Raw genomic sequence first — 56,235 nt, forward strand, 5'->3', positions numbered from 1 at the left:
GCAGGGAGCAGACACCGGCAGACGGTGCACCCCAGGGAGCAGAACCCGCGCACTCAACCGCGGAGATCCCCTACACCACACAGCGGGACGCCATCGGTACTTCCGCGCGAGCGGGACACCGGAACAGCTCGCCGAGCGGTGTGCCGCCTGGTTCGAGACCATCCTGAGCCGACCGGTCCTCCGCATGGAGTGGCTCGACATCGGGGGCACCGTGTACGCGAGGGGCTGGGCCTTCGCGGACACGGCGGAACGCCTGGTGGGTGATGTCAGGCCGTCCGACCTCGCGCTCATACCACGGAAGAGATGGCGCATCCGGCGGGATCGTCACGACCACCATCTCCGCTGCACCCTGATCCGCGGTGGCTCAGCACAGCAGGAGGGTCCCCATGCGCCGCTGTGCCCGTATGGGTTGGGGGCTGCCGACTCCGCCGGAATATCACGCCGTGATAATCGCCGTCCTGGGTGACGGCGAACGGGACGGGAAACTCGTTGGGCGATCTCTGCCGGACAGCAAGGATGGATGCCCCTGGTCCGGAGGCGGAGGCACTGTGGTCGTCTTTCTGTGTGCGGGGTGCGGTGCCCGGCTGACCGCTCAGGGCGTCGTCCCGCTGAACCAGACGAGTTGATCCCCCATCTCCTCAGACGGGCTCCGGAAGCGGACCAAGATGTTTGATCACACGCTCACGCAGAAGGAGGTACTCCTTCCAGCGGCGAGGCAGCGGGCCCGGGGGGCGCTCGACTACCCGGGCAGCCGTGACCGTCTGTCCGCGCTGGAACTGTTCGAGTGTCAGATCGAGTTCCACACCGCTGGGCAGCCGGTTCCACCAGTGGAAACCGTGCTGGGTTCCGTCAAGGTGCACCTCCCCGACCATGAGGTCACCGCCGAAGACGTCGTTGACGATCAAAGCGGTGATGTCGCAGTGTCCCCAGGCCGGGTTGCCCGGCTGCCAGTCGGCCTGGTCGTCGGGCGAGCAGGTGTCGGCGGCCCAGCCGGCACGCAAGGCCTTGTCGAGATCATGCAGGTTCCAAGGCGTCATGCCGCCAGCATCGCAGCCACTACTGACACCACAGACGAAGTCATGCCGGGCGGGGAGATCAGCTGTCTGTCGGCAAGGACTTCGACTTCAAATGGTCCGCTCACCCGGATGTCCCACTGTCCGTGGACACCTGTCGGCCACGCGTCAGGCAGCAGGCCCGACGGCGTCCTCCGTGAGGACCTGCCAACCGCGTCTCGTCCCTGTCACCTGTCCCAGCCGACTCGAGGGTGGTCCAGCAAGCCCTGGACCGACTGCCGACCGCCCCGTGGCGCGTGGCTGCGCAAGGCCCCCTTGAGAACCTCACGCAGTACGTGTGCACAGGTCCCTTCCAGGGGCTGAAGAATTATCACGCCGTGATAAGTGCCGACCCAGGTCCGGATTATCACGCCGTGATAATCGTGAACGCCTGGGCGCGTGGTCGCTGTGTCGTCGTGGTCATCGAACCGTCCGACGGGGAATCGTCCGGTCGATCGTCAGGTTGACGAGTCGGTACCCACGTCCTCCGAGGAGCGGAGCCGACATGCCCGATGAACCGACCGTCCACGAACTCCGTTTGGTGGTCACGGCAGCCGACTACGATGCGGCGCTGCACTTCTACCGCGACGTCCTCGGCCTGACCGAGCGCGGCGCGTTCGCCTCCCCTGACGGGCGGGTCACGATCCTCGACGCCGGCCGAGCCACTCTGGAGCTGACTGACCCGAACCACGCTGCCTTCATCGACGAAGTCGAGGTCGGGCGACCCGTGGCCGGGCACATTCGGGTCGCCTTCCAGGTCGACGACTCCGTCGCCACCACGGAGAAGCTGGCTGCCGCCGGAGCCCGGGTGGTCGCCGAGCCGACGCGCACCCCGTGGAACTCGCTGAACTCCCGGCTTGAGGCGCCGGGCGCTCTTCAGCTGACTCTCTTCACCGAGCTCGACGATTAGGCGTCGTGCGGCCGTGCATGGCGCCGGATGGTGAGCCTTCGAAACCCGGATGCGTACGCCGCCGACGCCTGCCATTTTGGTGCATGCGCACGTTCGAGGAGCTGGTGGAGGAAGGCGAGGCCGTCCCGACCGCGGGGTGGGACTTCTCCTGGTTCACAGGGCGTGCCAGCGAACAGCGGCCGTCATGGGGCTATGCGGGGCTGCTCGCAGAGCGGATGGCGAGGGCGGCGGCCGGGCTGGACATCCAGACGGGTGGCGGCGAGGTGCTCGCCTCGGTCCCTGTCGCCCCGCCGGTGCTGGCGGCGACGGAGTCCTGGCCTCCGAACCTCGCGATCGCCCGCCGTACCCTGGCGAAGTTCGACGCGGCCGTCGTCGCGACTGAGGATGCGGCCGACCTGCCCTTCGCGGAGGAGTCGTTCGACCTGGTGGTCAGTCGGCACCCCGTGGTGACCCGCTGGGACGAGGTGCGACGGGTGCTCCGCCCGGACGGCGTGTACCTGGCTCAACACGTCGGCTCCGGTTCGGTGCGGGAGCTGACCGAGTTCATGATGGAGCCTCAGCCGCCACCGTCGCCGCCGCACCCGCTGCCGGCGGCAGCCACCCGCTCCGGTACCAGCCCGATCGCTGCGGTGGCCGCCGCGGAGGCGGCGGGCTTGGACGTCGTCGACGTACGCCAAGAAGCTCTGCGGATGGAGTTCCACGACATCGCGGCGGTGGTCCACTTCCTGCGTAAGGTGATCTGGATCGTTCCCGGATTCACGGTGGACGCCTACCGCGACCGCCTCGCGGAACTTCACTCCTTCATCGAGCGCCATGGTCCGTTCGTGGCTCACTCGCAACGCTTCCTCATCGAGGCGCGCCGGCGAGGGTAGGGAAGCGTTCGTACCGTCGCTTGAGGGTGTCGGCTTCGGCTCGCCTACCCAGCTCCGGATTATCACGCCGTGATAATCCGTGAGGCCCTGGCAGAGATCCCGAGGTTCCTGCGGATGCGCCGGCCTGCGTGGGTCACGCGTCTGGCGCCTGGCTACCGGGGTCAGTGCTCGGTGCGGCTGTGGTGTGCGTCGACCGGTGCGGGCTGTGAGCCAGGCGTGGGGGGCGTCGGTTTGCGGGGGGTGTTGACGGCGGGGGCGAGGAAGATCGCAACGGCTACGAAGGCCAGGACGACGGTCATCGCCGCGCGCAGTCCATAGTGGTCGCCGAGGAAGCCCAGGCCAGGAGGTCCTACGAGGAAGGCGACGTACCCGATCATCGCGACGAGGCTGACACGTGCGGCCGAGTGGGGCCCGGAGTCGCCCGCCGCGGAGAGGGCGAGGGGGAATCCGAGTGAGGCGCCCAGCCCCCAGAAGAGGACGGCTGCTCCGGCGAGGAGGGGGCTGTCGCCGAAGATGACGACGGCGAGGCCGAGGGCAGCGGAGACAGCGCTGGCGCGGACGACGGCGCTGCGGCCGTAGCGGTTGATGAAGAAGCCTCCGCCGAAGCGGCCGATTGCCATGGCTGCGGCGAAACCGGCGTAGACGGCCGATCCGAGGGCGGGGTCCATGCCGTGTCCGTCGACCATGAGCAGGGGCAGCCAGTCGTTGGCGGCACCCTCGGCCAGGGCCATGGTCAGGACGATGCCGCCGATCAGCAGCAGGCGCCGGTCCTTCCAGACCGCCGGACGCGGCAGCTCTTCCGCGATGTCGGTCTGCTGGGTGCCACGGGTTCGGCCGACGCCGTGGGGGATGGCTCGCAGGGCGTAGGCGAACACTGCCGCGGTGGCCATGGCGATGACTGTCAGGTGCCAGTGCACGGGGAATCCGACGGCGGTGCAGAGAATGCCGAGTGCTGCGCCGACGAGGGTTCCGAGACTGAAGAAGCCGTGCAGGGTGGGCAGGACCGTGCGCCCGGTGATCTGTTCGACTTCGGCGCCGTCGATGTTGATCGCGACCTCGCCGCCGCCCGTGCCGGCGCCGAAGAGGAAGAGCCCCGCCGTGACAACGGGCGCGGAGGACCACAGCGTTCCGCAGCCGATCACCACCATGCTGAGGATGACGAGCACGGTTCCCGCACCCATGACCGGCCGGGTTCCGAACCTGGCCACCAGCGCTCCGGAGCTGAGGATGCCGAGCATGGAGCCGACGGACAGGCCGAACAGGACGATCCCCATCTCCGCGGTGGAAGCGCCCAGGTGGTCCCTGATATCGGGTGTGCGTGTCACCCAGGAGGAGATCGACAGGCCTGGCATGAGGAAGAAGAGGAACAATGCCGTGCGGCGGCGGCGCGTGGCCAGGTCTATCACTGGGGCTCGATCCAGACGTGAGGCAGCCGAGGACGTAGCCACCCCCGGGAAAGTATGTACAAACGTACATGCCGGTGGGGAGTGTAGTAAGGGGAGATTCGATGTCGGGCAGTTCGCGGGGCCCCAACGATCCGGGACGCCGGGACCGGATCGTCGATGCGGCCCTCGACGTGATCGCCGAGTACGGGGTCACTGGTGCCACCCACAGGCGTATCGCCGAGGCCGCGGGGGTGTCCTTGGGGTCCATGACGTACTACTTCGAGGGCAGGCAGCAGTTGCTCGTCGAGGCGTTCACCCGGCTCGCGGAGTCCATGTCCGCCCGTTACCGGGAGCCGCTGGAGGCGGCGGGGAACGTGGAGGAGGCGCGGGCCGCCGTGGTGGAGATCATCTGCGGCACGCTCTGGGGCAGCCCCCGGGAGCTCGTACTCAGCTACGAGCTGTACGCCTTCGCCTCCCGGAACCCCGCGCTGCTCGAGGTCATACGGTCCTGGATGCGGGCCAGCCGTGCGTCGCTGAGCCAGCACTTCGACGCGAGGACGGCCAGAGCGCTGGATGCGCTGGTGGAGGGGCTGAGTATCCACAATTCCATGGACACCGAACCCATGAGCCGTCAGGACGTCGCCGCCATCGTGCGGGCGGTCAGCAGCTAGCGGCGAGTGCCGGCTCCGCCGTGGTCAGCGTAGGAGCGCGCAGCCGGGGTCCGCGAAGCGACGCCGGCGCGACTCATGGAGAAGCCGGCCGCTGCCGGGGCCCGGGTCGTCGCCGAGTCGACGCGCACCCCGTGGAAGTCCGTCAACTCCCGGCTCGGGGCACCGGGCGCTCGACCCCAGGTCCGGATTATCACGGCGTGATAATCCGTGAGTGCCCGTCTCTCATCCGGTCGGCTCCCCCGGCCACCTTGACCCGTCGCCGACGTTCCACGACACGGGTGCGGTCCTCCTGTCGCAAGAGGCGGCTTGAGGTCAGGGCAGGCGGATGTTGTCGTACCTGGTGTTCGGCTCCCCGTTGGCGTACACGCGCGGGGAGGTGAAGACCCCGGCCAGCTCCTTGTCGGCGATCGTCCTGCGGGGGAGGCTCAGTTCGTAGTGCTCACCTGTCAGCCGGTACACGTCCCGGATGTCCGGGACATGCAGCCCCCACTCGTCAGGCTCGTCGGGGAAGTCGGGGTCCGGGTCGACGCTGCCGAGCCCGATCTCGGCAATCATCCGCTGAGTGAGGGGATGATCCGCCCTGACCGCCTCGTGAACCTCGCCGTCGAAGTAGCTCCAGTCCAGCTTTCCGTCCACGATCACGTCGACGGTGGGCGGGTCCATCATGGTGTCCTGGATGGTCAGCCATGTGCGGCCCTCCCACAGATGCTTCACGTGGTCAGGGTGGCGCGGGTAGAAGCCGTCGCCACCCCCGCACAAGGCGAAGGCCCACCCTGCGTGCTCGCCCAGCCTGGCCCAGTCCGGGATGTTGCTGGACTGGTGCAACGCCGTGTTGCACGTGTCAGGAGACATGATGCCGAGGCCGGGATCCGCCCCCCGCATCGCCGCCAGCTCCTCGACGCTCACGCCTTTGACCATCTCCAGGTAGAAGCCCCAGGGGGCGAGGTCTTGCTGTATCCACTCGAATCCGTCATCGCTCATGACCGGAAGTGTGGCAGCGGCGTCTGACAACCCGGCCCGAAGCCGTGACCTGTGCCGCACGGCATCGCACCGGCCGACGACGGTACTGGTAGCGGTGTCATCAGCCTTGAGGACTTCCTCGCGGCAGCGGGCCTGGCGTTGGCACCGGGCACCTCGGTGCGCTGACGTCGAGGCACTCGGTCAGATGCCGAGCCGGGTGACCAGGGCGGCCGTGGTGACGGTGCCCCCGAGGAAGACGTACCCGCGCTGGATACCGACGGCAGGGACCGTTGCCGTAGGCCTTATCGGCCGACGCTGTCGGGTCGGGGCCAAGGTCTCCAGTAGTGGTCCGGTGGGGGAGGGGGTAAGCTGGGGGGCGAAACCTAGACACATTGAGGCCCCCGCTTCGGCGGGGGCCTCAATGGTGTGGTGGGTGGGTTGGGTTACGGGCGTGCTGGCCTTCGGCGTGACCTGCCGCGGGCTGTCGAGAGGCTCAGTACCTCGGCGGACCCCTCGGGGGCGTCGGCCTTGGTCGGCTTCGGCTGGGCGGACGCGGTCTTGCGGCCCAGGCGCTTTTCCTTCTTCTCCCTCTCGGCCTGGGCGACGGAGGCCTCGTAACGCTCCTGGTAGTCGTCGACGTCGAGACGGTCCGAGGGGTCGAGTGTCCCGATGGCTTCCAGGTGCTCGGTGACACTGCGCGCGCCGCTGATCATCGGGTTGAGGAAGTAGATGCCTTTGGCCTGGCGGAACACCAGCTTGGCCAGGATCAGGGCCTGGAGGCCCCGGCCCACCATGGAGCGGTGCACGTCCAGGGCCTCGGCGAGCTCCTCCTCGGTCACCAGGCAGCGGCCTCCGGGCTCCTGGGTTCCCAGGAGCCGGAAGAGCACGCGGTAGGCGATCCCCGGCATCGCGGGCATGTACGCGAAGCCGTTGAAGGTGCCGTATGTCAGCTCCGGCGGCTCCGGGTTCGCAGACGCTGCAGTCCTCATCCTCACGCCTCCGGCTTCTTCTTCTCCGTACGCTTGCGCTTGCGCGTCCTCGACGACGGTTTGGGTAGTTGTGCGCCCGGGAGAGCCATACCTCTGAACTCTGCTGGGACATCGGGATCGAGCACAAGTTCATTGAGAAGGCTCAGTTGTTCCACCTGGACCTTGACACTCTTGGCCGCCGACCCGCGAGCGGGACGGTTCACCAGTCGGTAGCCTCCCCGGAGGGTGACGGCCGGCTGGAGCTGGATCGACCCCTTCTTGGGAGAGTAGGCCAATCCCAGTCTCTTCAGTTTGGACTGAGCCCGTGACACCTGGGCGGGGTCCATGTCCAGCTCGGCAGCGATCTCGCTCTGCCTGAGCTCGACGGCGCCTCCCACTTCCTGGCTTCCCATCATGTACAGCAGTACGCACAGGGTGACGTTGTCGTCCCTGAAGTACCTGGCCGCCCAGCGCAGGAACTCCAGGCTGTCCTGGGCGAAGTACTTGCCGACGAAGTCCCCTGCGGTGACAGGGGGTTTGACCTCCGCCGTGTGCCCGACCGGCAGCTCGACGAGGTTCTTTCTCGGGCCGAGCGTGCTGGCGTACGGGCTGCTGGGGCTCGGGGCACGGGGTGGGGACGTGCCGGGGACCCTGCGGGGGTCCCCTTGAGGCTGTGCGGACATCGCGCTACATGCTCCTCAAGATCGAAACCTAGACGCACAGAACAGTAGTGATCGCGCAGATAGATAGCAACGACGCGACCTATGTGCGCGTTACGCGCCTCCAACATGACGTGGGAGTCATGTTGGAGGGGGTTCCGACGACCGTCGCGAGATTGCGCGTCTAGGTCGCAATCCACCCGGGGTAACTTGACCCCAGACGCAATTTCCGGAGCCTGAAAATGACTTGGGAGTCAAGTTCTGAGGCCTCGTCACCCCCTCTGACCTGCGACGATGCAAACCGCTCTATTCTCTATAAGCGCGGGTGCGTCTCTTCCGCCCGTCCTGTGGGCGCATGCTCGATGGCATCTTTCCGACGTCTGTGGTGCACCACCTCGCTGGTAAGGGCCGGTGGTACCAGGGGCCTTCGCCGGCCCCTGGACCCCGCTGCCCCCGGCACTCCTCGACGCGAATCCGTATCGTCGTGGCGCACACCGTTCGCGTCGAGGAGTGCCGGGGTTGTGGCTTCTGTGGGACGGCAGCTTTCGGTGGTGGCACGTCAGCTCCGCTGAGTGGGAAGGGTGCTGGTTTCCGTGTGGCTCAGGTGATGAGCAGCCAGGGCACGAGTGCCTTGCGTGCGGGTGTGCGCGGGCCGGTGGGGGAGGGAGTGGTGTGCGGCTTTGGTGTCGAGCGCGGGGAGAATGGGGTACGTGAACCCTCGTGACCTCGAACTGACCCTTGCCGCCGCGCGTGCGGTCGGTCCTTGTCCGCCCGGAGAAGAAGCCGCCTGGAGCGAGCGGGTCAGGGCCCAGGCCATCAACCTCTATACCCTCGCGGACGGTGTCGGGCTGGAGCTGCAACGGCTGGACGCAGCGAAGCAGTTCACGGCGACCCTGCTCACCGTGCGCATCGAGGTCACCAGCACCCGAGGTCTGTTGGTGGTCCGGAACACCTCAGGCGAGTTGGAGCACCTGCGCACTGATCGTGGGGATACGGACGCCGGACGGGCGATGATCGAGCGTGCCAGGACGCTCGTAGGGCACCGGTTGCGGGTGTACCGCCTCAACGAGCAGATGGCGTCCAATGCCAAGCTTCAGGTGCGTACCGTCGTCCATCTCACCGACTTCGGTCCGGACACCGATCCCGTGCACGAGCACAGCGCGAAGGAGAACGTGCTGGCGGCGGCCGAGGGTGACAAGGAGGCGGCCCGGCAGGCCTGGCAGGAGGCCGGCCTGCCCGAGACCGGCTCCGTGACCGTACGCCAGCTTGCCGAGGCCCTGAACCTGTTGCCTGCCGCCGAAGCGGAGTAGTGGCGGGCAGGGAGGAAGGGGCGAGGCCGGGTCGTGTTCCTCAGCTCAGTGACGTCGGGCGGCGCGGGGGCGGTACCGCGCGCAGGAGTTCCCACAGGGGGCGGGAGCCCGATGCCCAGACGGCCAGGGTCTGCCGGTCCACGACGTGCAGGCGCTGCTCCTTGGCGAAGGTCACGGCCGGGGCGGTCACCCGGCCGTTCGTCACGATCACCGCGACGTCCGCGCCGTGAACCTGACGGGCCGTGCCGTTGAGCACCTGGAGGTCCGGGGTGCCCACCGGAGCACCGCCCGCCCCGTTGCGGCGGTGCTTGCACTGGATCACCCAGCGGCGTCCGAACGGATCCGTGGCCTTCACGTCCGCCCCCAGGTCGCCCCGTCCGCCGACCCGCAGGGCGTCCTGACAGCCGTCCCGGCGCATCAGGTCCCGTACCGCGTCCTCGAACCGGGTGTGGTGCAGGGCGTCCAGCTGGGGCAGCCCGTAGCGCAGGCCCTGAGCCCGTACGGCCTCCCAGCGGGCCCTCTGCTGCCGCTGGTGGAGCCGGCCGGCCCCGAGCAGCACGGCGAGCGCCAGGAGCACGATGAGCACCCACCAGTGGGCCAGCAGCCAGTTGACCACCATGACCGTCAGGCCGATGGCAGCGGTCGCCGCGACGGCGAAGACGATCAACTGGGTGTCCCGCTGCCGCTGCTTCCTGCTGGGCCGACGCGTGCGCCGCCGTACCGGCGGCCGCCGCCGGGTCACCGCTCCCACCGGATCGGGTACGACACCGTGGGCTGCGGCTCTTGTACCCGCACCGGGGGGACGTCGTCGAACCGGACCGGATACTGCGTCGTCGGCTGCGGCCGGGGGGCCTCCTCGCCCGGCCCGGTGGAACCACCGTTGCCGAGCGCGACGACAGCCAGCGCCACAGCCCCGAAGATCGTCATCTCCCGTCTCGCTCCCGGAGCCCACCGCGAGTGCCCGCGCACCGGTGTCCCGTCGGAGCGTACGTACGGCCGTACCCAAGGCATGCAAGCCTCCCCCTCGTCCCAACTCCCCGTACGACCGCTCATGATGGCAGCCGGCACTGACAACGCGTCACCGAACAGACGCCGAACGTGATCGGCTCGGGGGCGGTACAGGTATCTGTCGCCGGGGGCCGGCGCGGGCTCTGCCGAGCTGGAGGAGCCGGCGGCGCGCTGGACCGCGAGGCTGAGGTCTGAGGACGGTGACGACATGACCGACGATGATCTTCTGGCCGTACTGCGAGGAGTTGCCCGGCTGGCGGACCGTGCGGTCAGCAGAGGCTGATGTCGGGGTGGTCCGCGAGGTGGCGTTCCGCGTCGAGGGCTGCCGCGCAGCCGGTGGCGGCGGCTGTGACGGCCTGGCGGTAGGTGTGGTCGACGGCGTCGCCCGCGGCGAAGACGCCGGGGACGCCGGTGCGGGTGGAGGGGGACTCGACCTGGATGTAACCGGCGTCGTCGAGGTGCAGTTGGCCCTTGAAGAGGTCGGTGCGGGGGTCGTGGCCGATGGCGACGAAGAGGCCCGTGACCGGGAGGGGGCGGAGTTCGCCGGTGAGGGTGTCGCGCAGGGTCAGGGAGGTGAGGCGGTCCTCGCCGTGGAGCTCGGTGACCTCGCTGTTCCAGGCGAAGGAGATGTCCGGGTGGGTGAGGGCGCGTTCCTGCATGACCTTGGAGGCGCGCAGGGTGTCGCGCCGGTGGACGATGGTCACGGACCTGGCGAAGCGGGTGAGGAAGGTGGCCTCCTCCATCGCCGTGTCGCCGCCGCCCACGACCGCGATGTCCCGGTCCTTGAAGAAGAAGCCGTCGCAGGTGGCGCAGGAGGAGACACCCCGGCCGGAGAAGGTGTCCTCGCGGGGGAGGCCCAGGGTGCGGTGCTGTGCGCCGGTGGCGACGATCACGGTGCGGGCGTGGTGCTCGGTGCCGGTGGAGTCGGTGACGGTCTTGATCCTGCCGGTGAGGTCCACCGCGGTGATGTCCTCGTCGACGATCTCGGCGCCGAACCGTTCGGACTGCGCGCGCATGCGGTCCATCAGGTCGGGGCCCATCACTCCGTCCGGGAAGCCGGGGAAGTTCTCCACCTCCGTGGTGGTGGTGAGGGCGCCGCCGACGAGGAGGGAGCCGGCGAAGACGAGCGGGGACAGCTGGGCGCGGGCGGTGTAGAGGGCTGCGGTGTACCCGGCGGGGCCGGAGCCGATGATGATGACGTCGCGTATGTGGTCGCCGGTGCGGGGCACGGTGGGTCCTTCCTTCGGTCGGTCGGGAGTGGGCGAAGGCGGGTGGGGAGAGGGCGAAGGTGGGCGGGTAGGGGGGAGGGGCGTCGGCGGGTCAGTCGATGGCCTGGGCGAAGTCGAAGAAGCGGTGGGGGTCGTAGGTCCGCTTGACGGCCCGCAGGCGGGCGTAGTTCTCGCCGTAGTAGGCCTCGCGCCAGGTGGTGAGGGACGGGTCGATGTAGTTCTGGTACGAGCGGTGGCTGGAGTGGGCGTCCAGGGTGGTGTACGCCTTGTTCACCCAGGCCTGGGCCCGTGCGCGGTCGTCCGGGGCGGGGTCGGGGGTGGGCAGGGTGACGGCGTAACCGGCGTTGAGCACCGCGTCGCGGTGGACGAACGCGGTGGCGGTGGGGGAGACCTCGTTGATGCGGCCGCCGTAGGGGAACACGCCGAGGAAGCGGAACTGGCCGGGGGCCGGGTCGGCGGTGAAGGCGTCCAGGGCGGCCTGCGCGGTGGCGGGCGTCCACGGCCGGTCGAAGAACTGGTTGCGCTGGGTGGTGTGGGAGTCGCGGGGGAGCTGGCCCTCGGGGGTGAAGCCGACGCGGTGGCATGCGTCGACGGTTTTGTCGCCGCAGCCGTACACCTGCATCATCGCCTGCGTGTAGGGGAGTTCGCTGCTCGTGCGGCTGATGCCGGGGTGGCCGACCGCGGTGGTGAGACGGTCCAGGAGGCGGTCGCAGTCGCCCTTGGTGCCGTGGAAGCCGCCGGTGAGGACGACGTTGGGCTCGGTGCCGGCGGGGGCGTCGGTGGAGTGCAGGAACATCAGCTCGCAGGCGAGTTCGCGGGGCGCTGACGTCATCCAGTCCTGCCAGGCGAGGATCACCTGGACGGCGTCGGTGAAGCGGAAGTTGAGGTTGAAGAGGGTCAGGACCGGGATCCGTACGGGCCGCACCTCGTAGGCGGTGACGATGCCGAAGTTCCCGCCGCCGCCTCCGCGCAGCGCCCAGAACAGGTCGGCGTCGCGGGTCGCGGAGGCGCGTACGGTGCGGCCGTCGGCGAGGACGACGCGGGCGGAGACGAGCCGGTCGGAGCCCATGCCGTACTTGCGGGAGGCGTAGCCCAGGCCGCCGCCCTGGATCCAGCCGCCCATGGCGACGGTGGGACAGGTGCCGCCGGCGACCTGGATGCCGTACGGGGCGAGGGCGTTGACGGCGTCGACGCCCTGGCTGCCGGCGCCGAGGTGGACGGTGGAGCCGCCGACGCGGACGCTGTTGAGGCGGGAGACGTCGATGACGAGGCCGGGGCTCGTGGAGTAGCCGGCGGCGCTGTGGCCGCCGCTGCGGACGGCGGTGGCCAGGCCGTTGTCCTGGGCGAAACGGATGCAGGCGGCGACGTCGGCGTCGGTGGCGCAGTAGGCGACGGCCTGGGGGTGGACGGCGTCGAACTGCGCGAGCTGGAGCTGCCGGGCGGTGTCGTAGCCGGCGTCGTCGGGCAGGACGAGCGGGCCGGTGAGGCGGTGCCGCAGGGTGCTCCAGGGCACCGCGGTACCGGCGGCGGCGAGGACGAGGCCGCCGCCGGTGGTGGCGGTGAGGGCGGCTGCGGCGGTGGTGCCGGCCGAGGCCCGTATGAGGGTGCGTCGGCTGAGCATGGGGATCACTCTCCGTGAGGTCCGGGGCTGGGGTGGGGTGGGCGCGCGCGGTGGTGGGGTTCAGGTGCAGCATCCGGGAGGCCGGGGGAGATACGGCGGGACCGGGGCGGAATGCGTCATCTCGACCCCGCTCGTGAGGAGGGCGGAGGGGAGTCCGCACACCGCTTCCGTCCCGGCGTACGAGGAACCGGCGAAGACCAACCGGTCGGCGCAGAAGCGAATCGATTCGTCGGGTGAACGGCGCCACCGAGCATCGAAACGGCTGCTCTCAGCTGCCACTCTCGGGCGTCGACAGCGGATCCGCAGGCGTCCTGCGGTTCGGAACTCCCGTACCCCTACCTGTTTGGAGCTCCCCTTGCGTCTTCGTCGTATGGCGACCGGTGCCCTTGGTTCCGTCGCCCTCTTCCTCGCCTCGGCCGGTGCGGTCACCGTGAGCGCCGGTACGGCCGCGGCGAACCCCTGCGGCTTCTACGAGACCCACTCCGACGCGTACTACAACCACTGCACCTCGGACGGCTCACGCATCGTCATCGAGATCGACGACTGGGGTCCGAACAGCGAGCAGTGTGTGGGGCCGGGGGTGACCTGGATCGGCGCCAGTTCCGATGTCGACGGTGCCTGGTACACCGGGCGTACGTGCTGATGCGGATGGGGTGAAGCGCTGGCGTTCGGCGGATGCGTGCGGGGGACGGTCACCACGGCCGTTCCCCGTACGCATGCGTGCGCGGTCACGGGGCCAGGTGGTGGTGGGTGCGGTACGTGCTGCGTTGGAAGAGCTCGTCCGCGGTGAGGGTGGCGAAGCGGTGGGGGGACGGGGCGGTGTCCGGGACGGGGAGGGGAGTGAGGGCGGTCCAGGGGGCGGGGTGGCAGAACTGGGCGAGGGACAGGCGGCCTCCGCTCTGGCCCGGCTGGGCCATGACCCGGTGGACGGCGGCGCGGGCGAAGCCGTTGGTGAGGCGGTCGAGGGCCGTGCCGACGTTGACCACGGCGTAGCCGGGCGGCGCGTCGACGGCCAGCCACTCGCCGTCGACCAGGACCTCCAGACCGGGCGCGGTCGCCCTGGGCCGGGCGGTGATCAGGTCGACGTCCTGATGCTCCGTCGCCCACACCCGGCGTGCGGAGGGTGCCTGGTCCATCGGGGGATGCCAGGCGGCCCGGTTGACGGCGGGGCCGTCCTCCAGCATGTCGGTGAAGTAGTCGGGGTGGGCGCCGAGGGCGCCGGCGAGGGTGCGGACGACGTCGTGCTGGAAGCGCAGCAGGCGGGTGTGGAGCTCGCGCAGCGCGGAGCCGATGCCGGGCACCAGGTGGTCGGGGAAGTACGGGTCGGGGTAGCGGGCCGGGTAGCGCAGGCGCAGCGGGTGCCGGGCGGGCAACGGCGTTCCCCAGTGGAAGAGTTCCTGCCAGTCGGGCGCGGGGCCGGGGCTCCGGTTCCCGGTGCGCTCCGGTAGGGGTGGGGTGTAGCCGGCCTGGCCGTTGCCGCCCGCCGGCCGGCAGGTGGCCTTGGCGTCGGGGGTCAGGGCGAAGAAGGCCAGCAGGAAGGCGTACGCCTCGTCCAGCAGGCTTTCGGGAACGGTGTTGCGGACGAGGAAGAACCCGTCGCGCAGTGCGCCGCGCAGGTGCTGCCGGCCGCCGGGCCGTTCCAGGTCGATTTCCTTGAGCATGTTCCGTCCCTTCACGGGCGGCGGGTCTTCCGTCGGTCCTACGGGAGGAGAGCAGCGGGTGCGGTGCGTGCGGGAGCCGGTGGCGGCGGGGCGTCCCGGCTCCCCGCACGTCCGGTGGACGGGTCCTGCGCGTCTGGTGCGCGGGGGCCCGCCGAACTTCGAAAGTAGGCGGGGCATGTGCCGGACGGCCAACGGAGGGCGGGGAATCCGGCAACTTCCGGCATTCGTCTCCACCGTGTTGACGGCGGACCCGGACCGTGTCGGCGACAGCCCGGGCGGCCGTGCAGACAGGCCGCGAGAACAGGTCACCTGACCCATTCCTCCCGGCTTCCTTGAGCTGCCCGGCGCGCCCGGCGGACGCTGGCGCGACAGCAGGACCGGGCCAGGGAGCCGGGCGACGGGCCCGTGGTTCCGGTGGAGACGACGCCCCGCCGATCAGGGCGGTCCGGTATCCGAGCCGGCAGGCCGCCGGCCGGGCCGAGCGCGCTCCTGTCCCTCCCCGCCATCGGACGAAAGGCCTCACCATCATGGGTGCCCCTCACGTTCTGCTCCTCGCCGGGATCGGCGGCCACGCCACCGGTGAGGCCCTCGACTCCCTGTCCACGCTGACCGACGCCGTCAGCGTCGTGCACGTCACCGCCTGGCGCTCCGCCGAGCCGGTCCGCGCGGACTGGGAACGGCGCGGACTGCGCGGCGAGTTCGTGGAAGTTGCCGACCTGGACGCGGCGGTCCTGGCCGCCGTCGCCCTGCACGGCCGGCTGCCGCTGGGCGGTGTGGTGACCTACTCCGAACTGCTGCTGCGCCCGCAGGCGGAGATCGCCTTCCGCCTGGGCCTGCCCGGCAACCCGCCCGAGGCGGTGGCCATCGCTCAGTCCAAGGCGCTCCAGCGCCTCCTCTTCGCCGAACGCGACATCCCCTCACCCGAGTTCGAGATCATCACCAGCGAGCGGGACCTCGCGGCGGCCGCCGCCCGCGTCGGGCTGCCCGGTGTGTTCAAGCCCTCCCTGGGCACGGGCAGCCAGAGCGTCCGGCTGGTGTCCACGTACGCCGAGCTGATCCACGCCTTCACCGCCGCGCGCGCCGAGAAGACCGCCTTCCTCCAGTCCGAAGAGGCGTACCTGCTGGAGCAGCGCATGGCGCTGGAGAACGACGGTGACAGCGGCTACGCGGCCTACTGCAGCGTGGAGTCGCTGCTGGCCGACGGCACCGCCCACCACCTGGCGGTCGCCGACCGGCTGCCCCTGGAGCACGGCTACGCCGAGGAGGGCGTCCTGCTGCCGGGCCGGCTGGACGAGGCGACCCGGGCGGCCGTCGTCGACGTCGCCGACCGGGCGATCAGGGCGATCGGGCTGGTCTCGGGCGCGGTGCACACCGAGATCGCGCTGACCGCCGACGGGCCGGTCGTCATCGAGGTCAACGCGCGGGCGGGCGGCCCGCTGCCCACCATGTTCCAGGTGGCGGCCGGCTACGACTACGCCGCCGAGATCGGCCGCGCCGCGCTGGGCCTGCAGCCGTCCGGGATGCCGGACTTCACCCGGGTCGCCCTGCTGCGGTATCTGCCCATCCCGGCGGGCAACTGGCGGGTGGCCACGCAGACGCCGGTCGGCGCGGTACTGCGCGCGTATCCCGAACTCGTCTACGTCTCCCCGCACTTCACACCCGGCCAGCGGGTCAGCCGGCAGCGCAGCCTGCACCTGGCCAGCTTCATGGTCGCCGCCCCCGACCGGGCCGCGGCCCGCTCCGTCACCCGGCAGGTGGAGCGGGCACTGGGCATCCGGTTGATCCCGGGGTTCGACGCGACGGCCGGGGGGCGACCGTGACGGATCGGGCCGCGGAGCGGACCGGTGGCGTGCCGGTGCGCCGGGCGGCTGCGGAACGCCTCGGCATCCGCGCCGTACCGAGCGCGCTGTTCGCGGTGCGCCGCGCGGCCTTCCACGCGCTGGCGGCGGTCGCGGCGGTCTCCCCCTCCGCCGGACGGGAACGGCGGCGGGGGCCGGCTGAACGGCCGGGTCGGCGGGGCCCGGCGCGTGGGCAGCCCGCCCCGGCTGCGGCCTCCGTGCGGCGCGGGCCGGACACGGCCCGGGGCATTCCCGTACGTCGCTGAGGGCCGGACGACCATCCGCCGCGGCGCGCCACGACGACGGCCCCGGTGGTGAAGGCTCGCATTCCGGCTGTGGGAGGCCGGGGCGCGTGAGGGCCCGCGTCGTCGCTACGGGGTCGGGCGACGCGGGCCGGGGGCGCCGGTGGGCGGGCGCAGATGTGAGCCGAGGGCCATGCCTGTGGAACAAGGGCGTCAGTCGAAGACCGGGCCGTGGGGGCGGGAGCGTTTGAGTTCGCAGAAGCCGGGGGTGGAGGCCAGGAGCAGCAGCGCGTCCCACAGGTCCAGCGCCGCCCGGCCGCGCGGGGCGGGGGTGACGACCGGACCGAAGAAGGCCGTCCCGGTGCCGTCGGGGCCGGGCAGGGAGATCACCGGTGTACCGACCTCCTGGCCGACCCGGTCGATGCCCTCCTGGTGAGAGGCCCGCAGCTCACGGTCGTACGTGTCCTGGTCGGCGTAGTCGATCAGACCCGGCGCGAGGCCGGCCTCCTGGAGCGCCCCCGCGATCGCCTCCCGGCTCGGGCCCAGCCCCTGCTGGTGGATGCGGTTGCCCAGCGCGGTGTAGAGACGGCCGGTGACGTCGTCCCCGTGCTTCTGCGCCGCCGCGGTCACCACCCGCACCGGCCCCCACCCCTCGGTCAGCAGCCGGCGGTAGCGCTCGGGCAGGTCCTCGCGGCCCTCGTTCAGGACGGCGAGGCTCATGACATGCCACCGGATGTCGAGGGGCCGGTGCGCGGCGACCTCCACCAGCCACCGGGACGTCATCCACGCCCAGGGACAGACGGGGTCGAACCAGAAGTCGACGGGAGTGGGGGCGGGAGCGGCTGCGGGCACGGTCGTGTTCTCCTTCCGCGTGACCCACGCCCCGTTCCAGCGGGGCGCGGACCTCGGTCGTGACCACCGCGCCACGTGCGGGTGCCCGGGGCGCGGGTGCCGTGGGACGGCGGGTACACACGCTCAACGGGTCCGGCCAAGGTCCGGTCGAGGGCCGGCAAGGAGGCGCGCAACCCCCGCCGCAGCTCTGTCCGGTTGTCGATGACGTTGGTGGCCAAGCCGACCTCTTCGGCTGCCTGACCGGTTCCATCGCCCGCTCTCAGAAGTTCCCGCGTCAGCTCCCCGCGCCTAGTTCGGCCGCTCGTACTCGTCGATCGTCCCGTCTCCGTTGTCGTCGTACGAGTAGTCGTATGCATCGCCGTAGTCGTGCCTGTAGCGCATACACGTGCCTTCGGCGCGCAGTTCGGGCTCACCGTCGTAGGAGTTGAGGTGCAGGGTGACCCGGATGCCGTCGTCGAGGGTGGCGGCGATGCCGTTGCCGGCCCTCTCGACGGTGCGGCCGTCCTCAAGCCAGGTGGCCCGGAGGGATGCCAGCGCCGCGCGGTAGTCATCGTCGCCGGCGAAGTCCAGGTCCCAGGTGAAGACGGGCTCGCGCCGGCTGACGCCGGTGCCGTCGAAGCCGAAGTCGTCCACGCACGAGGAGCTGCCCTCCCGGGAGGCGTACGGCTCCTGGGTCGGTGCCGGGGACAGCGCGCGGTAGGCACCCTCGCCGGCCCGGGTGGTGGCCCGCACATGGTCACGGAACTCCTCGGTGCTGTGAACGGGCCCGCCTTGCATCGTCTCGCATGCCTTGGCCGTCAGTCCGAGGAGAGCCACCAGGGCGACACCGAGCACGGGGACCACGATCTTCGACTTCATGCTGTCGATCAAAGCCGCTGGGCGGGACACGGGGCAGCGCTCTGCTACTCAGCCGGTCTGAGCAGCCGCACCCAGACCGGGTCGTCCGGCTGTGGTGGCGGTATGTGATGTCCGAGGCCGGGTGCAGCAGACTCCGGTCACGACCACCGCGCGACGTCGACGCGGTACCGGCCGCACAGGGCCGGGAAAAATCATGGGCGCGGGGCGGGCAGGGTGGGCCGTGGATGCGGACGCCGGCCAGGTCCTTGGCTCGATCCACCGCAGGCACCGGGCCCGGGAAGTTCGAGAAGCTTTCGATGCGCACCCTGGTCGTAGGCGGGATGGGCACCGTCAGGTCTCGGTGGCGACGGGCAGGGTGAAGTGGAGGGCCGCGATGGTCAAGCCGCGGGCGTGGTAGAAGCGGTGGGCGGTGACGTTGGTGGTGCCGGAGTCGAGTTCGACGTGGTGGCAGCCGGAGGCGCGGGCCCGTTCCGTGAGGTGGGTCATCAGGGCTGTGGCGATGCCCGCCGAGCGGTGGTCGGGGTGGGTGACGAGGTCGTCGACGAAGAGGATCCGGCCGCGGCTGGTCGCCAGGACGCGGTGCGTGGCGACCGCGAGGCAGTGGCCGTCGGCGTCGTACGCGGCGGTGAACACCAGGCCCTGCGCGTGTGCCTCGGCGGCGAAGCGGTCGAAGTCCTCCTCGGTGAGCGTGGGCCGCAGGGTGCGGATCAGCGGCCGTATGTGCGCGGTCATCCGTCGGTCGTCGGGTTCCACATCGGTCAGTACGGGGGGCACGTCCCGAAGCGTAGAGGCCGGGCGGGCATGGTGCGGCGGCGAGTTGACACACCCTCGGGGCGACCTGACGGACCGTGGGCCGCGATCGGCGGTGGCTCTGCCGTGGGAGCCGGGGGCGGTGCCAGACTCGGCGACCATGCGTGCCGCTTACATAACCCAGCTCGGCGCTCCCGACGTCATCCGTCATGGTGAGCTGCCCCCGCCCGTGCCCGGTCCGCACGATGTGCTGGTCGACATCGAGGTGAGCGCCGTCAACCATGTGGACACCTTCGTCCGCTCGGGAGCCTGGCGCACCCCGGTCGAATTTCCCTTCGTCATCGGACGTGACCTCGTCGGCACGGTGGCGGCGGCCGGTCCTGCCGCGACCGGCTTCCGGCCCGGCGACCGCGTGTGGTGCAACAGCCTGGGCCACGACGGCCGTCAGGGCGCCGCGGCCGAACAGGCGGTCGTCCCCGTGGACCGGCTCTACCACCTGCCCGACGGCGTGGACCCGGTGGACGCCGTGGCGCTGGCGCACCCCGCCGCGACCGCGCACCTGGCGCTGTTCACGCACGGACGGCTGCGCGCCGGCGAGACCGTCGCCGTGCTCGGCGCCGGCGGCAACGTGGGCAGCGCGGCCGTCGTGATGGCGGTCCGGGCGGGCGCCCGGGTGATCGCCGTCGCCTCCGGCCGCGACGAGCCGTACGTACGGTCCCTGGGGGCGCACCACGTCGTGGACTACCGCTCGGCCGATGTCGCCGGGCGGATCCGGGACGCCGCCCCGGACGGCGTGGACGTCCATGTCGACACCTCCGGCGGCAACGACCTCGACACCGCCGTGGATCTGCTGGCCGGGCGGGGACGGATCGTGCTGCTGGCCGGGCTGCGCACCCGCCCGGTGCTGCCCGTGGGGCCGCTGTACCTGAGGGACCGTTCCGTGCACGGCTTCGCCATCTCGCACGCCGACACCGCCCAGCTCGCCGACGCGGCCCGCGGCATCAACGGGCTGCTGGCCTCGGGGCTGCTGCGCCCGCGCGCCACCGAGGTGCTGCCGTTGAGCGAGGCGGCCGAGGCCCATCGCCTCCTGGACGGTGGGAAGGTGCGCGGCAAGCTCGTACTGCGTGTACGCGGCTGAGGGAGGGGAGGGGAGGGGAGAGGAAGGGGGCGGGGTCCACTTCGCTGGTTGTTTCGGCGGTCATTCCGCCCAGCCATTCTGCCCAGTCGTTCCGCCCAGTCGTTCCGTCGGACGTTGTCGCGGTGTTTTCGTGATTTCTCGGAGGGAAATCCGCTGACGGATTTCCGGCTGGGGGTCGGAATGGGAACTTGACGGACCCCGAACGGGTTGATTGCCCCGGTTCCGTGAGGGCCGCAGGATTGCCGCCATGACAGCGAACACGGAAACCGTCATCAACAATTCCCCGCTCTTCGAACTCGACGCCCGTATCCGCGTTTCCGCGACGCCGGCGGAGATCTATTCCGTGGTCAGCGATCTGGCCCGCAGCAAGGAGTGGAGCCCCGAGTGCATGGGCGGCGAGTGGATCGAGGGGGAGCCCTCGGCGGTCGGCTCGGTCTTCCGCGGTGAGAACCTCCGCAGCGAGGACGTGGTCGGCTGGGCGCCCCTGGTGCGCGGCACCTGGTACACCGAGGCCCGCGTGGTGGCCGCCGAGCCCGGCCGGACCTTCCGCTGGATGATGCTCACCCACGCCCGCGAGGACCAGGAGTCGATCTGGGGCTTCGACGTCGAGGACGCCGGCGACGGCACCTCCTGGCTCGTCCACCACTTCCGGATGGGCAAGGCCACCGCCGGAATCCACAAGATCGTCGAAGATCTCGACGAGGACGGCCGCAAGCGGTTCGTCACCGAATGGACCACGAAGCTCGGGCATGACCTCGACGACACCCTGGCCCGTATCAAGGACGTCATCGAGAAGAGCTGACGCACACCGCGCGCTCTCCATCCGCCACCCGCGCCGTCAGGCCGTCAGATCGCAGTGTCGTCGGGGCCGTAATCCGACATCCGCAATTCGGTAATCCCCTTCAGGAATCCGCAGCCATGGACGAGAGATCGGATACATGTTTCTCCAGCGAATAGGAAGCAAGGGAATCAGGCTTGGCACGCTGTTCGACCGAGCGGCGGCCAGGCATCCGGCGAATTTCGTGGTCCTCGATCACGACCTGGACATCGCCCCCGGCCTCGGCCGGCGCGTGACGCTGACCGAACTGGCCGACCTGGTGGACGACTTCGCCTCGCGGCTCTGGTCCGTCAAGGTGCGCCCGGGGGACCACGTCGTGGTGCACAAGAGCGACGGCTTCGACATCTCCCTCCTCGCCTGCGCCGTCGCCCGCACCGGAGCCATCCCGGTGCTGCTGTCGTCGAAACTGGACGGCGCGACGGTCGCCGAACTGCTGCGCCGGGTCGGGCAGCCGTTCCTCGTCACCGACCGGGACAAGCTCGACCACCACCTGCCCGGCGAGGTCTTCGACCTGTCCCGCAAGGTGCTGCTGACCTCCGGTGAGCACGAGGGGGCGACGCCGTTCGCCTCGCTGGCCGGCGTCGACCGGGTGCCCGCGGTGAGCATGCCCATCGACCACCCGACGCTCATCACCCACACCTCCGGCACCACCGGCACCCCGAAGCTGGCCGTGCACACCGGCATGAGCTTCCAGTCCCGCTACCGGCCGCAGGCCGCCGTCGTGGGCGCCACAGTGCGGCGCCGCGAGCCCGTCGCGGTCCACGTATCGTTCGTGCACTCCCGGATGTTCACGGCGATGCCCATCTCGATCCTCCAGGGGCACCCGCTGATCGTCCTCAGGGACGACGACCCGCGGACCGTGGGGGAGCTGTTCACGCAGATCCCGCCCGGTTTCATCGAGGCCCACCCCAACACCTTCCTGCGCTGGGAGGAGTTGGCGGACGACCCGCGCGGGCCGCTGGCGAACGTGAAGTACTTCTCCTCCACCTTCGACGCCATCCACCCGCGCACCGTCAACACCATGCTGAAGGCCTCCCGCCGCCGGGGCCGGCGCTTCGCCCAGGCCTACGGGCAGAGCGAGGTCGGCCCGATCGCCGCGCGCACCTACTCGCTCAAGGACGGCGCCGACTTCAACGGCCGTTGCGTGGGTGTGCCGTTCGTGGGCATGACCGGGGTCCGGGTGGTCAGCCGCAACGGCGCGCCGGTCTCCAAGGAGAACCCCGGTTTCATCGAGGTCAGGACCGACGGGCGGATCGTCACCTACCTCGGTGAGCACGAGCGCTGGCAGAAGCAGGTCAACGACGGCTGGTGGCGCATGGGCGACCTCGGCTACCGCACCAGGTTCGGCTGTCTGCACCTGCTGGACCGCGAGGTCGACGAGATCCCCGGTGTGCAGTCCACGCTGGAGATCGAGGACAAGCTGTTCACCCGGCTGCCGGAACTGGTCGAGGTCATCATCGTCTCCGGGCAGGACGGGCGCGCGGTGCCGGTGGTGTGCACGCGCGACGACGCGCCGCTGGACGAGATGGCGTGGAAGACCGCGGTGGTCGATCTGCCGGCGCTGGGCGATCCGGTCCAGTGGCGGCTGGAGGACCTCCCGCAGACCGCCACCACCAAGATCAAGCGCCTCGAGCTGGCCCGCCTGCTCGGCTCCGGCGCGTAGGGCTGCCGCCCGGCGGACGGTCGGGGGTCGGGCACCGCGGCCCGTCTCGACCGTGCCGGGTCCGTACGACGTCGGCCTCCCCCTCCGAGCGGTGGGCGGCCGACGGCGTACGACTCACCCCGCAGCCCCCGCAGACCTGTAGCCCCCGTAGCCCCCGTAGCCCCCGCAGACCTGTAGCCCCGTAGATCCGACCCGCCCGCCACCGCGTACGACCGGAGAAAGCCGAGGAGAAGATGGCCAGCGCCAGCGCACGAGCCGCCCGAGGGCGGTGGATCGAGAACTGGGACCCCGAGGACGAGGAAGCATGGGAGCGGGGCGGGAAGCACGTCGCCCGGCGCAACCTGGTGCTGTCGGTGCTCGCCGAGCACGTCGGTTTCTCCGTGTGGAGCATGTGGTCGGTCCTGGTGCTGTTCATGTCGCCGAAGATCGGCCTGGACTTCGCGCCCGACGAGAAGTTCCTGATGGTGGTGGTGCCCACCCTGGTCGGCGCCCTGCTCAGGCTCCCGTACAGCAGTGCCGTGACCCGCTTCGGCGGGCGCAACTGGACCCTGTTCTCCTCGTTGGTGCTGCTGGTGCCGACGGCGGCGACGGTGTACTTCGTGCAGCGGCCGGGCACCCCGCTGTGGGTGTTCCTGCTGATCGGCGCGGCGGCCGGGGCGGGCGGCGGCAACTTCGCCTCCTCGATGACCAACATCACCGCCTTCTACCCGCAGCGCAAGCAGGGCTGGGCGCTCGGTCTGAACGCGGGCGGCGGCAACCTGGGCGTCGCCGCGGTGCAGTTGCTCGGCCTGCTGGTGATCTCCGTCGCCGGGGACACCCATCCGGCGTACGTGGCCGCGTTCTATCTGCCGCTGATCGCGCTGACCGCGGTGCTGGCCGGGCTGCGCATGGACAACGTGGCCATGGTGCGCGCCGAGCCGGGCGCCCAGCGCGAGGCCGCGGCGAACCCGCACACCTGGTGGATCTCGCTGCTGTACGTCGGCACGTTCGGTTCCTTCATCGGTTTCGGGTTCGCCTTCGGGCTGGTGCTGCAGAGCCAGTTCGGGTCGACACCGCTCCAAGCCGCCTCCTTCACCTTCCTCGGGCCGCTGCTCGGCTCGGTGGCCCGGCCCCTCGGGGGCAGGATCGCCGACCGGTTCGGCGGGGCCCGCGTGACGATGTGGGCGTTCGCCGGGATGGCGGCCGGCACCGGTGTTCTCCTGTGGGCCGGCCAAAGCGGTTCGTTCGCGCTGTTCGTGGGCGGGTTCACCTGGCTGTTCGTGGTGAGCGGCATCGGCAACGGTTCGACGTACAAGATGATCCCGGCGGTCTTCGCCCGGCAGGCGGAGGACGCCATCACCGCCGGTCATGACGCGACCGCCGCCTTCGCCCGCTCCCGCCGTCTGTCCGGGGCCGTCATCGGCATCGCCGGTGCGGCGGGCGCCCTCGGCGGGGTCGCCATCAACCTCGCCTTCCGTTCGGCGTACGGCGACACGGGCAGCGGTGCGGCCGCGTTCTGCGCCTTCCTCGCCTTCTACGGGCTGTGCGCCGTGGTCCTGCGGGCCGTGTACCTGCGCGGCGAGCAGCGCCCGAGCGATCCCGCGCCCGCGCCCGCCACCGAGCAGAGCCGGGCCTCCCATGTCCGGTGAGGCGAGAGAGGGACGGGAGAGGGACACCCAGCGGCGGGAGAAGGACGTCCGGCGCCCGGAAAGCACCACCCACTGCCCGTACTGCGCCCTCCAGTGCTCCACCGTGCTCTCGGGCGAGCGGGACGGTGTGGCGGTGCGCCCCTCGGCGGACTTCCCGGTCAACCGGGGCGGGCTGTGCCAGAAGGGGTGGACGGCGCCCTCCGTGCTCGCCGCCCCCGACCGGCTGCTCACGCCCCTGGTGCGGGGAGCCGACGGCGAGCTCGCGCCGGCCGGGTGGGACGAGGCGCTCGACCTGGTGGCCGGGCGGCTGCGGGAGATCCGCGCACGGCACGGCGCCGACGCGGTCGCGGTGTTCGGCGGCGGCGGGCTGACCAACGAGAAGGCGTACACCCTCGGCAAGTTCGCCCGCGTCGCCCTGGGCACCAGCCAGATCGACTACAACGGCCGGTTCTGCATGTCCTCGGCCGCCGCGGCGACCACGGCGGCCTTCGGGCTCGACCGCGGGCTGCCCTTCCCGGTCACCGACCTGGGCGGGGCCGACGTGATCCTGCTGGCCGGGGCCAACCCGGCGGAGACCATGCCGCCCCTCATGCGCCACCTCGAGGGCGCCGACCTCGTCGTCGTCGACCCGCGCCGCACCCGTACCGCCGAGCGGGCCGCGCTGCACCTGCGCCCCGCCCCCGGCACCGACCTCGCCCTGGCGCTCGGCCTGCTGCACCTGGCGGTCACCGAGGGGCTGGTCGACAAGGAGTACGTGGACACGCGCACCGCCGGCTTCGACGCCGCCTGGGAGCACTGCGCCGCCTGGTGGCCGGAGCGGGTGGAGGAGGTCACCGGCGTACCGGCGGACGAGCTGCGCACGGCGGTGCGGATGCTCGGCGGCGCCCGCCGGGCCTACGTGCTGACGGGCCGGGGCGCCGAACAGCACAGCAAGGGGTCCGACACGGTCGCCGCGTTCGTCAACCTGGCCCTCGCCCTGGGGCTGCCCGGCCGGGACGGCAGCGGCTTCGGCACCCTGACCGGTCAGGGCAACGGGCAGGGCGGCCGCGAGATGGGCCAGAAGGCGGACCAGCTGCCCGGCTACCGCTCGCTCGCCGACCCCGCCGACCGCGCCCACGTGGCCGCCGTCTGGGGGGTGGACGCGGAGACGCTGCCCGGGCCGGGCCGCAGCGCGTACGAACTGCTCGACGCGCTCGGTGCGGGCGGAGGCCCGCGCGCGCTGATGGTCTTCGGGTCGAACCCGGTGGTCTCCGCGCCCCGGGCCGCCCATGTCACCGAGCGGCTGCGCTCCCTCGACCTGCTGGTGGTGGCCGACTTCGTGCCGTCCGAGACGGCCGCGCTCGCCGACGTGGTGCTGCCCGTGACGCAGTGGGCCGAGGAGGAGGGCACGCTGACCAGCCTGGAGGGCAGGGTGCTGCGCCGGCGCGCCCATCTGACGCCGCCGCCGGGCGTGCGTACCGACCTGGAGGTGCTGCACGCGCTCGCCGTCCGGCTCGGCCAGAGCGCCGGCCGCTTCCCCGTCCGGCCCCGGGAGGTCTTCGACGAGCTGCGCCGGGCCTCGGCCGGCGGCCGCGCCGACTACTCGGGCATCAGCTACGCACGGCTGGACGCGGGCGAGGCGCTGTACTGGCCCTGCCCGGCCGGGGTCGACAGCCGTGGCGACGGCCATCCGGGAACGCCACGGCTGTTCCTGGACCGGTTCGCGCACCCCGACGGGCGCGCCCGCTTCACCCCGGTGGACCACCGCCCGTCCGCCCGCGAACCCGATACCGACTTCCCGCTGTACGGGACGACCGGCAGGGTGCTGGCCCAGTACCAGTCCGGCGCGCAGACCCGCCGGGTGCCCGAACTGGTCGCCGCCGCGCCGGAGGTGATCGTCGAGATGCACCCGGACACCGCCCGCCGCTTCGGCCTGGCCGACGGGAGCATGGCCGACGTCGGTTCGGCGCACGGCACCACCCGGGCGCGCGTACGGGTGACCCGGGCGGTGCGGCCCGACACCGTGTTCGTGCCGTTCCACTTCCCGGGCGCCGGACGCGCCAACCTGTTCACCGGCGACGCGCTCGATCCGCGCAGCCGCATGCCCGAGTTCAAGGTCAGCGCGGTGCGCGTCACGCCGGCGGGTGAGCGGCCGTGACCGGCGTCGTCATCGTGGGCGGCGGCCCCGCCGCGCACCGGCTGGCCACCCTGCTGACGCGGTACGGACACCCCGGCCGGGTGACCGTCGTCGGCGCCGAGCCGCGGCCCTCCTACCACCGGGCCCTGCTCGGCTCGGTCCTGGACGGCACGCTCCACGCGGACCGGCTGACGCTGCCCGCGCTGCCCGCCGCCGTACGGCAGCTGACCGGCGTGCGGGTCACCGCCGTCGACCGGGACCGCCGTACGGTACGCCTGGACGACGGCCGCCACCTGCCCTACGACACCCTGGTCCTGGCGACCGGGGCCCGGCCCCGGATCCCCCGGGTGCCGGGGCTGGAGACGGAACCCGGCCGGCTCGCCGAAGGGGTGCGCGCGGTGCGCACCGCCGCCGACTGCCGGCCGCTGTCCGAGGGGCCCGTCGTGGTCGTCGGCGGCGGGATCCGCGGCGTCGAGACGGCGTGGGCGCTCAGCGGAACCGGGCAGGAGGTGGCGCTGGTCCACCCCGCCGAGCGGCTGATGGGGCGTCATCTGGACGCGGTGGCCGCCGCGGTGCCGGCCGAGTGGCTCACCGCCCGGGGCGTCGCGCTGCACCTGGGCCGCAGGGCCGCCGAGTACACCCCGGGCAAGGTGGTGCTCGACGACGGCCAGGTGCTGGCGGCGGGCACCGTGCTGCTGTGCACGGGCACCGTGGCGGAGTCCGCGTCGGCCCGCGCGAGCGGCCTCGAGGTACGCGGGGGAGTGGTCGTCGACGACCTGCTGCGCACCAGCGACCCGCGCGTCTACGCGATCGGCGACTGCGCCGAGCACGCGGGCACCACCGGTACGACGGTGCTGCGGGCGTGGGAGCAGGCGGAGGCGCTCGCCCGCAACCTCATCGGGCGGCAGCGGCCGTACGCACCCGGGCGGCGCGTGCTGCGGCCTCGCACCCCGGGCAAGGACATGGTCGTCCTCCCGCCGGCCGCTCCCGTCCGGCCGGACGACATCGACGGGACGGTCTCGCTGCTGGACCGGACGCGGGGCCGCCACGCCCGTCTCGTACTGCGCGGCGGACGCATCCACGAAGGCACCGTCATCGGCTCGCCGTCCGCCGTCGCCGAGGTGAGCCGGCTGTACCTGCGCGACGAACCGGTCCCCGCCGACCTGCTCGCGCTGCTCACCGGGGCCGACGGCACCTACGCGGGCGACGGGACGCTGCCCGACGAGACCGTGGTGTGCCACTGCAACAACGTCACCGCCAAGGCCCTGAAGGACGCCTGGCACCGCGGCGCGCACAACGAGGCGGCGCTGGCCCGGGCGACCCGGGCGACCACGGGGTGCGGTGGCTGCGCCTCGGCCGTACGGAGCCTGTGCACCGCACTGGAAGGAGCGACGCCGTGACGACGACCCGCACCCTGGTCGTGGCCGGCCACGGCATGGTGGGCCACCGGCTGGCCGTGGAGATGCTCGACCACGACCGGGAGGGCCGCTGGCGCGTCGTCGTGCTCGGTGAGGAACCGCGCCCCGCCTACGACCGCGTGGCCCTGTCCTCCCTCCTCGCCGGCGCCACCCCCGACGACCTCGCCCTCGCCGGGCCCGGCGCCCCGGACGACGGCCGCCTGCTGCTGCGCCCGGGCACGACGATGACCGGCGCCGACCGCCGGACCAGGACGGTGACCTGCGGCGACGGCAGCGAGATCGGCTACGACGCGCTGGTGCTGGCCACCGGTTCGCGGCCGTTCGTGCCGCCGGTGCCCGGACATGACCTGCCGGGATGCTTCGTGTACCGGACGGTGGAGGACATCGCGGCGATCCGCGCGGCGGCCGTGCCGGGCCGGGAAGCGGTGGTGGTCGGGGGCGGGCTGCTCGGCCTGGAGGCCGCGAACGGGCTCCGGCTGCTGGGCATGCGGCCCCACGTGGTGGAGATGGCGCCGTGGCTGATGGCCCAGCAGATCGACGAGGGCGGCGGACGGGTGCTGGCCCGGGCGATCGAACGGCTCGGGGTGGGCGTGCACTGCTCCAGCGCGCTGCACGCGGTCGGCGCGGGCGCGGACGGCCGGGCCGAGCGGGTCGAACTGGCCGACGGCACGGTGCTGGACGCCGCGCTCGTCGTCTTCGCCGCCGGAGTACGGCCGCGCGACGAACTCGCCGGCCCGCTGGGCCTCGAGCGCGGTGAGCGCGGTGGCTTCCTGGTGGACGAGTGGTGCCGGACCGCGGACCCGCACATCTGGGCGATCGGCGAGTGCGCGGCCGTAGGGGGCCGCTGCCACGGGCTGGTGGCGCCCGGCTTCCGGATGGCCGAGACCGTGGCCCGCCGGCTGACCGGCGCGACACCCGAGCCGTTCACCGGCGCGGACACCTCCGCCAAGCTCAAACTCCTCGGCGTCGAGGTGGCCGGCTTCGGCGACGCGCACGCCCGCACCCCGGGTGCCATCGAGTACGTACGCGACGACCGGCGCGCCGGCACCTACGCCAAGGTCGTCCTCGCCGCCGACGGCCGCACCCTCCTCGGCGGCGTCCTGGCCGGCAACACCCGCCCCTACCCGACCCTCCGCGCCCTGACGGACCGCGAACTGCCCACGTGCCCGGACGAGTTGCTGACCGGGGCGACGGAAGGAACCTGAGCCCGCCCGACTCCGACAGGGGGAAACCCGAACGATCCCGACGTCCCGGTACCTGCACCGCCTACGACCGGCCGGTGATCGATCCGCAGGACGCCACGCTGTCCAAGGTGCCGCTCGGAGTGTGGGAACCGGCTCAACACCCACGCCGGGCGGGAGCTGATCGCCGGGCAAGAACGGCTTCCGACACCGGCCTGATTCCCGAGGAACCAACGTCACCCTGACGAGCTGAAGTCAGTAGCCGCCGTGGAGGAGAGCGGTGGCGTCGTCGGCCGCGGCGGCGAGGGCCTGGTCGAGGTGTTCGGGGCGGCGTCCGCCCGCGCTGGCAAGGGCTCCGGTGCCGCCGCCTCCGCCGCCGACCGTCTTCGCGGCGCGGGCGATGACCTGGGCGGCCTGGACACCGCGGCCGAGCAGGTGAGGTGAGACGGCCGCAGCGAGCAGGGCCTTGCCGGAGTGCTCCAGGGCCAGGACCACGACAGCAGGCCCGGCGGGCAGGTGAGCCAGGGTGTCGGAGGCCAGTTGTCGCAGCTCGTCGGGTGTGACACCGGTGATCTTCTGGGCGGCGAGCCAGCCGCCGTCGGCCGGGCGGGCGGTACCGGCGAGCCGGGCGGCCTGGGAGCGCAGTTCAGCGGCCCTCAGCTGCCCCAGCTCAGCCTGGGCGCCGGCGAGGGCCTCCAGACGCTTGCGCAGGCTGTCGGGGGCGTCGGTGGGACGGGTGCCGAGGAGTCCGGCGAGCTCGTTCAGCAGCCGCCGTTCGGTGTTGAGGTGGGTGAGTGCACCATGGCCGGTGAGGGCCTCGACGCGGCGGAGGTTGGAGCCGATCGACGACTCGGACAGCAGGCGGAACGCGCCGACCTGGGAGCCGTGGGCGACGTGGGTGCCGCCGCAGAGCTCGCGGGAGAAGTCGCCGATGTCGACGATGCGGACCCTGTCGCCGTACTTCTCTCCGAACAGGGCAATGGCGCCAACGGCTTCGGCTTCTGCGCGGTCGGCGTGCCAGGTCCGAACCTCCGGGTCGTTGAGGACGTGCCCGTTGACGGCCTGCTCGATCGCGGTGAGCTGGTCGGGGGTGAGGGCGGTGAAGTGGGCGAAGTCGAAGCGGAGCCGGTCGGGCTGGACGAGGGAGCCCTGCTGGCGGGCGTGCTCGCCAAGGGTGGCCATGACGACGGCGTGCAAGATGTGGGTGGCCGAATGCGAGCGCATCAGACCGGCCCGGCGCTCGGCGTCCACGGCGGCTTCGCCACTGGTACCGGTGGCCAGTTCGCCCTCGATCACGCGGGCGGTGTGGATGCGGAAGCCTTCCAGGCCGTAGCGAGTGTCGGTGATCTTCAGGCAGGTGCCGTCGTTCATGGTCAGTGTGCCGGTGTCGCCGATCTGTCCGCCGGCCTCGGCATAGAACGGCGACCGGTCCAGCACCAGTTCGACCTCGCTGCCTGTGCCGACGCTGTTGACGACCGTGCCGCCGCAGATGAGGCCGGTGACGGTGGCCTCCACCCTCAGGTGGTCGTAGCCGAGGAACTCGGTCCTGGGCAGGCGGGCGGAGAGCTCTCGGTAGGTGTCCATCTTGCGCAGGGCTTCAGCGGTCTTGGCCTTGCCGCCGACCTTCGCACGCCTTTTCTGCTCGTCCAGGAGGGCGGTGAATCGGTCCTCATCGACGGTCAGCCCGGCGTCTCGGGCGGCTTCGACGGTCAGCTCCAGGGGGAAGCCGTAGGTGTCGGCGAGTTCGAAGGCGGTCTCGCCGGGCAGGGCGGCCGAGCGGCTGTGCTGAGTGCGGACAATCGCAGCGTCCAGCAGCCTCGTGCCCTGGGACAAGGTACGGGTGAAGGACTCCTCTTCGGCGGTGACGACTTGCTCGATCAGCGCGGCCTGGGCGGACAGCTCCGGCCAGACGCCGCCAAGATTGCCGATCACCGAGGCGGTCGCGGCGGGCAGGACCGGCCCCTCGATGCCGAGCAGACGCGCGTGGCGGATCGCGCGACGCATCAGGCGCCTCAGGACGTAACCGCGGCCGTCCTTCGCGGGCAGGACGCCGTCGGCGATCAGGAACGCGATGGAGCGGGCGTGTTCGGTGACGACCTGGAAGGACACCTTCTCCTCGCCCTCGACGGGGGCCTGGCGGCCGACGAGGTCCTGGACGGTGCGGAGCGTCGGCAGAAGTAGGTCGGTGGTGCAGACGTTCTGCGCGTCCTGGAGGATCGCGGCGAGCCGGTCCAGGCCGAGGCCGGTGTCGACGCCTTTACGGGCGAGCTCGCCGAGGATGGGGAAGTTGCCTTTTTTGTCGCCCTCGCCTCGCTGAAACTGCATGAAGACCAGATTCCAGATCTCGACGTAGCGTTCGCCGTCGATGGCGGGTCCGCCTTCCTTGCCGAAGGCTGGGCCGCGGTCGTAGTTGACCTCCGAGCAAGGTCCGCAAGGGCCGGGGACCCCCATGGACCAGTAGTTGTCTTCCATGCCAAGGCGCTGGATGCGGCTCGCGGGGACGCCGATGCGGCGCCAGATGTGCTCGGCCTCGTGGTCGTCCTTGAAGACGGTGATCCAGAGCTTGTCGTTCTCCAGCCCGTAGCCCTCGGTCAGCAGTTCCCAGGCGAAGACGCAGGCGTCTTCCTTGAAGTAGTCGCCGAAGGAGAAGTTGCCCATCATCTCGAAGAACGTCGCGTGCCGGTTGGTGCGGCCGACGTTGTCGATGTCAGAGGTGCGGGCGCACTTCTGGACGCTGGTGGCGCGGAAGAACGGCGGCGTGGTCTCGCCCAGGAAGTAGGGCTTGAACTGGTTCATCCCCGCGTTGGCCAGCAGCAGCGTCGGGTCGTCGGGAACCAGTGGACTGGACGGGACCAGTTGGTGGCCGCGGGAGGTGAAGAAGTCGGTGAAGGTGGTGCGGATCTGCGTCGAGCGCATGGCGATATGGCCTCACGAAAAGAGGTACGGAAGGTGGGAGGGGAGATCACACGCCGAGCCGGGCCGAGAACGAGGACTGAGAAGTGTTCTCAGTTCTCCAGCTCGGCGCAGATAGCTCGCGCCCCCATGGGCCGCACCTTGACTCCAGATCCGTTGCTCACATCGGTGGTGCAGCAGACCGTCGGAACTGCTGCCCCGGTCCGCCGCACCACTGACTGTAGCGGGTCCGTCGCCAAGAACGCTCAGCGCGCCGGTGTCGTCGCCGTCGGCATCGGTGGCGGGCAGGCGGCATGGCGGGCCAGCTCGGGCCCGATTGAGGCCGAGTCGTCCAGGACGACCGTGGCCCCGGCCGCCTCCAGGGCGAGCCGCCCGGCCCAGCCCCAGGCGGCTCCCAGCGCCGTGATGCCGGCAGCGCGGGCGGCCCTGATGTCGCCCGCGGTGTCGCCGAGGAACACCGCCTGGGCAGGGGAGGCGCCGAGCTTGCCCAGCGCGAGCACGAGCCCGTCCGGGGACGGCTTGGGTTCGGCGTCCTCACGGCAGATAGCTACGTCCAGCAGCGCGAGAACGGCCGGCGGCAGCAGCCAGGGCAGCCGCGTACGGGACTGCAGCGTGACCAGGCCCGTCGCCATCCCTGCGTCCTTGATGGCCGTCAGTCCTTCCAGCACCCCGGGAAACACGGCGGATCGGGAGGCGGCGGCCAGGGCAGGGTCCCACCAGATCTCGCAGAGTTTGTCCGGCGCGGTGACACCGAGCCTGGTCAGCACCTCGACCCGCGGCGTCGTCAGCGCGTCGGCCGGGAGGTCGGCGACGGTGATGCGGCGGCCGAGGGATGCCGTCGCGACACCGGCGAGGGTGGCCAGCGTGGCCTCCCGGCTGTCGAGCAGAACCCCGTCCATGTCGAACAGCACCACCGGCGTCATGAGCAGGCCCTCGCCCTCGAGAGGTCGCTTTCGCCCAGCAGGGACCGGAGGGTCATTTTCTGTTCCTCCAGCAGCAGCCGACCGCCGAGCGGCCGTTCCAGAACGCAGAGGGCGTCGGTGACCTCGGCTCCTGCCCTGCGCAGGATGCGGGCCATGGCCGCCAGCTGACCGCCGGAGCGGACCACGTCGTCGGCCAGGACCACCTTCCGGCCCTCGACATTCATGCCCTCGATCTGCCGTTTGGAGCCGTAGCGCTTGGGCAGCCGCCGCAGGAACGCGGCCGGCAGCCCCGTCGCGGCCGACAGGGCGATGACCAGTGGGACGCCGCCCAGCTCGATCCCTGCCAGCACCTCGGCGTCCTCGGGGACGAGGGCGGCCATGGCGTCGGCGACGTCACGCAGCAGCTGAGGGTCGGAGGCCAGGCGGTACTCGTCGAAGTACGAGTCCAGCACCTGCCCGTCGACCAGCGTGAACGCGTCGGTGATGCAGGCCGCCGAGGCGATCCTGGCCGTCAGGGCAGTAGTGGTGGTGAGGGTCATGAGTCCGCCTCCGTCCTGTCGCTTCCGTGGGCCGGACGGCGAAGCTGGGCGGCGAACACCGCAGCCGACGCGATGGGGGTGATGAAGCCCAGTGGCCGGGTGGGCGTCTCGAACAGCCACTTGTTCCGCTTGAGGTAGGCCAGTAGGCCAAGCGCGGTGGAACCGGTGATCCAGACCGGGACGGGGCGGATGTTGCCCGCGTAGTAGAGGGCGGCGGTCAGCTCGTGCAGGGTGCCGACCCCGCCGCCCATCGCCACCACCAGGTCGGCCGCGTCGAGGTAGTGATTGAGGCGGGCACCAAGGTCGGGAAGATGGACCTCGTCGGTGACGTACTCGTTGAAGCCGCCCCACTCGGAGTGCTTGTCCGCCAGCGTCACCGCGGTGACCGTGCCGCCCATGGCCGCGGCCCCGCGGGCAGCGGCCTCCATCAGCCCGTTGTAGCCGCCGTGCAGCAGCGCGAACCCGGCCTCCGCGAGGGCCATGCCGACCTCCTCGGCAAGCCGTTCCTCGTCCGGGGACGCGGGGACGACCCCGCCGAAGAACACCGCCGTCCTCTGCCCCTCCCAGGCCCGGCTGTCCTGGGCCTTCACGCCAGCTCCAGGTAGGTGCGGTAGGCGGTGATCGCGTCCGCGAGACCGTCCAGGGCGTTCGGGCAGGCCCGCTCCGTCAGCGCGAGCACCCGGTCCAGGGCGGCGTCGACGTCGGTGGCGTCCGGGACGGCTGGAGAGGTGATCGCCGCGTCTAGGTCGGCCAGGCAGGCCCGGCCGATCGGGGTGAGCGTGAGTTCCTCTTGCAGTTGATACCAGCCCCAGAACCGTGACGCCGGCGCGAGCGCGGTCTTGATCAGGTCCTTCGTCGCGGTGTGCAGCATGTGCCACTCGGCGTAGGCGACGAACCGCTGCCCGCGCTGGATGCGCTTGTGCAGCAGCACCGCCAGCACCAGGTGCTCGATCAGCAGCTCGGTGCACGACCTCGGCCGGGCCACCAGCTTGGCGACGTGAGTCTGTGCCTGCTCGATCTGCGAGGTGGTGATCTCAGCCGGCGGCCTCTCCAGCAGCACTTTGCCGCCGACTTTCCGCCGCAGGGCGGTCATCTCGGAGGCGGGGGCGAGGTAGAGGTCGACCTGCTGGAGCTTGCCCTCGTGCTGAACGAGGAACACGAAGCCGATGCCGCCCAGGTCCGCGACGATGGTGTCGCGCCAGCCGGGCAGCAGGGCCCCGCCGGCGACCGTCATCAGGTCGCCCAACGCGGAGGTGAAGGCGGGCAGGTCGCGGTCGTGGACGCCGACGACGAAGTCGACGTCCGAGAGGCGGTCGGCGGTGCCGGAGGCGAGTGAGCCGCGAACCAGCAGGTGGGTGACCGTCGCGGAGGTGGACAGCAACCCGGCGATGCGGGTCAAAAGCGGTAGCTGGGCGGGCCGGTTGGCCTCGGCGAGTTCGGCCAGGTGCAGTTCGGTCGGGGCCATCAGGGCGGTGGGCATAAGCGGGTGTCCTTCCGGGCTGAGGGTTGCGCGGATGAGGGCGACAGGGGCGGGCGGCGTCACGAGGTGAGGGCCAGGAGCTTGGACTTCGCGGCAATCCAGCGGGCAGCGGCCTCGCTGTCGCCGAGCGCGGTGTGCAGGGCCACGATCAGGTCGTAGGCGGTGCCCTCGGGCAGGGCGAAGGAATAGAACAGCCGCAGCATCATCAGCTCAGCCGCATCGGTGTAGCCGAGCTCGGCCAGGCGGCGGGCGGCGGCGAGGTGGTCGGCCAGATCCGCCTCCGACGCCGTCGGCAGCCGGTCCGCCGTCGGCTCGATCGCGCGCCCGGCGAGGCCGGTGTATGCGTCGTCGGCGTAGACGTCCGCGATCAGGTGGACCCGGTCCGGGCCGAGCAGGTTGCAGACCCCGTGCGCGTAGGTCGGGGTCAGCCGCCAGATCCGCCCGCCGTCCATGTGGACCTTGGTGCCGCCGGTGACCAGGAACGCAGAGGAGTTCGTGTGCAGTGGGATGTGCAGCCGGTGGCGTTCGACATGGTCGAGCTCGTCGTAGTCGCGGTGTTCCCAGAGGAACGCGTTGGCCTCCAGCCGGGCGAGCCGCACCCACATGTAGTTCAGGCCCAGCTCCGCGAGCAGGCCGGCGGTGGCGGGCATGTGCCCCAGCAGGGCGGTGGGGCGGGCTGTGCCATCGGCGATCCTGACGTCGGAGGCGTCGCCGGAGGCGTTCATCAGTGACGTGGTCCACCAGCCGCCGGACTGGAACTCGCCGTATTCGGCCTTCCAGGGCGCCGGGGCGGTCAGGGCCTCGTGCCGCATCCGCTCGATCAACTTACTGTCCAGTCGGTCCAGTTGGACGACCTGCCCGGACAGGGCCGCGGCCGATTGTGCGTCGTTCATGGAAGTCCCTCTCGATCTCGTCAGCCCCGCGATCAGCCGGAGCGTGTGGACGGGGGTGGAAGGCGCGACGCGTCCGGCCGGCTGCCCCTTGACCCAGCCGAAGGGGGAACCGTGGGTGCCCGGGTCCGTCGGCCGGACGCGGCGCCGGGTTCCAGAGTGGTCCGCTGGCGTTGCCGCAGGTAGTGAGAGGTGCCTGCCTCTTTGGGGCGGCGCGGCCGCCCATGCAGGGCGACCATTCCGCCCCCTGCCCGGAGGTTTGATCGCGCCCTGGGGCAGGCAGGCAAACTGCGGCAGCAAGGGGGGCGGCGCATCAGGCGCCGAGCTCGTGCCAGGCGGGGAGGCAGCCGTGAGCAACCAGGCGACCAAGCAGTCCAGAGCGGTGCACCACATCTCCTGTGGGAAGGCCCTGCGCGAACGCGCGCTTGGCCAGGCGGGCTCGCCCGACCCTGTGCCGGTGACGCTCGTCGCCGAGATCGCTGGGCAGATCGCCGAGCACTGCGGACACCGGCTCCTCAAGTGCTGCCGCCTGGCCAAGGGATGGACCGTCGCCCAAGCCGTTACCGCCGCCCACCAGCTCGTCGAGGACGAGAACCTGGCCAAGGTCGGCCTGTCCGAACGTTCCTGGAAGGACTGGGAAGCCGGCGGCCTGCCCAGCCCCGACTATCAGGACCTGCTGTGCCGCCTGTTCACTACGGGTCCCGTCGGCCTCGGCTTCGCCCGCGACTACTCACCCCCCAAGGCGGAGGAGTGCAGTCCGCTTTGGGGTGCGGGGCTGGGTGGTGCAACACTTCCTGAAGGAAGAGTGGCCGGTGCCAAGGCGGGCTCGCGGACCTTCACGGAGGTGGAGGAGACGAAGCGTCGTGACGCGGTGAAGCTCGCCGGACTGGCCATGGCCCGCCCGGCCGCCGCCGCACAGATCCTTCAGCAGGCATCCGCCGAGGCCATGGAGTTCACGCAGCAGGTAGAGGCGACCACCCTCGGCTCGGGAACCCTCGGCCACCTCGACTTAGCAGTCACTGAGTTCAACCACGCCTACTCGCTCAAGCCGCCGGCGGCCGTCTTCGACACGGTGATGGACTACCGGCGCAAGGTCGACGCCCTCTTGAAGGGCAGACACACCCACCGGCAGGAACGTGAGCTGCTGGCCTTCGCCGGATGGATGTCCGAACTGTTGGCCTGGCTCGCCCACGATCTCGGCGACGCCCGCACAGGCCTCGCCTTCGCCACCGACGCGTTCGTCCACGGCCAGCAGGTGGGACACGGCCAGCTGTGCGCGTGGGCGATGGACGCCGCCTCCTCCATCAGCCTGTACGAACAACGGCCCGACAAAGCCCGCCAGGCGGCCCTCAAGGGCCTCTCCGAGGCACCGGTCGACCATCCGCTGACCGTGCGGCTGCATGCCCAGGCCGCCCGTGCCGCGGCGGCCGACCGGGACGCGGAGGGCTTCACCACGGCCTTCCACGCTGCCGAGGACGCCCACCGGCTCCTGCCTCCCCGCTCGCCCCGCCGGTTCGGCATGGACGTGCTGCCGCTGGCCGACTACGCGCTCACCTCGTATCCGGCGACCTCGTTCATCTGGCTCGGTCAGGCCGAACAGGCCCGCCGACATGCCGAACACGCCCTGGCGACCTATGAGTCGGCACCTGAGGCGTCCCGCTCACCGAGCCGGGAGGCCATCGCCCGCATCGACCTTGCGATCGCCCATGCCCAGCTCGGCGCCCCCGACGACGCCGTCGCCCTCGGCCATCAGGCCCTCGACTCCGCCCGCGTCGTCGGCTCCGTCCTGGGCCGGGCCGGTGATCTCACCGCGTTCCTGACCCGTCGCTATCCTCGCCAGACCGCCGTTCAGGGCCTGCGCGAACGGCTTACCGCCGCCCAGGCCGGAGCGTGAAGGAGAACGACCCGTGCCCACCGAGCCGCCCGCCCAGCACGCGCTCAACATCCGCAAGCCCTACTTCGACCTGATCGCCACCGGGTCCAAGACCATCGAGATCCGCGTCGGCTATCCCAAGATCCGCAGGATGGCCGTCGGTGACAGCCTGCGGGTCACCTCCGGCGACGACACCCTCACCACCCGCATCGCCGCCCTGAACGCATACCCGTCCTTCGAAGCGATGCTGGACGCAGAGAACAACACCGCCATCGGCGAACCGGGCATGACCCGCGAAGAACTGCTGGCGGCCTGCCGCGCTATCTATCCGCCCGAGAAGGAAGCCCTCGGCGTCGTCGCCATCCACCTCCGGACGGGTGCCTGAGTCAGGGCGCCGCTGCCCATCCCGCCTGAAGCGCGGCAGACGATGTCGCCACATTGCTGGATCCGTCGAGCGTTCGGCGCTGCGGTGGAAATGGGCGGGACCCGGCACGAACCGCCCCGTCGTGCCGGGTCCTGCTTCGGTGGGGCCGGCGCACTCACCCTCGTTCGGTGCGCCGGCCCACACGGTGTGGACCCTGCCGGGCCGGGTACGGAGGAGTCCGGGTCCTCGGCAGGGTCTTCCTCGCGGGTCCCGTGTCGGGGGTGGTCGCGGGCCCGCGGTTCTGGGGGTGCCGTTCCGCCGGTGCCGGGTGGGCGCGGGGCGGGGACGGCCGGTCAGGCTCGTGGTCCGGCCGCCGCCCGGGGTGGTGGGGCGGCCGGTGGGGTACGGGGGTGTCCCGAGGAGGTCAGTTGTCGTACGGGCGGCGGGCCTTGGCCTCCTTGGTGGCCAGCGCCCACCAGCTCAGCTTGTCCCAGAGGACCTTGGCGGCCGCCTCCGCGTTCGTCGGGTCGGTCAGCGTGCCCGTGGAGTCGAACTGGGCCCAGGGGCTGTGGAAGCTGATGGCGTCCCGGACGGGGACGGCGTGCAGCTCGTTGAAGATGTGCCGCAGCTGCTGGACGGCGCGCAGGCCGCCGGCGAGGCCGCCGTAGCCGACGAAGCCGACGGGCTTGGCGTGCCACTCGTACTGGGTCCAGTCCGCGGCGGCCTTCAGAGCGGCCGGGAAGCTGTGGTTGTACTCCGGTGTCACCACGACGAAGCCGTCCGCCGCCGAGAGTCGGGCGGAGAACGCCCCGAGCACCTCGGAGACCTCGGGCGACGGTTCGTCGGTCAGGGCGGTCGGCAGCGGGAAGTCCGCCAGGTCGACCAGGTCGACCTCGATGTCGCTGCGTCCGTCGGCGGTGCCGACGAACCAGTTCGCGATCGTGGGCCCGAATCGGCCCTTGCGCACACTCGACAGGATCACGGCCACGCGGATGCGGTCACTCGACATGTCAGCCCTTTCACGGCGGTTCATTCCTCCACCCACAGAAGAACAAACCTGCATGCCGGTTTCCAAGTCGTATCGAAAACTTCGATCGGAGACGCCGGTGCCGGGCCCGCCGCGGGAGGGGCGGGCCCGGCACCGGATACGTCGGCAAAGGGCCTGGTCAGTCGATGCTTTGCAGGATGTGCGGTTCGGCGAGGTCCTCCTCGTAGCCGGCCAGGCGGATCGGGGCGGACCTCGCCCAGACCTCCAGGAACCCGGGGTCCGGGGGCAGCGGGCCCCATCCCGTGCGCTGTGCCGGCTGTTCGGGCGTCCGATGAGCTGCCATCCGTTCTCTCCTTCCTCCTCGTCCCGGCCGGTGCGTCCGCCGGAGTCGTTCAGCGCGCGACGGCCCCCACCGGGGAAGTGGTCCGCGGTTCGCCGGCCGTCCCGGCCGTCCCGGCCGTCCCGGCCGTCTCCGCCGTCTCGGCCAGCTGCCGGGCCAGCTCCAGCCGCCGGATCTTCGCGGTGGCCGTGCGCGGCAGGTCGGACAGCCGGCGCTGGACGGGCGCGCCCAGGGCGGGCCCGCCGGCCACGGCGGCCTTCCAGCGTTCGAGGTCGAGCGGCTCGTCCCCGCGGGTGCACACCACCGGCACGGGCCGCTTGTCCGGGCCGGGCACGATGACCAGCTCGGTCAGCTCGTCCAGCTTGTGCAGCACCGCGTCCTCGACCTCCAGGGTGGAGTCGATGCCCGGGATGACGTCGACCTCCCGGTCGAGCAGGTGCAGACAGCCCCACTTGGTGCGGTAGCCGACGTCCCCGCCCCGCCACCACTCGCCGATGACCTGCCGGTCGAAGCGCTCCTGCTCGCCGTAGTACGTCAGCGCGCGGCCGGCCGTGGCGACGTCGATGTAGCCGGGGTTCTCCTTCGTCGGCCTGCCGCCGCCCCGGGACACCAGCCGGTACTTGGTCATGCCGGGCGTGGAGTAGCCCTGGCAGCGGCCGTCGGCCTTCAGGGCGTTGCGGCGCCGGTAGGTGCGGCCGGCCAGCGGACCGCACTCGCTCTGCCCGTACACCTGGAGGAACACCGGGCTGCGGCGCTCCGAGGCGTGCAGGAACTTGTGCATCGTGCTCGGGTGGATCGCGTCGAAGGTGCTGTTGAAGTACTTGACGTTGGCGATCGGCCTGCGCGGGTCGTCGAGCATCTCCTCCCACTCCAGGAAGGAGTTGGGGTGGGTCTCCAGGACGCCCGGGCGGTGCCGGACCAGTAGGTCGGCGACGTGCGCCGGGCTGCCGTCGTCCATGAACACCATGGGCATGCCCCGCATCTGGAGCACGGCCAGGCCCAGGTACATCCGCGAGTGCACGTACGACACGTGCATGGCGACCGTCTCCCGCTTGCGGATGAAGGAGACCACCTTGTCCTGCCAGTTGCCGCGGGCGCCCAGCGAACGGGCCGAGTGCACCACCAGCTTGGGGATGCCGGTCGTCCCGGAGGTGTGCGTCATCAGGGCCGGCTGGTCGGGGTCGAGGAGTACCGGTGTGCGCTCCGGCGCGCCCGCCAGGTCCGCGAGCGGTACGGCGTCCGGGTGGGGGCCCGTCGCGCTGAGCACCCGCTCGGTCAGGTCGCCGAGCGGCAGGCCGGCCAGCGAACCGGTCAGCTTCGCCTCGTCGGTGAGCAGGGTGGGCCGCTCGAGCCGCTCCAGCAGCTTGCCGATGCTCTCCCCGTCCAGGTGCGGGGAGAGCATCACCGGCACCGCGCCGATCCGGGCCACCCCGCAGGCCAGCACCGTGATGTCGAAGCTCGACGTCTTGTACACGGCGACGTGCTCGCTGGGGCGCACGCCCGCAGCCCAGAGCCGGTTGGCGGTGTCGGCGACGAGGCCGGCGAACTCCCGGACGGTCAGCGTCCGGCCCACCTCCGGGAAGGCATCCATGCCGTGGTCGAGCGTGATCGGGGTGTCGCCGTACTTCTGGGCGGCTCGTTCGGAGACGACCCCGAGATAGAGGAACTTCTTGCTTTTCGGCACCTTGAACATCAGGACTCTTCCTCCGGGAACCGACACACGAAAAGGGGAACTCGTTCGGAGAACCTCTCATGAAATCTTTCATGGGAATTCGCCGCCGGAAAGGAAAGGGCGGTCAATGCGTCATATCGCGGGCAAAGGAAAAGGCCGGGCCGCGCGGAATGCGCGGTCCGGCCTCTCGTGGAGAATGAACTCTCGTGGAGAACTCTCGTGGAGACGAGCGAGGTCAGTCGTTCAGCCCCTGCTTGAGGGCCTCGGCCACCCGCATCGTGCGGACGGTCTGGTAGCCGACGGCGGCGAGGTTGTCGTCGGTGACGTTCTGCGCGAGGTGGCCCGGGATGGCCTGCAGGCCGGAGGTGGCGCTGACGCCGTAGGGGTTGCCGTTGCTCGGCGCGAGCAGGATGGAGTCGGTGACGCCGGGCGGCACGATGACCGCACCCCAGTGGTAGAAGACGTTGCTCAGGGACAGGATCGTGGACTCCTGGCCGCCGTGCGGGGTGCCCGTCGAGGTGAACGCGGACATCGCCTTGTTCTTCAGGCCGTGCCGCGCGTGCAGCTCGAAGGTCTGGTCGATGAAGTGCTTGAGCGGTCCGGCCAGCAGGCCGTAGCGGCCCGGCGTGCCCCAGATGACGGCGTCGGCCCAGTCCAGGTCGTCGATGGCGGCCACCTGGACGTTCCCGGCGGCGGCCGCGTGCTCGGTGTTCGCCTGGCTCCATTCCTTGTAGTTGGGCGCGAGCGGTTCGTCGGTGATCTCGGCGACCCGGCGCAGCCGTACCTCGGCCCCCGCCTTTTCCGCCGCCTCGGCGGCGGCGACAGCCAGCTTGTGGATGTTTCCGGTGGCCGAATAGTAGACAATGGCGACATTGGTCATGGACGTACTGCTCCCTCATCGGGTCGAGTGCTCGTACCGTTTCCGGCTGTGGTGCGCGCTCCATGGTGTCGCGGGCGCGGCGGGCCGGCCACCGAAATTCGTTAGTCCGTCAAGTCGCCCCCCTTTCCGGCCGGTCGACCGGTTTTCCGGAAAGGGGAGCCGGGCCGGCGGACGCTCCCGCGGAGGTCAGTCCTCGCCCACCTCCACCCCCGGCGGGTTGTCGATGATGTAGCGCCACAGGCCGTCGGGGCCGCGCCGGGCCACGTCGGTGGCGGTGCCCTCGATGTGGACGTGCTCCCCGTCGGGCTTGGTGCCGTCGATGACGAAGTCGCCGATCACCAGGGCCGTGTCGCCGTAGACGTACGTGTGCCGGACGGTGATGTCGATCGGGACGCCCAGGGCGAGGAAGCTGCTGGTCGCCTGGCGGCGGCCGTCGCCGGTCACCACCACGCCCGGCCGCAGCACCCGCACCGCATCCGGTTCGAACAGCCGGTCGATGGCGCCGAGGTCCTTGGCGTTGAAGGCCTCGACGAAGACCGAGGGCAACCGGGCCGGGTCACTGACTGCCATGATGTCTCTCCCCCCTCGGTCAGACGGCGGCCGGAGCCGCGGGAGCGGGCGCCGCGGCCGCCGCCTTCAGCGCGGCGGCGACGTGGATGGTGCGGCGGGTCTGGTAGGCGATGGCGCCGACGTTCTCCTCGTGGATGAAGCCGGGGCGGTTGCCGGCCACCGTGCTCGCGCCGTACGGGTTGCCGTTGTTCTTCTCGAACAGCACCGGGTCGGCGGAGCCGGTGGCGACGATCACCGAACCCCAGTGGCAGATCGCGTTGTGCAGCGCGAGGATCGCCGTCACCTGGCCGCCGTGCTCGGCGGAGCCGGAGGCGAAGGCGGAGACGGCCTTGTCGAGCAGCCTGCCCTGGATCGACAGCGGCGAGGTCGTGTTGATGAACTGCATCAACTGCGGGGCGGCCAGCCCGAAGTGGACGGGCGAGCCGAGCAGGACGGCGTCCGCCCAGTCCAGGTCGTCCAGGGTCGCCTCGGGTATGTCCGCCACGCTGGCGGCGTGCTCCTGGGAGCCGGGCCGGCCCGTGGCGGCGAGCTCGGGCACCCGGCGCAGCCGCACCTCGGCGCCCTCCGCGGCGGCGGCGTCCGCGGCCGCCCGGGCGAGCCGGTGGGTGGAGCCGGTGGACGAGTAGTAGATGACGGCGACGTTGGTCATGATCGGGCGCTCCCTGGGCGTACGGGGTCATGAGTACGTGGACGGTGCGGTGTACGGCGCTGACCACATCGTTCTGCGCCGGCCGAGCGTGCGGCAACGAAGCCGCCGCGAGTGCGTCAGGTCGTAGGCCTGGCGCGCCTGCCGCGCAGGACACCGCAGGCGGCGACCGCCAGGGCGAGCGCGAGGAACAGCGCCAGCGAGGCGAATCGGTCGAAGAACGCGGCGATTTGGGCACCCGCACCGGCTCCCACGTTGAGCGTGAAGCCGTACAGGGCGATCGCCGTGGTCTGGGCCGCCGCGCCGGCCCGGGCGCCGACCGACTCGATGAGCGCCGGGCCGAGGGTGGAGAAGCCCGCCATGAAGGCGAACAGCGCCGCCCCGAGCACGACGGCGTCGTTCCCGCCGAGGGTGGCGACCAGCAGCGCGGCGACGGTCACCAGCAGCGCTCCGGCCGCCCGGCGCGGGGCGGGGAAGCGGGCGAGGAGAGGGGCGGCCAGCACGGCGCCCAGCAGGGCCGGCAGGGCGCTGGCCCGCAGCGCGAGCAGCGGCGCGCCGCCGTCCGCCACGGAGTCGGGCCCGTACAGCTGCACCCCGGTGTAGACGGCGGTGAGGCTGCCCGCGCCGACCAGGATGATCAGGTACAGCGGGATCATCCGGGAGCCCAGCGCGCTCTTCAGGCCCGAGAGGCCGCCGCCGCTGACCCGTTCCTCGGGCAGCAGGACCCGCCAGGAGACGAGCGCCCCCGCCAGCAGCAGCGGCACGGTGCCCCAGAACGTCCACACCCAGCCGAACCACGCCGCCACCAGTTGCGCCTCGACCTGCCCGATCACCACCGTGGCCCCCATACAGGCCGAGACCACGGTCAGGGCCAGGGAGACGCGGTGCGGGGCGACGCGGGCGTGGATGTAGGCGTACGCCATGGGAATGAACGAGCCCGCGAACAGGCCCTGCAGGGCGCGCAGGGCGACCCCGTCGGTCAGGGAGGCCGCCAGCGGCAGCAGGGCGGTGACGACGGCCATGGCGAGGACGCTGGTCACCATCACGGTGCGCCGCCCCCAGCGGGTGGACAGCGGCCCGCTGACGAGGGAGCCCACCGCGTGGGCGAAGGCGAACGCGGTGGTCGAGGCCGCCGCCGCACCGGTCGACACACCCCAGGCGCCGGCGAGCTCCGGCATGAGCGGGATGGTCACGTACATCTGCCCGACCACGAGCACACCCATGACGGACACGGTGGCGACGGTCGCGACGAGCGGCGCGGTCCCCGCTGTCACGGGGGGCGGTGCCTCGGCAACCGATAATTTCGACATACACCCAGCGTCGGAGGCCCCCCACGGCCCCGGCAACCGACCGCCCGACGATATGTCAAGTCCGGCCCCGCGAGCCGGAACCGGTTCCGGGCCGGTTCCGGGAGCGGGACGGCTCAGCCGATGGCGTCCGGCATCGCGTCCTCGACGTGACCTTCGGACCCGTGGTCGGAGGCCGGTGTGCCGGGACAGCCAGGAAGGTGATCACTGAATCGGGTGGTTCCCCGGTGTTCCCGCACGCGGGCGGTGCCGCCTGACCCACGCTGAAGGACCAGACCGGTAGATCACGAAAGGGGCCGGCCCATGACCACCGTGGCGCAGGACGTCATCACCCTCAAGCTCGAGCGCACCTTCGACACCATGGACGCCAATCAGGACGGATACCTCGACTGGACCGACTACCAGCAGCTCAGCGACCGCTACATCCAGGCCTACCGGATCGACAAGAACGACCGGCGGGCCAGGGCGCTGCAGACCTTCTGCCAGATCTACTGGCTGGAACTGCTGCGCCACTCCGGCGTCGACGGGGACCGGCTCACCAAGGACCAGTTCGTCACGGCCAACCGCCTCGCGGCCGTCGACACCAGCCGCCTCAACGTGACCGAGGGCGGCGGGCACGCCATCTTCGACGTCATCGACACCGACGGCGACAACGAGATCAGCAGGGCCGAGTTCGAGCGGTGCGTGCGTGACGTGTGGCGGATCACCGCGCCCGACGCCATGGACTCCTTCATGCGGCTGGACACCGACGGCGACGGTGCCATCTCGCGCCACGAGTTCATCCGCGCGGTGCGCGAGCACTTCTTCTCCAACGACCCGGAGGCCCCGGGCAGCCTGTTCTTCGGGCAGCTCTGACCGCTCCGGTAAGGCCGGCGTCTGACATCCGCGGGGCGTGGGCCACGGGATCACGGGTGCCCGGACGGAGGGACGGTGACGGACCTCCGGCCGGGCACCTGGCCGTGTTCACGGCTCGCGGGGCCCGGCGGTCAGGGCCTCGGCCCCGCCCGCGCCGCGGCCGCGCCGCGACCGCGCACGCCGCACCGACATGCCGCACCGGACATGCCGAACCCCCGCACCCGCGGGGGAACGGGTGGTGCGGGGGTCGGCGGCCGGCTCGTCCGGGTGGGCGGGCCGGGGCGGGGGTCAGACCTGGACGGTCTGGGGCTTCTCCGAGGTGGTGGCCGTGGGCTCGCCGCCGCCCTGGGAGACGGTCCGCTTCTTCGGCTTGTCCAGGCCGAGGGCGACCAGCGCGGTCAGTGCGATGCCGGCCGCGGCGATGAGCACCGCGGTGCGCAGGCCGTCGGTGGTGGCCGAGCGCAGCGCCTCGCCGGTGAGGCCCTCCAGGCCGGAGTTGGCGACGGCGACCAGGACGGCCAGACCGACCGCACCGCCGATCTGCTGCGTGGTGGAGGCCCAGCCGGAGGCGATGCCCTGCTCCATCGGGTCGACGCCGACCGTGGCGGCACCGAACATCAGCGTGTAGCCGGCGCCCTGGCCGAGGCCCATGACGACCATGCCGGGGATCAGGGCGACGTAGGAGGTGTCCGTGGCCAGGGTCAGGCCCAGGATCACGGTGCCGACGAGGCCCACCACCAGGCTGGCGATCATGATGGCGCGCAGCCCGTACTTCGTGGCCAGGCGGCCGGCCGTCTGGGCGCCGATGGCGATGGCGACCATCGGGACGAGGAACGCCAGGCCCGTCTCCAGCGCGCTGTAGCCGTGCACGCCCTGGAAGTAGACGGTCAGGAAGTAGAGCAGGGTGCCGAACGTCGCCATGTAGAAGAAGGTGATCCCGGCGCCGGTGCTCAGGTTGCGGTTGCGGAACAGGCGCAGCGGCATCAGCGGGTCGCTGCTGCGCTTCTCGATGAGGACGAACGACACCAGCAGGGCCGCGCCGAGGACGAGCGCGCCGACGATCAGCGGCGAGCCCCAGCCCGACTCCGGGCCCTGGACCAGGGCGAAGACGACCGAGGTGGTACCGACGGTGGAGGTCAGCGCACCGGCCAGGTCGAAGGAGCGGCGGCTGCCGCCCTTGGCGTCGGGGGCGATGAGCGGGAGGGCGGCCAGGATCGCGAGGACGGCCAGCGGGACGTTGACGTAGAAGACGGACTCCCAGCCGAACGCCTCGGTGAGGACGCCGCCGAGGAGGGAGCCGAGGATCATTCCGGAACCGCCGGCGGTGCCCCAGACGGCGAAGGCACGGTTGCGCTCCTTGCCCTCGGCGAACTTGGTGGAGACCAGGGTCAGCGTCGCCGGGAAGAGGAACGCGCCGCCGATGCCCTGCACCGCGCGGGCCGCGACCAGCACCCACGGGTCGGTGGCCAGGCCGCCGAGCAGCGAGGACACCCCGTACAGGGACAGGCCGAGGATGAAGATGCGGCGCGGCCCCCACAGGTCGCAGGCCCGGCCGCCGAGCAGCAGGAACCCGCCGAACGCGACGGCGTAGGCGCTGATCACCCACTGCAGGGTCTGAGCGGAGAACCCGAGCCCTTCACCGATCTCGGGGAGGGCGACGTAGACGATGTTGTAGTCGATGGAGATGATCAGCTGGGCGAACGCCAGCAGCGCCAGGAGGAGTCCGAGGCGCCGGCGCGGCGCCTCGGTGGCGGCGCCTGTGGCCGAAGACGGCATGACTGTGCCTTTCACTACGGGGTCAGGGATTCGACAGGCGCACGGGGCGCCATCGCCGGGGGACGGCCCCGACGCGTACGGGAGTGCGCTCGTGGTTCCGGGTCCGGTTCGGGTACCGGTTCAGGTACCGGCTCGGGTCCGGTTCAGGTGCGGTCGAACCAGGTGCGTACCTGGTCCGGTGCCGCGGGGTTGGCCTGCCGGACCGCGTCCGCCAGGTCGGCGATCGTCCGGCTCGCCAGCTGGTGCCGCCAGGCCAGTTCTGCGTGGGAGAAGGCCTGGGCCACGGTGCAGGGGGTGCGGCGGCCGGCCGGGCCGGCGATGCCGCCGGCCGGTCCCTGGTGGCGGATGCCCGTGCACAGGAAGGCCTGTGCCGAACCGTCTATGGCGACCGCCACGTCCATCAGGGTGATCCTCTCCGGTTCGCGGCCGAGACGGAATCCGCCGCGGGGGCCGGAGCGGGACGAGACGACACCGGCTCGCCCCAGAGCGTGCAACTGCTTGTTCAGATAGGCCGCGGGCAGGTCGTGGAACTCGGCCAGCCTCGCGGCCGGCACCGCCCTGTCAGGGGCGATCCAGGACAGGTTGATGCAGCAGTGCACCGCCCATTCCACGCCCTCTCGCAGCTTCATGTCCTGGACATTACGCATCCGCGATGTCCGCCAGAAGGGCCCGCTTCTTTTAATGTCAAGTCGCCCTGGACGGGCCTGTTCCGGCTGCTCAGCGCCTGTCCTGAACGGTGCCGGAGCCGGCGCCGGATCCGGTGCTCGAGCCGGTACCGGAGCCGGTGCCCGTGCCGGTCAGTGCCTGCTTCAGCTCGGCCTCCAGGCGGCCGAGGTCGGCCTGGTGGCCGTGTGCCGCGATGTGCCCGTCCGGCCGCACCAGCCAGTAGCCGGCGCTGCGGCAGCCGGTGGCGAAGGCGCTCTCGCGGCGCCGCAGCACCACGGTGCGCACCGACTCGCCGTGGCGGGCCACGACATGCCCCGCCTCCGCCCGCCAGGCCGTCGACGGCGGCGCGAGGACCAGGGTCCAGGCGTGCGGGTCGACACCGGGCCCGCTGATGCCGTACGCGAGGGCGTGCCGCCGCGGGAAGACGGCGCCGTCCTTCAGCCCGCCCGGGACCCGGCTGCGCACCCGGCAGGCGGCCGCTCCCGAGGGGAGCTGGGTGTCGCGCACCGGCGGGTAGGCCAGGCGCCGCCCGGCCATCACCGGGGTGTAGAACCGTGAGACGGCACCGGTGCGGTCGAGCAGTTTGAAGACGGCGTCCCGCGCGAGGACCTTGGCCCGGCTGTTCGCCACCCAGGCCCGGGTCTGCAGGTCGGTGTCGCGCACGATCTGGCGGGTGGCCTCCGAGCGTTCGGTGCCGTAGCCGGCGAGCAGCGACGCCGGGGACTCGCCGCGGATGACGGCGGCCAGCTTCCAGCCCAGGTTCTGGGCGTCCTGCAGGCCGTTGTTCATGCCCTGGCCGCCCGCCGGGCTGTGCACGTGCGCGGCGTCGCCGGCGAGGAAGACCCGTCCGACGCTGAAGTCGGAGGCGTGCCGAGCGTGCACGCGGAAGACCGCCTGCCACACGGCCTCGGTCAGCCGCACCCCGCGCGGCCCGCGCTCCTCCAGGAGCCCCCGCATCATCTCCAGGGAGACCTCGTGGCGGCCCTGCGGCATGACGGACAGGAACCGGTAGACACCGCCGGGCATCGGCACGACGACCAGGGCACCGCTGGGCGCCTGGTAGAACAGGCACTCGTCCGACGGGAGTTCACCCTCGATCCGCGCGTCGACGAGCGCGAAGGCCATCTCGTACGTACTGCCCTGGAAGCCGATGCCGAGCTGGCCGCGCACCGCGCTGCCGGCGCCGTCCGCGCCGACCACGAAGGGCGCACGGATGCGGTCGAGGCCTCCGCCGGGCAGCTCCACGACGGCGGTGACGCCGTCGCTCGCGCCGATGTCGCCGGAGAAGTCCACGCCCTCCAGCGCCAGCAGCCGCACCCCGCGCTCCACCTTGCCGCCGAGCTCGGCCAGCCGCTCGGCGAGCAGCCGTTCGGTCACATGCTGCGGCAGCACCCGGCAGGCGGTGTCCTCGGTCAGGGCGAAGGAGGCGAGCGGTCTGCGTTCGGAGAAGTAGCTGAGCCGGTTGACCAGGCCCGACTCGCGCATGATGCCGTCGGCGAGCCCCGCGTCCTCGAGGATGTCGAGCGCGCGGGGCCACACGGACAGCGCCTTGGGCGTGGTCGACGGCTGCTCGGCGCGGTCGATGACCCGCACCCGTATGCCGCGGCGCATCAGTTCCACGGCGGTCAGCAGACCCGTGGGCCCGGCGCCGACGACCAGCACGTCCAGATCGGACGTGCCGGCGGCCGGCCCGGTGGTGTGGGTGTGGTCGGCCATCGTGCTCAATCCGTCCGCACGCCGGCGGTGACGCCCCCGGCGGGCTCGTCGGGCAGCCGGTCCAGGCTGATGCCGAAGTACTTCTTGTACGCCTCCAGGGCCTCCGCCCCGCTGTCGAGGGTGAACTTGGAGCGCTCCTCGCCGGCGACCATGCTCACCTGCTTGTTGCCCTTGACGGTGACCAGGCCGTCGGGGGTGCGCATGGAGCAGAACAGGCCCTGCAGGAAGGAGGAGTCGGGCGAGGTGCGGTACCACCACAGGGCGGGCGCGAAGTCGGCGACCGTCACCGGCCGGTCGGCGACCCGGTACAGGGGCTTGCCGCCGAGGTGGATGTCGATGACGCCGTCGCTCACGTCGTGCAGCTGGTAGTCGCCGTGCGGGTCGTGCTGTACCTCGCGCGAGGCCAGGTTCAGCGGGAAGCGGCTGTTGCGGCCGAAGCCGACGTCGACCAGCCAGTCCTCGCCGTCGGCCCTGACCCGCAGCGCCAGGTGGCCGAGGAACGGGCCGAGGACGCCGCCCGGCCGGTGCACCCAGCCCGGCAGGATGTCGACCTCGTAGCCGAGCGAGGTCAGCAGGAACGACAGGGCGGGGTTCACCTCGAAGCAGCCGCCGCCGCGGTGGTCGCGCACGATCTTCTCCAGGACGCGCTCGTCCATGAAGATCTCCTCGCCGAGGTGGTAGCCGAGGTTCTCGAAGGGGACCGTCAGCAGGTGCCGCTCCATCAGATGGCGCAGCCCTTCGAGGTCCGCGCGCTCGGGCCGCGTCGCGCCGATCCGGCGCAGGTAGTCCTCCATGATGCCGTCCAACATCGCTGTCTCCTTAGGCGTGTGTGGTGCTGGTGCCGGTGCTGTGTGAGGGGTGGGGGCGCTGCCAGCGCAGCAGCGACAGGCCCATCGCCATGCCGCCGCCGAAGGCGGCCAGCAGGACGAGGTCCCCGTCGTCGAGCTGCCCCGAGCGGACCGCCCGGTCGAGGGTGACGGGCACCGAGGCGGCTCCGGTGTTGCCGAAGTCCTCGTAGCTGAAGCGGGTGTGACCGGCCGTGATACCGACCGTGGCCGAGAGGTCCTCGAGCATCCGCCCGTTGGCCTGGTGCGGCACGAAGTGGTCGACGGCGCGGGGGCTGAACCCCGCCTCCTCGACGAAGGCGGTGATGGCCGGTGCGACCGTGGTGTTCACGAAGTCGCGTACGCCGCGGCCGTTCATGGTGAAGTAGTGCAGGCCCGCGGCGAGGGTCTCGGCGCTCGCCGGCAGGCGGCTGCCGCCGGCCGGCACCTCGATCAGGTCGCGTTCGGCGCCGAACCCGGCCAGCCGTCCGGCCAGCAGGCCGCGCCCGGGCCGGGCCGGCCCCAGCACCACCGCTCCGGCGCCGTCGCCGAAGAGGATGGCGGTGCGCCGGTCGGCGGGGTCGAGGATGCGGGAGTACACGTCCGCGCCGATGACCAGCGCGTACGGCGAGTCGGAGCCCGCGAGGACGTGCTGGGCGGCGTTCAGCGCGAACACGAAGCCGCTGCATACGGCGTTGACGTCGAAGGCGGCGGCGCCGTGGCCCGCGCCGAGGCCGTCGGCGACCACGCTGGCGGTCGGCGGCTGCGGCTGGTCGGGCGTGGAGGTCGCGACCACGATCAGCGAGAGGTCGGCGGCGACGATGCCGGCGGCCTCCATCGCGGCCCGCCCGGCGGCGACGGCCAGGTCGGAGGTGGCCTCGTCCGGTTTGGCCCGGCGCCTGTTGCGTATTCCGGTCTTGAGCCGGATCCATTCGTCGGTGACCCCGGCGGCGGCCGCCACTTCGTCGTTGCCGACGACGTGCGAGGGCAGACAGGACCCCGTTCCCAGGATCGCGATGCCTGCACTCGTCCGGCCGGACCGGGCCATGCCCGTGGTGATCATGTGTGACCCTTCCATGAGAGTTCGGGCCTTCCCGCGCAGGCCGATGCTCCCGACCCGCCACAGCAACCGGCAAAGGCCGGGGGCGGAACCCGTCAGGTCCTGGGGGAGTACGTCAGATGGCGGCGGCGGGTCGGGCGCCCGGCCAGCCCGGAGGGGCCGCGAGAGGCGTCCCGGTGCTGTCCGTGGCCCCGTGCGGCACGCGGGTGCCGGGGCCACGCCTCGGGCCGATGGGCGCCCGCCGACCCGGGCGCTGGACCGTCGGCCGTGACACCGGGGCGGGGCCGGTGGTCGGGGTGCCGGGCGGCCGGCCGCCCGGCTCGGAGGGGCGTCTCGTGGTGTCCGCCGGCCTGTACGGCACGGGTACCGGGCTGGTGGGTGACTGCCGGGCCGGGGCGGGTCCCTGACGGTGGCACAGGGTGTGTCCGGGTGGCGGCGGGCGGCCGGCCCGGAGGGGCATTCCGGTGGTGTCCGTTGGGCTGTGCGACATGGGGGCATGGGGCCCGTACCGCGAGTCGCGGCGGTGGTACGGAGCGGGGCCTGTCGCCGGGTGGCCGGGTGGCCGGTTGGCCGGTTGGAGGGGCCCGCTGGTGTCGGTCGGTCGGTCGGTCGGTCGGCCGGTGCGGTACGGGGTACTGGGCCCCGCGCCCTGGGCCGGTGAAGCAGGCCGGCCCGGTGGTGTTCGTCGTCCCGTGCGGCACGGGGGTATCGGGCCCGTACCGCACGGCCGGCGGGCGACCGCCGAGTTGGGATGGTGGGTCGGGGGTGGTGGCGCGGGGGTGTCCGGTGGCGGGTTCCCGGGCTGCCACGCGGCCAGCCGCTCCGGAGGGCCGCCCCGTGGTGTCCGCCGGCTGTACGGAACGGGGGTGTCGGGCCCGTACCGCGGGCCCGCGGGGGACCGCCGAGTTGGGATGGTGGGTCGGGGGTGGTGGCGCGGGGTGTGTCCGGTTGCCGGGCGGGCGGTTGCCCCGGAGGGCCGCCCCGTGGTGTCCGCCGGCTGTACGGAACGGGGGTGTCGGGCCCGTACCGCGGGCCAGTGGGGGACCGCCGAGCCGGGCTGGTGGGTCGGGGGTGGTGGCGCGGGGTGTGTCCGGTTGCCGGGCGGGCGGTTGCCCCGGAGGGCTGCCCGTGGTGTCCGCCGGCTGGATGGAACGGGGGTGCCGGGCCCGCGCCCCGGGGCGGCGGGTGGATGCCGAGCCGGGGCGCGGGGCTGTCGGTCGTGGCACCGGGGTGGCTGCGGGGCCGGGGGGCGCCCGGCCCCGCAGTTTCCCTCACGCGGCCGGCGCCAGCGCAACCGCGCCCAGCAGGGAGCGCACCAGGTCGCCGGTGATGGCGACGCCGTTCTGGGTGAGCACCGACTCGGGGTGGAACTGCATCGACGCGAAGCGGGCGCCCCGCAGCGCGTGGACCTCCCCGGTGTCGGGATCGCGGGCGATCTCGAGGACACCGGCCGCCTCCGCCTCGGTCTTGTCCTCGGAGCTCACGGCGGTGAACGTGTTGTAGAAGCCGACGCGTTCCCGCCGCCCGAACAGGTCGACGTCCCGCTGGACGCCCTGGTTGGGCACGGCCCGGCGCACCAGGTCCAGGCCGAGCCGGCGGCTGAGCACCTGGTGGCTGAGGCAGATGGCCAGGAACGGCCGGCCCTCCTCCAGCAGCCGCGTGATCGTGCCGTCCAGGTGGGCGATCTTGGGATGGTCCAGGTCGCGCGGGTCCCCCGGGCCGGGCCCCATCACCACCAGGTCGTACCCCTCGACGCGGTAGGGCTCGTCGAAGCGCCGTACCGTCACCTCCAGCCCCAGCGAACGCAGTTGGTGCCCGATCATCGAGGTGAAGGTGTCCTCGGCGTCCACCACCAGGACCCTGCGGCCCGGCGGCAGGGCCGCCTCCCCGGCCGGACGCGCCCCGTCCGCGAGCCAGAACCCGGCGATGGTGGCGTTGCGCGCCCGCAGCGCCCGGCACACCTCGGGGTGGGCGGCGAACCGGGCCGCGCCCGCGCCCTCCAGGGCGGCGAGCAGCCCTGCGGCCTTGGCGTGGGTCTCGGCCACCTCGGACAGCGGGTCGGAGTGGCGTACGAGCGTGGCCCCGACGCCGATGCGTACCGTGCCCCGCGCGTCGATGTCGGCGGTGCGGATGCAGATCGCGGAGTCCAGGGCGGAGCCGCCGGCGGCGTCCCGGCCGATCAGGGCGAGGACCCCGCTGTAGTAGCCGCGGCCCTCGGGCTCGTACCGCCCGATGACCCGGCAGGCGCTCTCCAGGGGCGAGCCGGTGACCGTCGGCGCGAACAGCGTCTCGCGCAGCACCTCGCGGGGGTCGCTGGCGGTCTCGCCCTCGATGAAGTACTCGGTGTGCGCGAGCCGGGCCATCTCCTTGAGGAAGGGGCCCGTCACCCGGCCGCCCCCGGGGCAGATCCGGGCCATCATCTTCAGTTCCTCGTCGACGACCATGTACAGCTCGTCGGCCTCCTTGCGGTCGGCGAGGAAGTCCATCACCTCCGGGAGAGTGGGGCCGGCGGCCGGGTAGCGGTAGGTGCCGGAGATCGGGTTCATCACCGCGGTGCCGTCGTGCACGCTGATGTGCCGCTCGGGCGTGGCACCGACCAGGGTGCGCTCGCCGGTGTGCACGACGAACGTCCAGTACGCGCCCTTCTCGTGCTCCAGGAGCCGCCGGAAGAAGGTCAGTGCGCTGCGCGGGGTGTAGTCGGAGATGTCGACGGTGAAGGTCCGCTTGATGACGAAGTTGGCGCCCTCGCCGGTGCCGATCTCGTCGTCGATGATCCGCCGGACGGTCTCCGCGTAGGCGTCGTCGTCGACGTCGAAGCGGGCTCCGGTGGTGCGGATGGAGTCGTCGGGCAGCCGTTGCAGTACGGCGGCCAGCGGCGCGGTCTCCTGCCGGGTGACGCTCAGCGCCACCAGCGGGGTGCCGTCGTCGTGGCCGGTGAAACCCCGCTCGGCGATCTGCCGGTAGGGGACGAGGGCGAGCACGTCGTGCCGCGCGGCGCCGGTGGCCCCGGACGGCTCGGAGGGCTCGGGCGGCAGCGGGATGCCGGCCAGGGTGCCGGGGTGCGACACCTCGCCGACGAGGATGTCCAGCACCCCGGGGCCGGTGGCCTCGGGCCGGTGCAGCAGGGCGAACGGCGGCGGGGTGGGGCCGAGTATCTCGTCGAGCAGACCCTCGTACGGGCGGCCCGCGCGGGTGCCGGTCATGCCAGGACCTCCTTGGCGGTGGTGACGACCGCGCAGCGCGCGGCCGCGTACTCGACGGCCATCCGGTGACGGCTCTCGTCGAAGTCGGCGACGGCGTCGGCGACCAGGAACGTCTCGATGTCGTGGCTGAACGCCTCCACGGCGGTGATCAGCACGCCGACGTGGGCGTAGACCCCGCAGACGATGAGCTGGTCGCGCTGGTGGAAACGCATACGGGTGAGCAGGTCGGTGTGGTGGAAGGCGCTGTAGCGCCACTTGGTGACCAGCCAGTCCCCGTCCCGGGGGGCGAGGGCGTCGACCACGGCACGGTCCGCGGGCGCGGGACGCATGCCCGGTCCCCAGAAGTCCTTGAGCAGGCCGCGCTGGTGGGTGGTCATACCGCCGGGCTGGGCGGTGTAGGCGACGGGGATGCCGAGGTCGGCGCAGCGTTCGCGCAGGTGGGCGGCGTTGCGTACGAGCTGGCCGCGCAGCGGCTCGGGGAAGGGCTGGAGGAAGTAGCGCTGCATGTCGTGGACGAGCAGCACCGCGCGGTCGGGGTCGGGCGTCCACGGGGCGGTGTTGGCCGGCAGCTCGGCGGAGGTCGGCAGGGGGTAGGACTCGATGGGCGGAAGGCCGGTCATGAGGGGCTCGGTGTCCTTTCTCATTACTTCTCGTTACTTCGCGTCGCTTCTCGTCACTGCGGAGGCCCGATCGCGCCCGAAGTGGGCGCGGGGGCTGCGCGGCGGGTACGGGCCCAGCGCGGGCTGCGCGGCCGGTCGGGAACGCGGTTCACCGGACCCCGTTCCGTCCCCGGCCGCGCTCAGCCGCACTCGGCCGGGCGCTACGCGCCCAGGGCGGCCCCGCCGTCGACGGTCAGGGTGTGCAGCGTGATGTGGGCGGCCTCGTCGGAGAGCAGGTAGGCGACGGCGTGTGCCACGTCGGCGGGCCGGGCGAGCTTGCCCAGCGGGATGCCGACCCGGAACGCCTCCGGGTTCCCGGCGAGCGTGGCGTGCGGGCCGGACGCGTCCTGCCACATGGAGCTGAGCATCGGCGTGTCGGTGGAGCCGGGCGCGACGATGTTGCAGCGGATGCCGTGCCGGGCCACTTCCAGGCCGAGGCTCTTGGTGAACATCTCCGCGGCCGCCTTGGAGGCCGCGTACGCCGCCATCCCCGAACGGGGCGTCACGGCCGCGTTGGACGCGACGGTGACGACGGCGCCGCGCCCGCGTGCCACCATGCGGCCCACCACGGAGCGCGACAGATGGAAGACGCCGGTGGTGTTGACGGCGAAGGTGCTGTTCCAGTCGTCGTCGCTGAAGGTGCTCACCTCGCCGAGGCGCAGCACGCCGGCGGCGTTGACGAGGTAGTCGACGGGGCCGAGGCGCTGCTCGATCTCGCCGACGACGCTCTCCACGGCGGCGCTGTCGGTGACGTCCGCGGTGAAGGGCGACACCGGCAGCCCGTCCGCGCCCATCTTCTCGGTCACCTCGTCGAGCTGGCCGGCGTCGCGGTCCACCGCGGCCACCGCGACACCCCGTTCACCGAGGACTCGGGCCACGGCGGTGCCGATGCCGCCGGCGGCGCCGGTCACCAGGGCCAGTCTGTTCTCGCTTGTGCTGTGCATTCGTGCGTTCCTCCTTCACGTGCCGTGCGGGCGGGGACTGTCACGTCCGGAGCGGCTCATATGTGCCAGGCGGACACCACGGAGATGGCCTGGCCGGCGTTGAGCCGCGGGTCGCAGAAGCTCTCGTAGGCGTCGCCGACCTTTTCCGCCTCCGCCGCGTCGGCCACGCACTCCAGGACGGCGTCCGGGGTCGCCTCCAGGTGCAGACCGCCGGCGACGCCGCCGTGGTCCACGACCGCCCGGTGGAACGCGACGACCTCACGCTCGGCCGCCTCCACGTAGCGGGTCTTGAACCCGCCGGGGGTGGTCACGGTGTTGG

51 protein-coding genes (1 of these 51 only partly in view) are annotated in these 56,235 nt (G+C 71.8%); 16 read left to right on the plus strand and 35 right to left on the minus strand.

Annotated elements, in window-relative coordinates; all coding sequences use genetic code 11:
* Positions 1-638: 638 nt before the first annotated feature.
* Complete coding sequence (locus ACZ434_RS29635; protein ID WP_468461215.1) at positions 639-1,037, minus strand: YunG family protein; 399 nt, start codon at positions 1,035-1,037, stop codon at positions 639-641.
* Between the two features lie 520 nt (positions 1,038-1,557).
* On the opposite strand from ACZ434_RS29635, the gene ACZ434_RS29640 reads away from it, so the two are divergent.
* On the plus strand, positions 1,558-1,962 hold the full coding sequence (locus tag ACZ434_RS29640) for a VOC family protein (RefSeq protein ID WP_468461217.1): 405 nt from the start codon (positions 1,558-1,560) through the stop codon (positions 1,960-1,962).
* A gap of 83 nt (positions 1,963-2,045) precedes the next feature.
* Entirely contained in the window at positions 2,046-2,834 is a 789-nt protein-coding gene (locus tag ACZ434_RS29645; protein WP_468461219.1) for a class I SAM-dependent methyltransferase, read from the plus strand.
* Between the two features lie 161 nt (positions 2,835-2,995).
* Here the strand turns inward: ACZ434_RS29645 and ACZ434_RS29650 are convergent, their stop codons facing one another.
* Entirely contained in the window at positions 2,996-4,237 is a 1,242-nt protein-coding gene (locus ACZ434_RS29650) for an MFS transporter (protein WP_468461360.1), read from the minus strand.
* 104 nt (positions 4,238-4,341) lie between these two features.
* Between ACZ434_RS29650 and ACZ434_RS29655 the strand changes: the two genes are divergently transcribed.
* Positions 4,342-4,890 (plus strand): TetR/AcrR family transcriptional regulator, encoded by a 549-nt coding sequence (locus tag ACZ434_RS29655; RefSeq protein WP_468461221.1) that lies wholly within the window; start codon positions 4,342-4,344, stop codon positions 4,888-4,890.
* Between the two features lie 312 nt (positions 4,891-5,202).
* Here the strand turns inward: ACZ434_RS29655 and ACZ434_RS29660 are convergent, their stop codons facing one another.
* From ACZ434_RS29660 to ACZ434_RS29670, 3 genes are all read right to left on the minus strand, one after another.
* Complete coding sequence (locus tag ACZ434_RS29660; RefSeq protein WP_468461223.1) at positions 5,203-5,871, minus strand: hypothetical protein; 669 nt, start codon at positions 5,869-5,871, stop codon at positions 5,203-5,205.
* Between the two features lie 422 nt (positions 5,872-6,293).
* Positions 6,294-6,839, minus strand: coding sequence for a hypothetical protein (locus ACZ434_RS29665; RefSeq protein WP_468461225.1), 546 nt, complete (start codon positions 6,837-6,839; stop codon positions 6,294-6,296).
* Positions 6,840-6,841: 2 nt separating this feature from the next.
* Complete coding sequence (locus tag ACZ434_RS29670) at positions 6,842-7,501, minus strand: hypothetical protein (protein ID WP_468461227.1); 660 nt, start codon at positions 7,499-7,501, stop codon at positions 6,842-6,844.
* A 686-nt stretch (positions 7,502-8,187) separates the two neighbouring features.
* Between ACZ434_RS29670 and ACZ434_RS29675 the strand changes: the two genes are divergently transcribed.
* Entirely contained in the window at positions 8,188-8,787 is a 600-nt protein-coding gene (locus ACZ434_RS29675; protein ID WP_468461229.1) for a hypothetical protein, read from the plus strand.
* Between the two features lie 40 nt (positions 8,788-8,827).
* Here ACZ434_RS29675 and ACZ434_RS29680 read toward each other — a convergent pair whose 3' ends face one another.
* From ACZ434_RS29680 to ACZ434_RS29695, 4 genes are all read right to left on the minus strand, one after another.
* On the minus strand, positions 8,828-9,529 hold the full coding sequence (locus ACZ434_RS29680; protein ID WP_468461231.1) for a restriction endonuclease: 702 nt from the start codon (positions 9,527-9,529) through the stop codon (positions 8,828-8,830).
* Complete coding sequence (locus ACZ434_RS29685) at positions 9,526-9,714, minus strand: hypothetical protein (RefSeq protein WP_468461233.1); 189 nt, start codon at positions 9,712-9,714, stop codon at positions 9,526-9,528. Before ACZ434_RS29685 ends, ACZ434_RS29680 begins: the two co-directional genes overlap by 4 nt.
* 350 nt (positions 9,715-10,064) lie before the next feature.
* Positions 10,065-11,024, minus strand: a complete 960-nt coding sequence (trxB, locus tag ACZ434_RS29690) for a thioredoxin-disulfide reductase (RefSeq protein ID WP_468461235.1) — start codon at positions 11,022-11,024, stop codon at positions 10,065-10,067.
* Between the two features lie 91 nt (positions 11,025-11,115).
* Positions 11,116-12,645, minus strand: a complete 1,530-nt coding sequence (locus ACZ434_RS29695) for an FAD-binding oxidoreductase (protein WP_468461237.1) — start codon at positions 12,643-12,645, stop codon at positions 11,116-11,118.
* A gap of 355 nt (positions 12,646-13,000) precedes the next feature.
* Between ACZ434_RS29695 and ACZ434_RS29700 the strand changes: the two genes are divergently transcribed.
* A complete protein-coding gene (locus ACZ434_RS29700; protein WP_468461239.1) occupies positions 13,001-13,288 on the plus strand; it encodes a DUF6355 family natural product biosynthesis protein in 288 nt (95 codons plus the stop codon).
* Positions 13,289-13,373: 85 nt separating this feature from the next.
* Here ACZ434_RS29700 and ACZ434_RS29705 read toward each other — a convergent pair whose 3' ends face one another.
* A complete protein-coding gene (locus ACZ434_RS29705; RefSeq protein ID WP_468461241.1) occupies positions 13,374-14,306 on the minus strand; it encodes a 2OG-Fe(II) oxygenase family protein in 933 nt (310 codons plus the stop codon).
* Positions 14,307-14,833: 527 nt separating this feature from the next.
* Between ACZ434_RS29705 and ACZ434_RS29710 the strand changes: the two genes are divergently transcribed.
* The gene (locus ACZ434_RS29710) at positions 14,834-16,126 is read left to right on the plus strand and encodes an ATP-grasp domain-containing protein (protein WP_468461243.1); all 1,293 of its coding nucleotides are present in this window, start codon (positions 14,834-14,836) and stop codon (positions 16,124-16,126) included.
* A 473-nt stretch (positions 16,127-16,599) separates the two neighbouring features.
* Here the strand turns inward: ACZ434_RS29710 and ACZ434_RS29715 are convergent, their stop codons facing one another.
* The 3 genes from ACZ434_RS29715 to ACZ434_RS29725 all read right to left on the minus strand — a co-directional run bounded on the left by ACZ434_RS29715 (position 16,600) and on the right by ACZ434_RS29725 (position 18,870).
* A complete protein-coding gene (locus ACZ434_RS29715; RefSeq protein WP_468461245.1) occupies positions 16,600-17,238 on the minus strand; it encodes a mycothiol-dependent nitroreductase Rv2466c family protein in 639 nt (212 codons plus the stop codon).
* 288 nt (positions 17,239-17,526) lie between these two features.
* Positions 17,527-18,096 (minus strand): hypothetical protein, encoded by a 570-nt coding sequence (locus ACZ434_RS29720; protein ID WP_468461247.1) that lies wholly within the window; start codon positions 18,094-18,096, stop codon positions 17,527-17,529.
* 330 nt (positions 18,097-18,426) lie between these two features.
* The gene (locus ACZ434_RS29725) at positions 18,427-18,870 is read right to left on the minus strand and encodes a GNAT family N-acetyltransferase (protein WP_468461249.1); all 444 of its coding nucleotides are present in this window, start codon (positions 18,868-18,870) and stop codon (positions 18,427-18,429) included.
* Positions 18,871-19,006: 136 nt separating this feature from the next.
* Between ACZ434_RS29725 and ACZ434_RS29730 the strand changes: the two genes are divergently transcribed.
* The 7 genes from ACZ434_RS29730 to ACZ434_RS29760 all read left to right on the plus strand — a co-directional run bounded on the left by ACZ434_RS29730 (position 19,007) and on the right by ACZ434_RS29760 (position 28,852).
* Entirely contained in the window at positions 19,007-19,984 is a 978-nt protein-coding gene (locus tag ACZ434_RS29730) for an NADPH:quinone reductase (protein ID WP_468461251.1), read from the plus strand.
* A 247-nt stretch (positions 19,985-20,231) separates the two neighbouring features.
* The gene (locus ACZ434_RS29735) at positions 20,232-20,786 is read left to right on the plus strand and encodes an SRPBCC family protein (protein WP_468461253.1); all 555 of its coding nucleotides are present in this window, start codon (positions 20,232-20,234) and stop codon (positions 20,784-20,786) included.
* A gap of 136 nt (positions 20,787-20,922) precedes the next feature.
* Positions 20,923-22,485 carry a class I adenylate-forming enzyme family protein gene (locus ACZ434_RS29740; protein WP_468461255.1) on the plus strand — a complete coding sequence of 521 codons (1,563 nt, stop codon included), beginning with the start codon at positions 20,923-20,925 and terminating at the stop codon, positions 22,483-22,485.
* A gap of 233 nt (positions 22,486-22,718) precedes the next feature.
* Positions 22,719-24,113: an MFS transporter gene (locus ACZ434_RS29745; RefSeq protein ID WP_468461257.1), complete on the plus strand. Its 1,395-nt coding sequence runs from the start codon at positions 22,719-22,721 to the stop codon at positions 24,111-24,113.
* Complete coding sequence (locus ACZ434_RS29750) at positions 24,103-26,250, plus strand: molybdopterin oxidoreductase family protein (protein WP_468461259.1); 2,148 nt, start codon at positions 24,103-24,105, stop codon at positions 26,248-26,250. The genes ACZ434_RS29745 and ACZ434_RS29750 overlap by 11 nt, the downstream gene beginning before the upstream one ends.
* The gene (locus ACZ434_RS29755) at positions 26,247-27,629 is read left to right on the plus strand and encodes an FAD-dependent oxidoreductase (protein WP_468461261.1); all 1,383 of its coding nucleotides are present in this window, start codon (positions 26,247-26,249) and stop codon (positions 27,627-27,629) included. The genes ACZ434_RS29750 and ACZ434_RS29755 overlap by 4 nt, the downstream gene beginning before the upstream one ends.
* Positions 27,626-28,852, plus strand: a complete 1,227-nt coding sequence (locus ACZ434_RS29760) for an FAD-dependent oxidoreductase (protein ID WP_468461263.1) — start codon at positions 27,626-27,628, stop codon at positions 28,850-28,852. Before ACZ434_RS29755 ends, ACZ434_RS29760 begins: the two co-directional genes overlap by 4 nt.
* A gap of 231 nt (positions 28,853-29,083) precedes the next feature.
* Here ACZ434_RS29760 and alaS read toward each other — a convergent pair whose 3' ends face one another.
* The 6 genes from alaS to ACZ434_RS29790 all read right to left on the minus strand — a co-directional run bounded on the left by alaS (position 29,084) and on the right by ACZ434_RS29790 (position 35,576).
* Positions 29,084-31,744 carry an alanine--tRNA ligase gene (gene alaS, locus ACZ434_RS29765; RefSeq protein ID WP_468461265.1) on the minus strand — a complete coding sequence of 887 codons (2,661 nt, stop codon included), beginning with the start codon at positions 31,742-31,744 and terminating at the stop codon, positions 29,084-29,086.
* 242 nt (positions 31,745-31,986) lie between these two features.
* On the minus strand, positions 31,987-32,664 hold the full coding sequence (locus ACZ434_RS29770; RefSeq protein ID WP_468461267.1) for an HAD family hydrolase: 678 nt from the start codon (positions 32,662-32,664) through the stop codon (positions 31,987-31,989).
* Entirely contained in the window at positions 32,661-33,203 is a 543-nt protein-coding gene (locus tag ACZ434_RS29775; RefSeq protein WP_468461269.1) for an orotate phosphoribosyltransferase, read from the minus strand. Before ACZ434_RS29775 ends, ACZ434_RS29770 begins: the two co-directional genes overlap by 4 nt.
* Complete coding sequence (locus ACZ434_RS29780) at positions 33,200-33,793, minus strand: SLOG cluster 4 domain-containing protein (RefSeq protein WP_468461271.1); 594 nt, start codon at positions 33,791-33,793, stop codon at positions 33,200-33,202. Before ACZ434_RS29780 ends, ACZ434_RS29775 begins: the two co-directional genes overlap by 4 nt.
* Positions 33,790-34,683: a nucleotidyltransferase domain-containing protein gene (locus tag ACZ434_RS29785; RefSeq protein ID WP_468461273.1), complete on the minus strand. Its 894-nt coding sequence runs from the start codon at positions 34,681-34,683 to the stop codon at positions 33,790-33,792. The genes ACZ434_RS29780 and ACZ434_RS29785 overlap by 4 nt, the downstream gene beginning before the upstream one ends.
* Positions 34,684-34,742: 59 nt before the next feature.
* Entirely contained in the window at positions 34,743-35,576 is an 834-nt protein-coding gene (locus tag ACZ434_RS29790) for an aspartyl/asparaginyl beta-hydroxylase domain-containing protein (protein ID WP_468461275.1), read from the minus strand.
* 346 nt (positions 35,577-35,922) lie between these two features.
* Between ACZ434_RS29790 and ACZ434_RS29795 the strand changes: the two genes are divergently transcribed.
* Entirely contained in the window at positions 35,923-37,467 is a 1,545-nt protein-coding gene (locus ACZ434_RS29795; RefSeq protein WP_468461277.1) for a tetratricopeptide repeat protein, read from the plus strand.
* Between the two features lie 13 nt (positions 37,468-37,480).
* A complete protein-coding gene (locus ACZ434_RS29800; protein ID WP_468461279.1) occupies positions 37,481-37,831 on the plus strand; it encodes an ASCH domain-containing protein in 351 nt (116 codons plus the stop codon).
* Positions 37,832-38,234: 403 nt separating this feature from the next.
* On the opposite strand, the gene ACZ434_RS29805 is transcribed toward ACZ434_RS29800, so the two are convergent.
* From ACZ434_RS29805 to ACZ434_RS29835, 7 genes are all read right to left on the minus strand, one after another.
* A complete protein-coding gene (locus ACZ434_RS29805) occupies positions 38,235-38,819 on the minus strand; it encodes an NADPH-dependent FMN reductase (protein ID WP_468461281.1) in 585 nt (194 codons plus the stop codon).
* A gap of 157 nt (positions 38,820-38,976) precedes the next feature.
* Positions 38,977-39,141 (minus strand): hypothetical protein, encoded by a 165-nt coding sequence (locus tag ACZ434_RS29810; RefSeq protein WP_468461283.1) that lies wholly within the window; start codon positions 39,139-39,141, stop codon positions 38,977-38,979.
* A 49-nt stretch (positions 39,142-39,190) separates the two neighbouring features.
* Positions 39,191-40,831 carry a class I adenylate-forming enzyme family protein gene (locus tag ACZ434_RS29815; protein ID WP_468461285.1) on the minus strand — a complete coding sequence of 547 codons (1,641 nt, stop codon included), beginning with the start codon at positions 40,829-40,831 and terminating at the stop codon, positions 39,191-39,193.
* A gap of 214 nt (positions 40,832-41,045) precedes the next feature.
* A complete protein-coding gene (locus ACZ434_RS29820) occupies positions 41,046-41,690 on the minus strand; it encodes an NAD(P)H-dependent oxidoreductase (RefSeq protein ID WP_468461287.1) in 645 nt (214 codons plus the stop codon).
* A 186-nt stretch (positions 41,691-41,876) separates the two neighbouring features.
* The gene (locus tag ACZ434_RS29825; RefSeq protein WP_468461289.1) at positions 41,877-42,260 is read right to left on the minus strand and encodes a YybH family protein; all 384 of its coding nucleotides are present in this window, start codon (positions 42,258-42,260) and stop codon (positions 41,877-41,879) included.
* Between the two features lie 19 nt (positions 42,261-42,279).
* A complete protein-coding gene (locus tag ACZ434_RS29830) occupies positions 42,280-42,909 on the minus strand; it encodes an NAD(P)H-dependent oxidoreductase (protein ID WP_468461291.1) in 630 nt (209 codons plus the stop codon).
* Positions 42,910-43,025: 116 nt separating this feature from the next.
* Entirely contained in the window at positions 43,026-44,180 is a 1,155-nt protein-coding gene (locus ACZ434_RS29835; protein ID WP_468461293.1) for an MFS transporter, read from the minus strand.
* 336 nt (positions 44,181-44,516) lie between these two features.
* On the opposite strand from ACZ434_RS29835, the gene ACZ434_RS29840 reads away from it, so the two are divergent.
* Entirely contained in the window at positions 44,517-45,068 is a 552-nt protein-coding gene (locus ACZ434_RS29840) for an EF-hand domain-containing protein (protein WP_468461295.1), read from the plus strand.
* A 288-nt stretch (positions 45,069-45,356) separates the two neighbouring features.
* Here the strand turns inward: ACZ434_RS29840 and ACZ434_RS29845 are convergent, their stop codons facing one another.
* From ACZ434_RS29845 to ACZ434_RS29885, 9 genes are all read right to left on the minus strand, one after another.
* Entirely contained in the window at positions 45,357-46,844 is a 1,488-nt protein-coding gene (locus ACZ434_RS29845) for an MFS transporter (RefSeq protein WP_468461297.1), read from the minus strand.
* A 143-nt stretch (positions 46,845-46,987) separates the two neighbouring features.
* Positions 46,988-47,473, minus strand: a complete 486-nt coding sequence (locus tag ACZ434_RS29850) for an RrF2 family transcriptional regulator (RefSeq protein ID WP_468461299.1) — start codon at positions 47,471-47,473, stop codon at positions 46,988-46,990.
* 88 nt (positions 47,474-47,561) lie between these two features.
* Positions 47,562-49,226: an FAD-dependent oxidoreductase gene (locus ACZ434_RS29855; RefSeq protein ID WP_468461301.1), complete on the minus strand. Its 1,665-nt coding sequence runs from the start codon at positions 49,224-49,226 to the stop codon at positions 47,562-47,564.
* 5 nt (positions 49,227-49,231) lie between these two features.
* Entirely contained in the window at positions 49,232-50,035 is an 804-nt protein-coding gene (locus tag ACZ434_RS29860; protein ID WP_468461303.1) for an arylamine N-acetyltransferase family protein, read from the minus strand.
* Positions 50,036-50,045: 10 nt separating this feature from the next.
* Positions 50,046-51,113, minus strand: a complete 1,068-nt coding sequence (locus tag ACZ434_RS29865; protein WP_468461305.1) for a 3-oxoacyl-ACP synthase III family protein — start codon at positions 51,111-51,113, stop codon at positions 50,046-50,048.
* Between the two features lie 1,268 nt (positions 51,114-52,381).
* Positions 52,382-54,313 carry an anthranilate synthase family protein gene (locus ACZ434_RS29870; RefSeq protein ID WP_468461307.1) on the minus strand — a complete coding sequence of 644 codons (1,932 nt, stop codon included), beginning with the start codon at positions 54,311-54,313 and terminating at the stop codon, positions 52,382-52,384.
* On the minus strand, positions 54,310-54,933 hold the full coding sequence (locus tag ACZ434_RS29875) for an isochorismatase family protein (RefSeq protein ID WP_468461362.1): 624 nt from the start codon (positions 54,931-54,933) through the stop codon (positions 54,310-54,312). Before ACZ434_RS29875 ends, ACZ434_RS29870 begins: the two co-directional genes overlap by 4 nt.
* A 200-nt stretch (positions 54,934-55,133) precedes the next feature.
* A complete protein-coding gene (locus tag ACZ434_RS29880; RefSeq protein ID WP_468461309.1) occupies positions 55,134-55,916 on the minus strand; it encodes a 2,3-dihydro-2,3-dihydroxybenzoate dehydrogenase in 783 nt (260 codons plus the stop codon).
* A gap of 56 nt (positions 55,917-55,972) precedes the next feature.
* Positions 55,973-56,235 carry the end of a 3-deoxy-7-phosphoheptulonate synthase gene (locus tag ACZ434_RS29885; protein ID WP_468461312.1) on the minus strand. 907 nt of this gene lie beyond the right edge of the window, so 263 of the gene's 1,170 nt are visible here — the last part of the coding sequence; its start codon lies beyond the right edge, outside the window; the stop codon is at positions 55,973-55,975.

This window comes from Streptomyces sp. NPDC030893 (assembly GCF_055571535.1).

What these genes read in the sequence shown, in the direction of transcription:
- ACZ434_RS29860 (WP_468461303.1), bottom strand. Translation starts at nt 50,035, where the DNA reads ATGTTGGACGGCATCATGGAGGACTACCTGCGCCGGATCGGCGCGACG.
- ACZ434_RS29775 (WP_468461269.1), bottom strand. Translation starts at nt 33,203, where the DNA reads ATGACCCTCACCACCACTACTGCCCTGACGGCCAGGATCGCCTCGGCG.
- ACZ434_RS29740 (WP_468461255.1), top strand. Translation starts at nt 20,923, where the DNA reads ATGTTTCTCCAGCGAATAGGAAGCAAGGGAATCAGGCTTGGCACGCTG.
- ACZ434_RS29735 (WP_468461253.1), top strand. Translation starts at nt 20,232, where the DNA reads ATGACAGCGAACACGGAAACCGTCATCAACAATTCCCCGCTCTTCGAA.
- ACZ434_RS29745 (WP_468461257.1), top strand. Translation starts at nt 22,719, where the DNA reads ATGGCCAGCGCCAGCGCACGAGCCGCCCGAGGGCGGTGGATCGAGAAC.
- ACZ434_RS29665 (WP_468461225.1), bottom strand. Translation starts at nt 6,839, where the DNA reads ATGAGGACTGCAGCGTCTGCGAACCCGGAGCCGCCGGAGCTGACATAC.
- ACZ434_RS29640 (WP_468461217.1), top strand. Translation starts at nt 1,558, where the DNA reads ATGCCCGATGAACCGACCGTCCACGAACTCCGTTTGGTGGTCACGGCA.
- ACZ434_RS29785 (WP_468461273.1), bottom strand. Translation starts at nt 34,683, where the DNA reads ATGCCCACCGCCCTGATGGCCCCGACCGAACTGCACCTGGCCGAACTC.
- ACZ434_RS29655 (WP_468461221.1), top strand. Translation starts at nt 4,342, where the DNA reads ATGTCGGGCAGTTCGCGGGGCCCCAACGATCCGGGACGCCGGGACCGG.
- ACZ434_RS29875 (WP_468461362.1), bottom strand. Translation starts at nt 54,933, where the DNA reads ATGACCGGCCTTCCGCCCATCGAGTCCTACCCCCTGCCGACCTCCGCC.
- ACZ434_RS29850 (WP_468461299.1), bottom strand. Translation starts at nt 47,473, where the DNA reads ATGAAGCTGCGAGAGGGCGTGGAATGGGCGGTGCACTGCTGCATCAAC.
- ACZ434_RS29750 (WP_468461259.1), top strand. Translation starts at nt 24,103, where the DNA reads ATGTCCGGTGAGGCGAGAGAGGGACGGGAGAGGGACACCCAGCGGCGG.
- ACZ434_RS29660 (WP_468461223.1), bottom strand. Translation starts at nt 5,871, where the DNA reads ATGAGCGATGACGGATTCGAGTGGATACAGCAAGACCTCGCCCCCTGG.
- ACZ434_RS29815 (WP_468461285.1), bottom strand. Translation starts at nt 40,831, where the DNA reads ATGTTCAAGGTGCCGAAAAGCAAGAAGTTCCTCTATCTCGGGGTCGTC.
- alaS (WP_468461265.1), bottom strand. Translation starts at nt 31,744, where the DNA reads ATGCGCTCGACGCAGATCCGCACCACCTTCACCGACTTCTTCACCTCC.
- ACZ434_RS29705 (WP_468461241.1), bottom strand. Translation starts at nt 14,306, where the DNA reads ATGCTCAAGGAAATCGACCTGGAACGGCCCGGCGGCCGGCAGCACCTG.
- ACZ434_RS29770 (WP_468461267.1), bottom strand. Translation starts at nt 32,664, where the DNA reads ATGACGCCGGTGGTGCTGTTCGACATGGACGGGGTTCTGCTCGACAGC.
- ACZ434_RS29820 (WP_468461287.1), bottom strand. Translation starts at nt 41,690, where the DNA reads ATGACCAATGTCGCCATTGTCTACTATTCGGCCACCGGAAACATCCAC.
- ACZ434_RS29645 (WP_468461219.1), top strand. Translation starts at nt 2,046, where the DNA reads ATGCGCACGTTCGAGGAGCTGGTGGAGGAAGGCGAGGCCGTCCCGACC.
- ACZ434_RS29695 (WP_468461237.1), bottom strand. Translation starts at nt 12,645, where the DNA reads ATGCTCAGCCGACGCACCCTCATACGGGCCTCGGCCGGCACCACCGCC.
- ACZ434_RS29635 (WP_468461215.1), bottom strand. Translation starts at nt 1,037, where the DNA reads ATGACGCCTTGGAACCTGCATGATCTCGACAAGGCCTTGCGTGCCGGC.
- ACZ434_RS29855 (WP_468461301.1), bottom strand. Translation starts at nt 49,226, where the DNA reads ATGGCCGACCACACCCACACCACCGGGCCGGCCGCCGGCACGTCCGAT.
- ACZ434_RS29720 (WP_468461247.1), bottom strand. Translation starts at nt 18,096, where the DNA reads ATGAAGTCGAAGATCGTGGTCCCCGTGCTCGGTGTCGCCCTGGTGGCT.
- ACZ434_RS29710 (WP_468461243.1), top strand. Translation starts at nt 14,834, where the DNA reads ATGGGTGCCCCTCACGTTCTGCTCCTCGCCGGGATCGGCGGCCACGCC.
- ACZ434_RS29825 (WP_468461289.1), bottom strand. Translation starts at nt 42,260, where the DNA reads ATGGCAGTCAGTGACCCGGCCCGGTTGCCCTCGGTCTTCGTCGAGGCC.
- ACZ434_RS29730 (WP_468461251.1), top strand. Translation starts at nt 19,007, where the DNA reads ATGCGTGCCGCTTACATAACCCAGCTCGGCGCTCCCGACGTCATCCGT.
- ACZ434_RS29805 (WP_468461281.1), bottom strand. Translation starts at nt 38,819, where the DNA reads ATGTCGAGTGACCGCATCCGCGTGGCCGTGATCCTGTCGAGTGTGCGC.
- ACZ434_RS29810 (WP_468461283.1), bottom strand. Translation starts at nt 39,141, where the DNA reads ATGGCAGCTCATCGGACGCCCGAACAGCCGGCACAGCGCACGGGATGG.
- ACZ434_RS29865 (WP_468461305.1), bottom strand. Translation starts at nt 51,113, where the DNA reads ATGATCACCACGGGCATGGCCCGGTCCGGCCGGACGAGTGCAGGCATC.
- ACZ434_RS29845 (WP_468461297.1), bottom strand. Translation starts at nt 46,844, where the DNA reads ATGCCGTCTTCGGCCACAGGCGCCGCCACCGAGGCGCCGCGCCGGCGC.
- ACZ434_RS29870 (WP_468461307.1), bottom strand. Translation starts at nt 54,313, where the DNA reads ATGACCGGCACCCGCGCGGGCCGCCCGTACGAGGGTCTGCTCGACGAG.
- ACZ434_RS29830 (WP_468461291.1), bottom strand. Translation starts at nt 42,909, where the DNA reads ATGACCAACGTCGCCGTCATCTACTACTCGTCCACCGGCTCCACCCAC.
- ACZ434_RS29880 (WP_468461309.1), bottom strand. Translation starts at nt 55,916, where the DNA reads ATGCACAGCACAAGCGAGAACAGACTGGCCCTGGTGACCGGCGCCGCC.
- ACZ434_RS29670 (WP_468461227.1), bottom strand. Translation starts at nt 7,501, where the DNA reads ATGTCCGCACAGCCTCAAGGGGACCCCCGCAGGGTCCCCGGCACGTCC.
- ACZ434_RS29685 (WP_468461233.1), bottom strand. Translation starts at nt 9,714, where the DNA reads ATGACGATCTTCGGGGCTGTGGCGCTGGCTGTCGTCGCGCTCGGCAAC.
- ACZ434_RS29790 (WP_468461275.1), bottom strand. Translation starts at nt 35,576, where the DNA reads ATGAACGACGCACAATCGGCCGCGGCCCTGTCCGGGCAGGTCGTCCAA.
- ACZ434_RS29840 (WP_468461295.1), top strand. Translation starts at nt 44,517, where the DNA reads ATGACCACCGTGGCGCAGGACGTCATCACCCTCAAGCTCGAGCGCACC.